Here is a 57,671-nt window from a genome sequence, read left to right as displayed (position 1 = left end):
GGTGTTCCAGCGGCGGATCATCGCCGGGCTCACCGCGGGAGGCGTCAAGTGAAAACCTTGGTGGTAACGGCTCTTGTGGCCGCACTCTTACCGGTCTCGGTCGCCGAGGCGGCGCCTGCGGGTGAGTTGTCGGAGACCGCACGGCTCAGTGATCGACGGGCTTTGGTGTCCGGCGACCGAGCGTTCACCATGGGCGATGAGACCGGGCTGTATCCGGCCACCGGCTGGCACGTCCGCGGCGAGATGGGTGGTTTCTGGGCGCCACCCGTGAAGCTTCTCGACGGTGTGTGGTTCGCCGCTGACGGATCATGGTTCGGCAGGGACATTCCCGCTACCCGTTATGTCAGAGGCCAGGGATATCAACGGTTCGAGTACCGCGGTGGCGGGATTTCGGCGGAACGCGTGGAGTTCGTGCCGTCCGGGAGCCGCGCGACCGTGATCGGGTTGACGTTGCGGGCTGATCGCCACCGTGACGTCCGCCTGGCGATGGATGCTCATTCCGAGCTGATGCCCGCGTATCCGTGGGGCTGGACGACTCCGAACGCGGGTGTCAACGCGCCCGACACCGGGTCGGTCAGTGATGGGGCGTTGGTGTTCCAGGACCCTGTCGGCGCGGCAGCGGTCGGGGCAAGCGCCCGGCCGGTCGAGCAAGCGCTCGGCCCGCATCATCGAGGGCCGCAGGACCCGGCTGTCGTCTGCCCGGCCGACGGTCCGGCGCCCCCGCGCTGCGACGATTCCGCGTTCGGCAAGGGAACCGGCGGCCGGTTGGAGTACTCGGTCCGGCTTGGGGCCGGCCGTCCGACCACGGTCTGGTTCGCTGTCGCGGGCGGTGACACGGGCGCCCAAGCCCGGGGTCTGTTGAACGACGTGCTGCGCGACCCGGCCGATGCTCTGCGCCAGACCGTGTCAGCGCGACGGGCGGCCGCCTCGTCCACTGTGGTCGATCTGCCCGGTGACCGGCTGCTGCAGCAGAGCATCGAGTGGAGCAAGCAGAACCTCCTGGATTCCGTGCAAGAGGCTCGTAACGCGCAGATCCGGGACGTCAACGAGGGCAAGGACTATCCGTCACCGGCCGGGACCGTGCCCAAGATGCGCTGGCTGGCCGCTGGATTCCCGGACTATCCCTGGCTTTTCGCCACGGATGGCGAATACACCGCTTACGGGGCCGTTGCCGCGGGTCAATTCGACATCGTCCGGGACCACCTGCGGGCACTGCGTGATGTCAGTGACATGCTGAACAATCGCAGCGGCAAAGTCGTCCACGAAGTGGTGTCCACCGGGGACGTCTACTTCGGAAGCAACAAGTCGGCCGGCAACACCGACGAGACGGCGAAGTTCCCGAGTACAGTCGCATTGGTCTGGCGATGGACCGGCGACAACAGGTTCCGCGACGAGATGTACGACTTCGCTGTGCGCAACCTGCGCTACATCACCGGAACACTGGACAAGGACGGCGACGGGTGGCCGGAAGGCCTCGGCAACGTCGAACGCCAGGGCATGGGCGAGGAGAAGCTCGACAGCACGGTGTACCTGATTCGTGGGCTGCGAGATCTCGCCGACATGGCTGCCAGCAAGCATGACAGTACTGTCGCCCAGTGGGCCACGGCCAAGGCGGACGACCTGCAGCGGCGGTTCGAAGCACAGTGGTGGGTCGAGCAAGGCGTGGGTTACGCGGAGTCAATCGACGACCCGGCAAATCCGGCCAACGACAACACGCCGGTCTTCCAACGGCACTGGACTGGCATCACGCCGATGGAGGCCGGCCCGCTGGCTTCGGCCGACAAAGGCCGCCGGGCACTCGTGCAACGTGAGCGCGACTGCTACAACGGCGAATTCGGGACCTACCACACGGGCACTGGACCCACCAGCGCTCCGGCAGGCAACCCCGGGCCTTCGTGTGATCCTGTTGTGTCCACTGTGGCGAGTGAACGTGCCACGTACTCGTTGAACACCGCGGTCATGGCGGTGGCCGAAGGGAACTTCGGCCGCCTGGGTGCACAGCGGCGATACACGACCGGGAACGCGCGGATCCAACTCGATCCGAGCGTGTGGGAGACGCCGGGCGCGATGCCGGAGGTCGCGCCGTCACCCGATTTCAAGGCCAACATCGATCGGCCGTTCTACGACCGGTCGATGAACCTGCAGGCGTGGGGCACGTACGGCACGCTGTGGCCGGTCGTGCACCAGCAGCTCGGGATCGCGCCCGATCTCGGCAACGGCCGGCTCACCGTGGTCCCCCAGCTCCCGGACGGCCAGAACTCCATCAGCGGGCGGGAGATCCGCGTTGGACGAGGTTCAGTGGACGTCTCAGTGTCCCGTCATCGGAACGTGTACCGAACCGAGGTGCGGTCGCGTTCAATCGATGCGGCGTTGACTGTCGGGCTCGTCGTTCCTCAGGTTTCGGAGGTGCTGCTCGACGGCAAACCAGTCAGGTACCAACTGGTGACGACACCCCGTGGCACGGAAGTGCATGTGGCAGTGTCTGCCAAGGCGGCCCGGCTGGAGATCCGGACCAAGTAGCAGCGGTGGGGCCACTCCCCTCGGGCGTGGCCCCACCAGGTATCAGGCGGCCTTGAAGCTCTTGCCGTCGAAGTTGAAGTTGCGCAGCTCGGTCGCGGGGAACGTCCACGCGAAGCCCGAGCAGTCCCCGGTCTGGTAGAGCAGGATGTCCGTCGGCGTCTGGTTGGACAACGACCGGGCACCGAACGGGATCTGCGTGCAGCCCGCCGGGACCTCGGCATAGTTCTGGGACAGCCCAGTCAGCACACCGGACCAGAAGTTCAGCCCGGACGGCAGCTGCGAGGCGGCGGCCGGAGCCTGCAGTGCCGCGGTCATCGCCCCAGCGACAGCAAAGGTCGACGCGATCTTGATGGCGGTTCTCCGCAAAGGGATCTCCTCACTAGCAACTGACACGAAACGTCGGCGGCGCAACGACAACCATCTTTGTTGAACGATCAAATGTCAACGATCTTGCCGTTACAGCATCCGTTAGCAGCAACGCAATGGCACGATCTTGCCACGAACCCCGCATCGTTGAACCGTCCGCCGGACCGTCCTTTGTGGAGTATCCAGCGCCCTGAACGCGGTTCGACGAGTTTCGCCAAAGCCAGGCGGACCACGTTCGCACTTCGCACCGCCAGCGTGGCCACGAGCCAGAACGCACGTGCGGTCAGCAGCCGGTCACCAGTTGAACCCAGGCTCACGAGCAAACCTCGAGGCTCGCTCAACACCGGCCGCCTAGAGTCGGTGACCAGCGATCGTCAGGAGGACGCACAGTCATGTGCGCGACATTTCAGCGCGCCCCAAAAACTCCAAAGACCACCGACGGCGTTGCCAGTGACCTGCTGCTGTCGGCCAGCCGGTTTCTCACTCGGGAGGAGGTATCGGACGACCTGCGTGCGACGTTCCGGCAGGGCGGGCGTGACGCCGACGCGTTCTACCGCGACCATTGGAGCCACGACAAGGTCGTGCCGTCGACGCACGGGGTGAACTGCACTGGCTCGTGCCGGTGGAACGTCTACGTCAAGGACGGCATCATCACGTGGGAATCGCAGGACGTCGACTACCCCACCACCGGCCCTGACCGGCCGGAGTACGAGCCACGAGGCTGCCCGCGCGGCGCCTCCTTCTCGTGGTACTCCTACTCTCCCTTGCGAGTGAGATATCCGTACGCGCGGGGCGTCCTGGTCGAGATGTATCGCGAGGCGAAACGCGCACACGAGGACCCCGTGACCGCGTGGGCCTCCATTGTGGACGACCCGCTCAAGCGGCGTGTCTACCACCAGGCCAGAGGCAAGGGCGGGTTGGTCAGGGTGTCGTGGGACGAGGCAGTCGAGATGGTCGCCGCCGCCCATGTGCACACCCTCAAGGTCCATGGACCGGACCGGATCGCTGGGTTCTCACCGATTCCGGCCATGTCGATGGTGTCGCACGCGGTCGGCGCGCGGTTCATGGCGTTGATCGGCGCCCCGATGCTGTCCTTCTACGACTGGTACGCCGACCTGCCGCCCGCCTCCCCGCAGGTTTTCGGCGACCAGACCGACGTGCCGGAGTCCGCGGACTGGTGGGACGCGGCCTATCTGATGCTGTGGGGTTCCAACGTCCCGGTCACCAGGACGCCGGACGCGCACTTCATGACCGAGGCCCGTTACCGCGGCCAGAAGGTCGTCGTGTGTTCGCCGGACTACTCCGACGCCACCAAGTTCGCCGACGAGTGGCTGGCGCCGCATCCCGGAACGGACGGCGCGGTCGCCATGGCCATGGCCCATGTCGTGCTGCGGGAGTGTTTCGTCGACCGGCAGGTGCCGTTCTTCGCCAACTACACCAAGCAGTACACCGACCTGCCGTTCCTGGTCGTACTGGACGAACGCGACGGCAAGTTCGTGCCCGGCAAGTTCCTCACCGAAGCGGATCTGACCGGTACGAAGGACCGTGGCACGGAATGGAAGACCGTGCTGCTCGACGAGCTCAGCGGTGAGCCGGTGGTGCCCAACGGGTCGCTGGGCTTCCGCTGGGCCGACGACCCTGGCCGGTGGAACCTGGACCTCGGTGACGCCGAGCCCGCTCTGTCCGTCTACTCAGGACCTAACGGGACCGCCGCGGAGGTGCTGCTGCCGCGGTTCGACGGGATGGACGGCGCAGCCGAGGCGATGGTCCGTGGCGTGCCGGTTCGCCGAGTAGCCGGTCGAGCGGTCACCACCGTGTACGACCTGTTGCTCGCGCAGTACGGCGTGCACCGCGACGGCCTGCCCGGTGAGTGGCCTGCTGACTTCGGCGATCCGACGAAACCGGCAACGCCCGCGTGGCAGGAGCAGCTCACCGGCGTCCCGGCAGGCACGGTCACCCGGATCGCCCGCGAGTTCGCCGACACGGCCATCCGCTCCCAGGGCCGGTGCATGATCGTGATGGGTGCCGGGACCAACCACTGGTTCCACTCCGACCTGATCTACCGCTCATTCCTGACGTTGCTGCTGCTCACCGGATGTCAAGGCCGCAACGGCGGCGGCTGGGCGCACTACGTCGGCCAGGAGAAAGTCCGGCCGTTGACCGGATGGGCCACGTTGGCCGGAGCGCTCGACTGGGCGCGCCCGCCACGGCACATGATCGGCACTGCCTACTGGTACACGCACACCGGCCAGTGGCGTTACGACCGGCTGACCGCGGACACCCTGACCTGGCCTGGCGCGGCGGGCAAGCTCGCCGGGCGTACGGTCTCCGACTGCCTGACGCAGTCCACTCGACTGGGCTGGATGCCGTCCTATCCGACGTTCGACCGCAACCCGCTGGATCTGACCGACGAAGCCGAAGCCGCGGGCCTGGACCCAGCCGAGCATGTGCTTGCTCAGCTGAAGGCCGGTGAGCTGGGCTTCGCGTGCGAGGACCCGGACGCGCCGGAGAACTGGCCACGCGTACTGACGGTCTGGCGCGCCAACCTGCTTGGTTCGTCCGCCAAGGGCAACGAGTACTTCCTCCGGCACCTGCTGGGCACGGACTCCGCAGTCCGCGCGACCGAGGTCCCTGAGGACGAACGCCCGCTTTCGGTGCGATGGCGGGACGAAGCGCCGAAGGGCAAGCTGGATCTGTTACTGGCGCTGGACTTCCGGATGACGAGCACCACGCTTTTCGCCGACGTCACGCTGCCCGCCGCGACCTGGTACGAGAAGCACGACCTGTCGAGTACGGACATGCACCCGTTCGTGCACTCCTTCAACGCCGCGGTCGATCCGCCGTGGCAGGCACGCACCGACTTCGACGCGTTCCACGCCATCGCCAAGAAAGTAAGCGAGCTGGCGAAAGACCACCTCGGCACTCGCCGCGACCTCGTGGTCACCGCCCTGCAACACGACACGCCCGGCGAGGTCGCACAACCACGCGGTGTGGTCCAGGATTGGCGTGACCAGGACTGCGAACCCGTTCCAGGGCAGACATTCCCCGTCCTCACGGTGGTGGAACGGGACTACACCGCGATCGCCGCGAAGCTCGCCACGCTCGGACCGGTCCTTGACAAGCTCGGCACCACCACGAAGGGATGGACCGTCGAGGTCAGCCCGGAACTGGCCTGGCTTGCCGCGTCCAACGGCATCGCCAAAGGCGGTCCGGCCGCCGGTCGTCCGTTGCTGGACACCGATCGCAAGGCGGCCGACGCCGTGCTCGCGTTGTCCGGCACCACGAACGGACGTATCGCCGATGAGGGGTTCCGCGCATTAGAGGACCGCGTCGGGCGGCCACTGCGGCACCTCGTCAGCCACCGCCAGGCGCACCGGGTGACGTTCAACGACACGCGTTCCCGCCCCGCACCTGTCGTGACCAGCCCTGAGTGGTCGGGCGACGAGTCCGGCGGGCGCCGGTACGCACCGTTCACCATCAACGTCGAGCAACTCAAGCCGTGGCACACCCTGACCGGACGCCAGCACTTCTTCCTCGACCACGACTGGATCGCCGAGATCGGCGAGCAGCTGCCGGTCTACCGGCCGCCCCTGGACATTCACCGCTTGTTCGGCGAGCCCCGGATCGGGCCGAACGGGCCTGAGGTGACCGTCCGGTACATCACGCCGCACTCCAAGTGGTCCATCCACTCGGAGTTCCAGGACAACCTGCTGATGCTGACGTTGTCGCGCGGCGGGCCGACGTTCTGGATCAGCCCGGCCGACGCACAAGCCATTGGCGTGTCGGACAACGACTGGGTGGAAGCGGTCAACCGCAACGGCGTCGTGGTGGCCAGAGCCGTCGTGTCGCACCGGATGCCCACCGGCACAGTCTTCATGTACCACGCCCAGGAGCGGACCGTGAACGTGCCCAAGAGCGAGACCACGGGCAAGCGCGGCGGAATTCACAACTCGCTGACCCGACTGCAGATCAAACCCAGCCACCTGATCGGCGGCTACGGCCAGCTCAGCTTCGCTCTCAACTACTACGGCCCCACCGGCAACCAGCGTGACGAGGTCACAGTGCTGCGCCGCCGCAGCCAGGAGGTGAGCTACTGATGCGCGTCATGGCACAGCTGGCCATGGTGATGAACCTGGACAAGTGCATCGGCTGCCACACCTGCTCGGTCACGTGCAAACAGACGTGGACCAACCGGGGCGGCATGGAGTACGCCTGGTTCAACAACGTCGAAACCAAGCCGGGCCAAGGGTATCCACGCCGTTACGAGGACCAGGAACAGTGGCGCGGCGGCTGGGTCCGTGGCCGCAATGGACGGTTGAGACTGGCCGCGGGCGGCCGGGTGAAGCGGCTGCTGTCGATCTTCTCGAACCCGAACCTGCCGAAGCTCGAGGACTACTACGAGCCCTGGACGTACGACTACCGAACTCTCACCGACGCACCGCTGGGTGACGACACCCCGACTGCCCGGCCGGTGTCAGCGGTGACGGGAGCGCCCACGTCCGTCCAATGGGGACCGAACTGGGAGGACAGTCTCGGTGGCGCGCCGGAGCACGCGACCGCTGACCCGGTCGCGCAGGCGATGGCTGCCCGACTCGGGCAGGAGATCCGGCTCGAGTTCGAGCAGACGTTCATGTTCTACCTTCCCCGGATCTGCGAGCACTGTCTCAACCCGTCATGCGTGGCGTCCTGCCCGTCCGGTGCGATGTACAAACGGGCCGAGGACGGCATCGTGCTGGTCGACCAGGACGGCTGCCGCGGCTGGCGGATGTGCGTCAGCGGCTGCCCGTACAAGAAGGTCTACTTCAACCACAAGACCGGCAAGGCCGAGAAGTGCACGTTCTGCTATCCGAGGCTGGAGATCGGACAGCCGACGATCTGCGCCGAGACGTGCGTCGGACGGCTGCGCTACATCGGCGTCGTCCTCTACGACGCCGACGCCGTCGGTGCGGCCGCGAGCGTCGAGGACGAGACTGAGCTCTATCCGGCACAACTGAAGGTGTTCCTCGACCCGCACGAGCCGAAGGTGGTCGCCGCAGCGGAACAGGCCGGGATCCCGCATGACTGGATCACCGCGGCGCAGCGGTCCCCTGTGTACTCGCTGATCGTGGAACACCGGGTGGCGCTGCCGTTGCATCCGGAATACCGGACGATGCCGGTGGTGTGGTACATCCCGCCGCTGTCACCGGTCGTGGATGCGTTGTCCAGCACCGGGTTCGACGGTGAGGAAGCCGGAAACCTGTTCGGCGCCATCGACGCGTTGCGGATCCCGGTGGACTACCTCGCCGGCCTGTTCACGGCAGGCGACCCGCGACCCGTGCGGCTCGCGTTGCGCAGGCTGGCAGCGATGCGGTCCCACATGCGGTCCATCAACCTGGGCGAGCCGCCGGATCGCCAGGGGCCGGAGGGTGTCGGGATGACCGCGGATCAGATCGAGTCGATGTACCGGTTGCTGGCCGTGGCCAAGTACGAGGACCGGTACGTGATCCCGACCGCGGGTATCGGCCGGGCGCACGAGCTTGAGTCGATCGGGGCCACGTGCAGCCTGGACACCGACGGCGGGCCAGGAATGACCGGCAACACCGATTTGGTCACATGGCGGGCCGGTGAACGTCCACGAGGCCTGTTCCCCACCTTGACGCGGAAGGCAAAGAAGTGACGAACGCGACCAAGGTGCTGCACCAAGTCGCCGCACACTGCTTGCACTACCCGGACGTCGAGCTGTACCGGCGCATCACGTTGCTGCGCGATTGCCTGGCCGAGATCCCGCCGAAACTGGCCGACGGGATCACTCCCCTGCTGGATCACCTCTCAGCGACGTCCGAGGTGGACGCGGCACGGCACTATGTGGACGTCTTCGACACCAAACCGGGCCGCTGCCTGTACATGACCTGGTACACCGACGGCGACACCCGGCGCCGGGGCAGCTCGCTCGCCAGCCTGAAGGGCATTTACCGACAGCACGGCTTCCGACCGGCGGCGGGTGAACTCCCGGACTATCTGCCGATCCTGTTGGAGTTCGCCGCGCAGACCGGGCAGCCGGGGCAACACCTGCTCGCTCGCTTCCGCCGAGGCCTGGAGCTGTTGCACACCAATCTGTCCACGATGGACACATCGTACACTGCTGTGGTTGGCGCGGTGATCGCCACGGTGCCACAGGTCCCCGACGCGCTGGCGGCCGAGTCCCAGCGCACGGTTGAACAAGTCGGCCTCGAACCGGTGCTGCTTGGCTATCCGACCATCCTGGAACCGACCCGATGACAGACGTCCTGCTCTGGGCTGTGTTGCCCTACATCACCGTCGTCGTCCTGGTCGGCGGCACGATCTGGCGGTTCAAGTACGACAAGTTCGGCTGGACGACGCGCAGTTCCCAGTTGCACGAGGCCAAGTTGCTCAGTGTCGCCGGGCCGCTGTTCCACTTCGGACTGCTCTTCGTGATCGCCGGGCACGTCGTCGGCTTGCTCGTGCCGAAGTCCTTGACTCAGTGGCTTGGCGTGGACGACGAGATGTACCACGTGGCTTCGCTCGTGGCCGGAACTGCCTCGGGCCTCGCCACCGTGGTCGGCCTGGGCATCCTGATCTATCGGCGGGTCAAAGTCCCTGCCGTCCGCCGTGCGACGACGCGCAATGACAAGCTGACCTACACCGTGTTGGCCGCGACCATCCTTTTCGGAATGACCGCGACCGTGGTGATCAACGGAATGCAGGGCGGATATGACTACCGTGTCAGTATCGCGCCCTGGTTCCGCAGCGTGCTGACCCTGCAACCGGATCCGTCGCTGATCGCGGACACTCCGATGGTGTACCGGCTACACGCCTTGTTCGGCATGCTGTTGTTCGTGCTGTGGCCGTTCAGCAGGCTGGTACACGCGTTCAGCGCACCGGTGCGGTATCTCGTACGGCCATACATCGTCTACCGCAGCCGCAGCGGGGCGCGTCTGACCAGCCGCACCGCGCGTCGCGGGTGGGACCAGCCTTGACGGCCGGTCATCGCAACGCGGCGACCACGTGGTTCGCGGTGTCCGCGCTCGACTGCGGGTTCTGTCCCGTGATCAGGGTGCCGTCGACGACCACAGTGTCCGACCACGGCGCGCCGGTCTCCACGATCGCACCGAGCTCACGCAACCTGGTCTCGACGAAGTACGGCGTGTTCTCCCCCGTGCCACCGTTGAGCTCCTCGGCGTTGCTGAACACGGTGAGGCGCTTGCCGACGAACGCGAACTCGCCGTCGACCGCCGTGCTCAACAGTGCCGCCTGGCCGTGGCAGAGCGATCCGACGATCTTGCCCTGGTCGACTGCGGCGCGCAGCAGCCGGGCGACGTCCTTGTCCTTGGCGAGATCGGTCATCGGCCCGTGTCCGCCCGGGAAGTAGATGGCGTCGTAGTCGTCGATCGACACGTCACCGAGCACCAACGGCTTGGCGAGGACGTCGGCGATGCCGTCGAGGTACTCCACGAACGGCGCGACCATGCTGCCCTGGTCAGGGGTGGGTTGCACACCGCCTGGCGTGGCGATGTCGACGTCGACGCCTGCCTCGGTGAACACCTTGTGCGACGCGGCGACCTCCTCGGCCCAGAACCCGGTGGGGTGCACCGAGCCGTCCGCCATCACGAGCGAGTCCGCACCGGTCACGACCATCAGGACCCTTGCCATGTTTCTCTTCCTTTCCTCGGCTGGTGATCACGACAACGGCCATTCCATCAGAATTCATCCAGTACGCTGACCACAGCCATAAATATTCTTATAGGTGGAGCGTGCCGTGGCGAACCTCGACCTGCTGGTCACCTTTCTGGAGATCCACCGGAGCGGTTCGCTGACCGCGGCGGCGGCCAGGCGCGGGCTGACCCAGCCGGCGGTCAGCGGCCAGCTGGCCAAACTGGAGCAGGATCTCGGCACGCCGTTGTTCGTCCGTTCCGGCCGTGGCGTCGTCCCCACTGCCTACGCCGATGATCTCGCCGCTCGGGTCGGTCCGCATCTTGATCAGCTCGCCGTCGAGCTCAGCCCCGGCCCCGGGTACTCGGGAACGGTCCGGCTCGCCGGGCCAGCCGAGCTGATGGCGGCGCGGATCATGCCGACCGTCGCGCCATTGACCGCGCGTGGCCTGCGGCTTCAGGTCACCCTCGGCTTGGCCGAGGACCTGCTGGCGGCGCTGCACGACGACCAGCTGGACATCGTGGTGTCCGCGGTCCGCCCGAAACGCAAGGGACTGGTCACGACCACGTTCGTGGACGAGGAGTTCATCCTGGTCGGACCGCCGCCGCTGGCCCGCACGATCAATGTGGACAGACTCGCCGACGATCCGGTGAAGGCGCTGGCGCATCTGCCTTTGGTCGCGTACGACGAGAACCTGCCGATCATCCGGCGCTACTGGAGATCGGAGTTCGGCCGCAGACCGCCCAACGCCACGTCGATCACGGTCCCGGACCTGCGTGCGGTGCTGGCGGCCGTGATCGCGGGCGCTGGGGTGTCGGTCTTGCCGCGTTACATCGCCGAACCGGCGCTCACCGCGGGCTCGGTCGAGATCCTGCACCAGGCCCAGGTCCAGCCCCTGAACACGGCCTTCCTGGTCACACGGCCGGGCGGCTTGGCCAATCGGTCAATCGCGGTGGTGCACGACCAGCTCAAGACGCGGGCGGGGACGTGGGGCACGCTGTGAGCCCCAGCTGATCCATCAGGAACGTCAGGATCTCCGCACGCATCTCGGCACCGATCGCCGGGTCGAGGCTGCCGTGACCGACGTCCTGCCAGATCCGCAGGAGTACCGGGTTGTCACTGGCCGTGGCGTGTCGCAGTGCGGCGGTGAACTTCCGGCCTTGGAACGGCGGACAGCCGATGTCGTGCTCGCCGATCACCTGCAACACAGCCGGATACGACACTCCCGGTTGGACATTGTGGTATGGCGAGTAACTGGCGAGGACTTTGGCGTCCTCGTTGGGGTCACCGTAGTCCTTGGCGTACACGGCAAGAATCGCGTCAGCGCCCTCCACACCGGATAGTGGTTCCAGCACATCGAGTACGGGCACCTGCGCGACGATCGCGCGCCACAGTTCAGGTTGTTGTACGGCTGCGACGCCCGCCAGGAGGCCACCGTTGGACGCTCCATGGAAGGCGAGCGAGCTCGCGATGCCTCGCTTCGTCAGGTCTTCGGCCACTGCGCGCAGGTCGTCGAAGACGTTCTGTTTGTGCTGCCGCCGGCCGGATTCGTACCAGTCGCGGCCGTATTCGCTGCCACCCCGCAGGTTCGCCCGTACGTAGATCCCGCCGGCCTCGATGAACGGCAGCGTGTCACCCAGGAAAACCGGCAGCCAGGGGATGTTGAACCCGCCGTACGCGTTCACCAAGGTCGGCCGCGGAGTCTCGACATCGGACTTGGCCATGACGAAGTACGGGACCTGTGTTCCGTCGGCCGAGGTAGCGAAGTACTGGGTGACCTCGATGTCCTCCAGTTGCCGGCCGTCTTCGAGGACAGTCAGGCCGACCTTGCCGACGTCCAGCCTGTATCGGGTGTCGGCCGACGTGAAAGTGTTGGCGGCGAAGATGAACTCGTCCGACCGTGGCCGCACCCGGTCCAGGACGAGTCCGAACGAGGCACTTGCCCTCGGCAGTGGAGCCGTACCGACGAACGTGCCGTCGAGTTCGTGCACGCTGACGTCCAACGAGACGTCCTTCAGGGCGGACAGGACGATTCGGCCGTCCACAATGTCCAGCGAACGCAACACCCGCTCGCCAGCGGGAATGATCTCGCGCCACGTCTCGCGATCCACTGATGTCGCCGCGGGGATGGCAACAACGCGGCCGCGCGGCGTGTCGGTCACGATCGCAAGGTACGTGTCGTCGTCCAGCCAAGCACCGTGGAGTTCCTCCGTGAAGTCGGCCGGTGTGAACCGTCGCCATTGGCCGGTCGTGAGATCGCCGATCACTGAAGCCACATACTCATGCGGCACGGTCACCCCAAGCACGTACCGACCCTCCGGCGACACCTGCGGCGTCAACCCGAGCGCGGTCGGCGACACGTCGCTGAACTCGAACACAGCCTCCGGCCGATCCACCGCATCCGGTGTCACCGGGACAAAGCGGAGCGCATGCTTACCCTCCTGCGTGCGGCCGTGCACAAAGAAGCCTGTGCTGTCCGGCAGCCAGTCGACGCGGAGCATATTGCCCTGCATGGTCGGAACGGCCACATCAAGCAAGCGCCCAGTGTCCACATCCACCACGCCGTACTGCCCAAACGGTTCACCACCCGCCGCGTGACTGAACGCCACGAGCTTGCCGTCAGGCGAAGGAATCACGTAGATGAACGTGGTAGGCCGGTCATCACCGCGCCGCGCAGTCATCTCGGCGGCGTTGAGGAGCACGCGCCCGGCACCATCCCGCTCCTCGGCGACCATGAGCGCCTGTGCCGAGCCGTTGCGCCCTAACCAGAACCAGCGGCCCGCGACAGCGATCCGCACACTGAGGACACCTTCGACACTGGAGGGCGTGGCACGCAACGACTCCAGCACGGCGTCGAAGTTCGGCGATTCCCGGATCGCCTGGACAGCAGCGGCCACTTGGCGCTCTTGCCACTGCCTGACCTCGTCGGTCTCGGCCCGCAGCCAGTCGTACGGGTCCTCGAAGGTCACGCCGCCAATCGTCTTGCTGACCGGTCGCCTCGGAGCCACGTCACTCCCTATTTGAGATGTTAGCATCATTTACATGATGACATCATCTCAAATATGGATGCAAGCACTCTTCACCCCGGCGCGATGGGCGTCAGTGTTGGGCGACCAACGTCTTCCGGTGCTCCTGCGGGCTGACGCCACGGACCCGTTTGAACGCGGCACTGAGCGCGAAACTGCTGCCGTAGCCGACTTTCCTGGCGACCGACCCCACAGTGGCGTCGGGTTCCTGCAGCAGGTCAGCAGCCAGGGCGAGGCGCCAGTCGGTCAGGAACGCCATCGGTGACTCGCCGACGAGATCGGTGAACCGGCGGGCGAGCGTGGCACGGGAAACGCCGGTCGCGTCCGCGAGACTGGCCACGGTCCATTGGTGCGCAGGGTCGTTGTAGATCATCCGCAGTGCCGCGCCCACCACAGGATCGCCGTGCGCCCGGTACCAGGAAGGCGTTTCGGCGTCCGCACGCGCGAACCAGGCTCGCAGAACGGTGATGAGCAACAAGTCCAGCAAGCGGTCAAGGACAACCGACTGCCCCGGCTCGTCCTTGACGATCTCGTCGGCCAGCACCGGGACGATCGGTGAATCCCATGTGCCCGCGGGCACGATCACCATGGGCGGCAAGGCATCCAGCAGACGGCGGCTGACTTCGCCGGACATGTGATACGTCCCGATCAGCATCATCGTGCTGCCGTCCAGGCTGTCGCCCCAGGTCCGTACGCCCAGCCCCAGTTTTTCCGCGAGCGGTTCGCCCCACAGCGTCGTGCAGTGATCTCCCGGCTGGATCACGACTTTCGGCGGCGTGGCCGGATCATCGGCGAGGATGTACGGCGCCGGACCTCGCGCGATCACGACGTCACCCACGTTCACGCGCATCGGCTCGGCGTCCTCCGGCATCAGCCATCCACCGCCGCGCGTCATGGTGACCAGCGCGAGCGTCGCCTCGTCCTTGACGTGGATGCTCCACGGCGGATCGAGCACGACCTTCAACAGGAACGCGCCACGGGCGCGCGGACCGTCCAGAAGATTGGCGAGAGCGTCCACACCCCCACCTTAGACGCATGCTTATGGAAACGAGCTTCTCAACCATGGTTCGTCTCACGACGATCCCGTGTACTGGAGTCATGACACCGAAACCAATCCTGATCCTCGGCGGCACCGGCAAGACCGGTGGCCGCGTCGCCAGCCGTCTGACCGCCAAGTCCGTGCCGGTCCGGATCGGCTCCCGGTCGGCCGAAGTGCCGTTCACCTGGGAGGACGAGACCACCTGGGCACCGGTCCTGCGCGGCGTCAAGGCCGCCTACATCGCCTACTACCCGGACATCGGCGCGCCAGGCGCCTCGACCACGATCGCCTCGTTCGCGCAGCTCGCCGTGTCGATGGGGGTCAGCAGGCTCGTGCTGCTGTCCGGCCGTGGTGAGGAGGAAGCCGAACGCAGTGAACTGGAGCTGCGCAAGTCCGGTGCGGAGTGGACCATTCTGCGGTGCAGCTGGTTCAACCAGAACTTCAGCGAGAGCTTCATGCTGGGCCCGGTGCTCGGCGGCGAGGTCATGCTGCCGGCGAGTGACATCCCCGAGCCGTTCGTGGATGTCGAGGACGTCGCCGATGTCGCGGTTGCCGCGCTGACCGAGCCGGGTCACGTGGGCAAACTCTACGAACTGACCGGGCCGACCGCGTTGACCTTCGCCGAGGCCATCGGAGAGATCGCCGCCGCGTCCGGCCGCGACATCCGCTACCAGCAGATCTCGGTGCAGGACTTCGCGGCCGGCCTCGCCACCGAGATCGACGAGCAGGACTACGTCGAGTTCCTGACCTACTTGTTCGCCGAAGTCCTGGACGGGCGCAACGCGAATCCGGCCGACGGCGTGTTCCAAGCCCTCGGCCGGCAACCGCGTTCCTTCCGTGACTACGCCAAAACCGCGGCGGCCACTGGGGTGTGGACGGTTAACGCGTGAAGTCCGCGATCGCCTCGGCGAACGCGTCCGGCTGCTCGATGTGTCCGAAGTGGCCACTGTCGGCCAAAGCCACCAATGTGGACTGCGGGATGCGGTCGTGCAGCTCGCGTGCCCATCGCGGACCGCAGATGAAGTCGTACAGTCCGACGATCACCAAGGCGGGGACCGAAAGCAGGCCGAGCGCGGCCCGGTCGTCGATCACCTCAGGTTCGAGGTTGGCGTCCGAACCGGAAATGTAGTTGCCGCGAACGCCCGCGCGCATCTTGGAAAACTCGGCCTCGCTGGCCCAGTAATCCTTGAAATACGCCGGAAGCAGCGTACGGATGACCTGCGTCGTCGTCTCGTCGTTGTCGATCGTCGGCACCGTCTGCCACGCTTTCACGATCTCCGGCAGCTCCGGGTTGTCCTTGTGCCTGGCCATGAACTCGTCGAACTTGCGCTGGGCCTCGGCGAAAAGCTCCTGTCCGGTGACCGGCGAGCTGTCGTAGAGGATCACGCCGTTCAGCCGAGAGGGGCGGGTCAGCGCATAGTGCTGGGCCACGAAGCCACCATGCGAGTGGCCCAGCAAGTACGCCTTGGCCTCACCGAGGTCATCGAGCACGGCATCGATCGACCTTGCATACCGTTCCCGCGTGTAGCCGTGCGGGTGCTTCGGCAACTGGTCGGCGCCCGGCGTGCCGACCGGTTCGATGTACACGGCGGTCACGTGCTGCTCGACTTCCGGCATCCGCATGTAGTCCCACGCGATGCCAGGGCCGCCCGAGTGCATCAAGCACACCGGGCCCTGGCCGTGAACGTGGTAGCGCTGGCTGACGCCGTCGATCTGAATGGTGTGGGTAGTCATGCCCACAAGATGCGGAGTTCGCCGCCGAGTTCGATTTCTACGATGTGACCGTCGTCACGGCGGGGTGGATCAGCCGGATCGTGCGTGGCCTGCCGTCTTGCAAGCTCATCAGCCAGACGACGCCCGGCGGGCAGTGGAAGGGATCGTCCGGCGGGTTGATCATGTCCATTTCCCAGATGGTGACGTCCTTGCTGGCCACCGTGTGCCGCATGCGCTGGCGGACGCCGTCCGCGAGATCACCGTCCATACCGCGGAGGACGAGGTCCACGCCACCGCGCAGCGATCCGGAGATCAGCTCGATGTGCGGCGACCACCCGGCGACGACCTCCGGGAACCTGCCTTGTTCGGCCGCTTCGAGGGTTTCGATGCCTTCCCTGCGCCGCTTGGCGGTCAGTTTCGCCGCGTCGTCGTGTGCCTTCTCAGCCGTCCCGCGCAGGGCGTCGGCCAGTTTCGACCTAGCCTGGTTGAGCCGGCTGCGCACGGTCCCAACCGGCACCTCACAGGCGGCGGCGATCTGGTCGTAGGACGTGACTTCGGTGAAATGCCTGAGCATCAAGGGAAGCCGGAGTTTCGGGGACAACTCCCCCATTGCGTGCCAGATCCAGTCCCGCAACGCGTGCTGTTCGATCGCCCTGTCTGGTTCGGCCTCACCGGCGAGCAGCTCCGCGCCGTCGAACGGCACTTCCGGGACGCGCCTCAGGCGCATCCGGCATTCGTTCCGCACAATCATCTTCAGCCATGGACCGACGGCCGCCGGATCCCTCAGATCACCGATGCGGCCCAATGCGATCAAAGCCGCGTCCTGGACGACATCGTCCACGTCCGGGCCGTAGCCGAGAATGCTCAACGCGACCGCTCGCATACCCGCCTCATGCCTGGCAAGCAGGAGCCCTAGAGCTTCGACGGTGCCGTGTTTCGCACTCAGCACAAGCTCCACATCGGACGGTGTCACCACTACACGATAACGCCACATCAGGCATAGCTGATGGCCAGAACTAGCCGGGTCCGGACGCGTACCACCCGGGTACGCGTCCGGATTTCCGTCACCACCAACCGCTGCAGCGGTTGGCGAGCCGGTCGCAGAGCCGGAAAGCGATCTTCTTCACGTCCTGGTAGCTGCCGGAGAACGACGAGTTCTTCACAACCCCGTCCTCGGACCGCTGCAGGTACGTCTGCGACGGGAGCGTCGACGGACCATCGGTCCACCACTTGCCGTCGTAGTCATTGCCGTCCCAGTTCCATGACTTGCACAACGGCAGCGTTCCGCCTGCGGGCCCACTCAGGCTGCCGCACTGCTGCGCGGCCGCAGCCGGCGTCGCGGCCAGGATCCCCGCACTGGCAACAGCCGCGACAACAACGCCGATCTTCGTCCCAAACGACACAATTCCCCCAACGGGATCTCGGTGACCTGCCAGCGCGGGACGCTATCCACAAAGGATCAAGAGACCGTACAAATATGACCGTGACCGGCGAAAGCCCGCAAATGCCCCACCACTGGCGTTCATCTTGTGTTCATGTTCGCGTCATCTAATAAGTCCAGGCGCGACACAACGAGAGGACCTGGGCAGCATGGACACCACCACGCACTCCGTCGAAGCGATCGCAGGCCAGACCGGCACGCACCTTGACCAAGTGGAAGACCGCCTGATCACCCACTATCAGAACACGCTCCCGCCGGACGACGTACGCCAGGCCATGCGCGACGAGGCACACCGTTTCGACGACGCCTCGGTCAGATCGTTCGTACCGATCCTCGTCGAACGCGCGGTCCGCGCCCGACTCGATCGTCCCGCTTAGCACCTGTTTGTGGCGGTTCGGGGCTCGTCCTCGAACCGCCATTGATGGGGGCGTTGGCGAAATCAGACCATCACGCCCGAGCCGCTACCCGTTCAAGCTCCAGCGCTGGTTCGGCCCGCCGTGACACGAAAACTGCTGCGCCACGCCGTGATCGCCCATCGCACCGGCTCGGATGTCCAAGCACTTGCCGCTATTTCTTGCCACGATGCCACTGGGCCAGATGCTCCACTGCTGGTTCGGTCCCTCATGGCACGCGAACTGCTGCACGACCACACCGTCGGCCTTGCTCCCCGACGGGATGTCCAGGCACTTGCCGGTGGACACCGACTTGATCCGGTAGTAGCCGTCACTCGTCTGCTGCAACAGCCATCGCTGGTTGGGCGCCCCATGACAGGTGTATTGCTGGAGTTTCACCTGATCGGCGGGATCCGCGAAGGGGATGTCGAGGCACTTCCCGCTGTGCTGCACTTTCAGCACGTACTCCGCCGGACTCGACGAACACCGCGTACCCAGGTCCACGACAGTGATCCGGGTCGCCGGATCGATCGCGCTCACCACCACGGCGTGATCCTGCAAGTTGGGTGAGACTTCCGCTTGCCCCGATATGCACACCTTGAGCACTTCGCTCTCGACATCCAGCGAATACCTGCTCTGCACGAGTTCATTGCCCACGTAATGGTTGATCGCCAGCATGGTCATCGACGACGACCCCACGAGTGACTTCTTGGCCGCCACCTCGAACGTGAAAGTGCCCAGCGGAGTCACGATCTGCCTGGACTGCGAAACCGCGATCTCCCCGTTGCTGTTGATCGAGAACTCCACGGGCAGCCCGACAGGCTGAACCCCGACCGTGCCCTCCGTACAACCAGCAAGGACGGACACGGCAACCACACCCCGAACCACCCACAACCGACTCATGCAATGCCTGTCGCACAGCTGTCCGTCGGCGTTGCCCGCATACCGCACTCGCTGCCAGCATTCATTCGAACGGCTGAAGATCCCCATTCCGGGAGACAGGGAGCGGCTTTCGGGAGACCTCCCCGCGGCCATGGCGTCAAATCGGGGTCGCGGACGTCACTGTGCGATCGGAGGTCCCCGAGTGAACATCGGCACGCTGCTTGCCGCGGCCACTACCGAGGTCGTCGTGATGAGCAGCTTCTCGCAAGGCAGATCCGACCCGATCAGTACCGCCCGGCTGGCGAACCACGTCCGGCCTGGCGTGCGATATCGGGTCCTCGTGCCCGACACGGCCAGAGTCACCCCTGTTTTGGGCGCGCTGTCACTTTCCGCTGCTGTGGTGCGGACCGTGCCGCACGTGCCGTCCGACGCGTTGGTGGTCGACGGTCGAACCGCGATGGTTCCCGCCGAGCACGAGAGGCTGGCGGTGTTCCGTCTGCCCGCGGTCGTCACTACGACGCTTGAGTTGTTCGAGCAGATCTGGCCGCGTGCGGTCCCGTTGTTCGATTCAGACCTGCCGGAGTCTTCCGAACTGACCACGCGGCAGCGTGAAGTCCTGGCTCTGCTGTGGGAAGGCCACACCGACGAGTCGGCCGCCACACGGCTTCAGGTCTCGGTCCGCACGGTCCGCCGGACCGTCGCCGAGATCATGGCGCGGCTCGGCGCGCGCAGCCGGTTCCAGGCTGGCGCCAAGGCCGCCGACCGCGGCTGGTTCAACTATCCACAGTGGAGCATGTCGGAGTTTTCACCTGCTGTTGGTTGATGTTGGCCGTCCGATCCACTTAGGTGTCACCTACGCGGCGCATGCTTGTGGTGGCTTCGAGAGGTGAGCGCCGTGGATCTCACCAGACGTGTCAGCTTGTACCGCTTGCGCCCGGGCGAAGACCTGTACGCGATGCGCTCGGACCGCGCGATCCATGACGACCACGAGTTCATCACCCTTCGAGTCGTTGTCGGCGGTCTGCCCGCGCTGTTGGTCGCGGGCCTGCCCGAGGACGATCCGGCCGAGTGGGGCGGCATGGTCCGCAGCCTCACCAGTGTGGACATCGACTTCCGCACCAGAACCGCATCCGCCGCGCTGTTCATCCGCTGCGGTACCGAGGTGTACGCCGTGACGTTCGGCCAAGGATGGCGGCTGATCCGGGAAAGCCGGATCGACCGTGACTTCGGGCTGCAGTTCGCGGTCCGTGTCCTGGACCCCGACGAGATCCGGCAGATCACCCGGTGGGCGTTGAGCGCGAAGTCCCGTGTGGACCGCAGTTCGGTTCCCGGCGGCCAAGGACTGTGGGCGTTCGGCCTGCGCGAGCACGCCGAACTCGTCCGGCAACTGACCGGGTACGTCCGTGCCGAAGTGCCAGTTGAGCTGTCACACGTGCGCAAGATGCGTAACCGCAACAACTTCCGGCTACGCCTGGAGTTCGGCGACGGTGTCCGGATGCCGTTGAGCAGTGACGGCGAGGGAATGGCCGCCGATCTGGCCGAGATCACCCGAGTCCTGCGTGACAACACCGTCGATCCGCGTCTGCAACCGCTGACGTGGGTCCGGCGCATCTCCTCGCGCGACGACCGCCGCGCGGCCCTCGAGCGAGCCGTTCTCGACCTGCTGTCCGGCGTCGGCGACGGCGAAGTGGGCATCGCGTATCCGGCGCGGTATCACGAAGGACCTCCTGTCGATCATTTCCGCGGACGGATCAACGGAACCGAGATCGACACTCCCGATCTGACGCTGGCCGACCTCACCCGGCCGTTGCTGGACCCGTTGTCCACCGGACGGTTGGACGCATTGCGGACCGGGCGGATCGCCGGTTACGACGAGCAAGGACAGACCGTCGGCGGTGACCTCCCAGCGCTGCATTGGATCGCCGCCGAGGTCGAACACGAGGAAACACGCTGCGTGTTGCTCGACGGCGACTGGTACGAATTGGGCGACGAATATATCCGGCATGTCCAAGCCGTGACCAAACGGGCATTCGCGCACACCCCGAATTGGGAGCTGCCCGCGTGGGACGACACCCGTATGCCGAATGAGGACACCTACAACCGGCATGTCGCTCGCACGGACCCAAGATTTCTTTTGCTGGACAAGAACCTGGTGTTCACCAGAGCTCATCGGCGTGGTTTCGAGGCATGCGATCTGCTGGGCCCCGGCAACGAGTTGGTGCATGTCAAACGCACCAGCTCGCGGACGGGCTCGTCCCCGCTGAGCCATTTGTTCGCCCAGGGAGTCGTCGCCGCCGAAACACTGACCGACCCGCGAGCCTGGCAGGACTTCACGACGCTTGTCGCCAACCGGTCGCCGGAAAGAGCGGCCCGGCTCGGGCATCGGCCGTCGGCAATCGTGTACGCGATTCACCGGTCGGATCGGCTGCTGACTCCGGATACTTTGTTCACGTTCGCACGGTCGGCCCTGGTGTCCGCGTGGGTGACGCTGACAACATATGGAATCCCCGTGTACGTCTACGTTATCCCCTGATGGCGACGAGAATAAATCTGCCAATTCCCCCGTATGGCGTAGCACCGTGGCAAGATTACGCCACCAGTGTCACGGGGACGCCCGGCGATTTCATGGGGTGAAGGCGGCACAGTCTGAAGACCCGGGGAAATCGGCCGCCCGGGTCGAATCGGTGAACGGGCACCATTCGCGATACACCGGGTGAATGTCTAGGCTGGCCACGACCGCTCCCGTTTCCCGACACCGTGAGGGCAGCATGGAGGCACTACCGGCGTTCTCCCACGATGACCCCCTCACCCGCCGGGATCTGGAGTCGATCACCGATGAACGTCATCGTTACGAACTAGTCGACGGAACTCTGATCATGAGCCCGTCACCGCGTCCGTTGCACCAGCGAGCGGTCGCTCGCGTGTTGGCGGCGTTGGCGAAAGTGTGCCCAGCGGGCTGCGAGGCGCTGCCCGCACCCGTGGACGTGTGGATCACCGACGACACCGTGCTGATCCCGGACGTCGTGGTCGGCCGACGAGAGGCGTTCACCGAACGTGCCCTGATCGGCGCCCCGGAACTGGTGGTCGAGGTGATGTCGCCGTCGAGCGAGCACATCGACCGTTTCCTCAAACCGGCCCGGCTGGCCACAGCGGGCTGCCCGTACTACTGGCTGATCGACCCCCGCGAGCCCAGCATCTCCTGCTATGCCTTGCGCAACGGCGGTTACACGCTCGCCGCCGAGGCGCGCGGCACGGATCCGATCCACCTCACCGAGCCGTACACGGTGACGTTGGTACCCGAAGACCTGGTGACGCCCTACTGAAATCATGGCTGGATCTGTTCGCCCCGGCACGAGGAGAAGGTTCAACCAATACACTTCTGTGAATGCCTGATCGGGTGATCGCCGGGCGGTATCGGCTCGTGCACCGTCTCGGCGCCGGTGGAATGGGTGAGGTCTGGCTCGCCAACGACGACGAGTTAGGTCGCCAGGTGGCCGTGAAGCGGTCGCACAACGGCGACAACGGGCAGATCCGCCGCGAAGCCCGCATTGGCGCGGGATTGCAGCACCCGAACGTGATCGCCGTGTTCGACGTGGTCATGGACGGTGACGACCGCTGGCTGGTGATGGAGCACATGCCGTCCCGCAGTCTTGCCGAGATCCTTGCCACGCAGGGAGTTCTGCCGCCCGCCCGGGTGGCCAGGATCGGCGCTCAACTCGCCGACGCGCTGGCTGCCATGCACGCCCGCGACATGATCTCAAGCCAGGCAACGTCTTGGTCGCCGAGGACGATACGGCGAAGCTGACCGATCTGGGCATCGCGCGATGGTCCGAAGTGACCTTGACCGGCGACAGCTTCGCCGCGGGCACGCCGGGTTACCTGGCGCCGGAAGTCGCCGACGGCCACGAGGCCGGCGCCGCGTCGGACGTGTTCTCCTTGGGCGCCACGCTTTTCGCTGCGATCGAGGGCGTGTCGCCGTGGAGTGGTGACGCCGGGCCGTACGTCCAATTGCGACGCGCCGCGAAGTTCGAGCTCAGACCCGCGCGCAAAGCCGGAAGGCTGGCGCCGGTGCTCGCTCATGCGCCGCAACCCGGAGGACCGGCCGACGGCGGCCGAGACCAAGCAACTCCTGGCCGGTGACCCAGTAAAACCGAAGCGGCCGAAGCGCATGAGCCGCCGCGCACGCGCGATCACAGCGGCTGGTACCGCCCTCGTGCTCGTCGGCGGGGTGATCTTCGCGATGTGACAAGGAGATCGCCCTGCTGTACGACCGGGAGCAGGTACCGTTCGACCACCGTGACGGTTCCCCGCCCCTGCACTTCGACTCGCGCGAGTTCGTCGTCCAGATCGGCCAAGGTGGCTGGAAGGACGCGTGTCAGGGCAAGGTCAAGTATCGGCAGTACCCAGGGCCGCACTCGGACTGGGTCGAGGTCGTGGAGATCTTCTACACGCTGAAAGGCACCCAGACGCCGCAGGATCTCTGCGCGGACGTCACCAAGCTCGCCCGCGCCGCCGCCACACGACTACCTGGACCGTGACGTCTGCCCGGCAGCTGTCAGCAGGAACGCCGGTGACCACCAGTAGCCCGACAAGGGTTCGGCGCGTACGTCCTCATACCCGCAGGCAGTGAATTGGTCCACCCATGCCTTCGCCGGCTGCTCCCACGTGCTGCGGACCGCGCCGGGCACGAGCTGCCCGACGAGGACCGGCATCAGGAAGCCCTGGGAGACGAGGTCACTGTCGAATTGGGACACTCCGCGTTCGTAGGTGTCGGCGAGGAACCTCAGCCAGTCGGTTCCTTCATGCTCGGGCACGTCGAACTCGACGATCGCGATCCGGCCGACGTGTGGCCGAAGCGCGGCGAGAACCGTCGAGCGTTCCTGGTGCGGCATGGTGTGCATCGCGAAGGTCGATTCGGCGAGATCGAAGTGCGCGTCGAGGCCGTCGACGAATTCGCCGAGCGTGGCCGGCACCTGGGTGACGGGCCGGTTGAGCTTGGCGACCGCGGCCTGCAGCAATGCCTGCGACGGCTCCACCAGAGTGACCTGGCCGACCGAGGTCTCGGCCAGCGCGGGGACCAGAGCCATCCCGTCGCCGCAGCCGATGTCGAGCAGGCTGGTGACCTCGTGCTCGCGGTACAGCGCGGCCAAAGCGGCACTGGTCGCCTTGTACAGCGGAACGTTGTCGCCGAGGTTGATGAACGCCTCGAAGGCGGCTGGCTGGTCGTAGACCGAGCGCGACGCCTCGCCGTCCAGGTACTTGGCGAGGGCGTCCTGCAACTTCGGATGCTCAGGCGACGGCCGCGTGAGCACATCTCTGGCCAGGTCGGGGCTTCCGTCGGCAAGGGCCGTCAAGGCGTCGACAACGATCACGCCTCTCAACCTAGACCGATTACGCCTGCTCCTGCTGGTCGATCGAGGCCCGGACCTCGGCCATGTCGAGTTCCTGGACCTTGCTGATCAGCTCTTCCAAGGCGGGCGCGGGCAGAGCACCCGGCTGCGCGTAGACGACAACGCCGTCGCGCACTGCCATCAAGGTCGGGATCGACGAGATCCCGAACGCCTGGGCCAGCGCGACCTGCGCCTCCGTGTCGACCGTGCCGAACGTGATGTCGTCGTGTTCCTCAGACGCCCGCTCGTACACCGGGGCGAACATGCGGCACGGGCCACACCACGACGCCCAGAAGTCGACGAGCACCGTTCCCGGCGCGCTCACGACCTCGTTGAAGTTCTCCTCGGTCAGTTCCACGGTCGCCACCGCGATCTCCTTCTGCTCGGATCTCACCTACTCAACACAGCCGTGGCCTGCGTTGTTCCTCAGGCATCGGCGCCTGGTCGAAAAGCTGCCCTCACCGCCGAAGGTCCCTACAAGAATTCCGCAAGTCCGCGCTGACATCGTGCGCCGGGGACTGGGACACGCAGAGGTGCGGATGCACATGATCGTTTCACGCTCGGCCCGCGACTACGGCGGATGGGATCGGCTGGCACGGTCACATCCGGTGTACCTCTCGGCCGGGTGGCTTGATTTCGTCGACAACGACGGCGTGGCCGACGGGTTGTACCTGATCGGAGCAGTGGACGGCAGTCCGCGCGTCGCGCTGTCGGCGCATCGGACGAACGCCCGCTGCCATCCCCGGTACCTTCCGGCGCGCGTGTTCCACGGTGCCCCCTCCGCGATGCTGACGTTCGGCGGTCGTAGCGGCTATCTGTCCGGAGTGCTCGCCGAGCCCGGTTTGTCCGGTATCGATGTGACGGCCGAGCTCGCTGCGTTGATGCAGGCTGCAACGGACCGGCTGCGAGCCGAAAGTTGGTGGTGGCCTTACCTTCCGGTCGACTCCGCGGTACAAGTCGCCAAGACCGCACGGCACACGGGTGCGAGCGGGCAGGCTCACCTTGTCGCCGCGGACTACGTGATCGACGTATGCGGATCCACAATGGACGACCATATCGCCGCACTCGCCACGCGAGGCAGGCGGCAGAACTTCCGTTACGAGGCACGTGCCTTCGACGCGAGCTCATTGGTCATCCGACAGGTCGACATCGAGGAAAGCGCCACGGAACTGGCCGCATTGATCGTCAACGTGGCCACCAAGTACGGCAACAACCGAACCGTCCCGGGCATGACGCAGTACCTGCGCAGCCACGCCCAATACCTCGGTCAACATGCGGTCTGCTTCGCGTGTTTCGACAACGACACTGTTATCGCGTGCGCGATCGCATTGCGTTGGGGCGACACGTTGTACTCCCGTGCAGTCGGTTTCGACTACCCGCGTCTGCACGGTGTCGGCGAGTACGCACAACTGTCCGTGCATCAGAATCTCCGGCACTGCTACGAGCACGGCATCCGGACACTCCACCTTGGACTGACCGCAGGCCAGGCGAAGTGTTCCCGCGGTGCCTATGCCCGTCCGTTGTGGGCGATCACTTCCCGATCGGTCCCCGCGCGGAGTCTGATTGACAGCATCGCGGCCATCACCGCGGACATGTCCACGAGCGAAGCCACCACTTTCACCGAACGTGTCCGCCGCGACCACGAGCGGATCACTGCGGAGCTGAGGCCATGAACGTCCTGTTGTTGCACGCGATCCCGCACCGGTTACCCGACCGGATCCGCAAAGCGCCGGAAATCGAACACTTGTCGGTTCTCGTGGAGCCCGAACACGCCCATCGGTACGACGCGAGCGTCGACGTGGAGCTGGTGTCCAACACACGCGATCCTGTGCGAGCGCGCGATGGAGCACTGGCGGTGTTGGGTCGCCGGCGGATCGACCACGTGATCACGCCGTTCGAGTACACGTTGCCCGCAGCGGGTTATCTCCGCGATGTGCTCGGCCTGCCAGGTATCGACTTCTCCACAACCACCCGCTTCACGCACAAGAACGTCATGAAATCCGTGCTCGCCGCCGCCGGTCTGCCTGTCGCGCCGTTCCACATCGGATACACACGCGACGACATCGCCACCGCGGCAGCCGAATTCGGCTGGCCGTTGGTGGTCAAACCCGCGGTCGGTGCCGGGTGCATCGACGTCTTTCCGGTACACGGTCCCGACGATCTGACCACCGTGCCGCCCGGTCCGCTGGTGATCGAAAAGCTCCTGGATGTGACCGCCGAGTACCACTGCGAAGGCGTTGTGCACAGCGGAAAGGTCCGGTTCACGGCGGTAAGCCGTTATCTCCAGCCGATTCTGCGCCGCCGGGAGCAGCCCGGGCTCAGCGGTTCGTACTGTCTGCCGCCCGAGCATCCGGCCCGCGCGCAGGTCGCGAGGCTGCATGACGAGGCGGTGCAGGCACTGGGCCTGGACTCGGGCGTGACCCACATCGAGGTGCTCGACACGCCCCAAGGCATGGTCATTGGTGAGATCACCTGCCGGATGGGCGGCGGTGGCATCACGCAGAACGTCTACCACCAGTACGGCATTGACTTGTGGCGAGAGTGGCTGCTGCTGTCGCTGGGGATGGATCCCGAACTGCCTGTCGGACCTCGCCCCGGGATATGCGCGTACTACCAACTGCCGGTGCGGACAGGCCCCTACATCGACGCGGTCGACACGGCCATGCTCGAGGCGATGGAATCAGTCCTGACGGTCGAAACTCACCTGCGCCCAGGTGACATCGTGCCTGCCCGGCGCAGCCTCAGCTTCACTCCGGCCACTGTGTACCTGCGCGTCGCCGACGAGGAGGAACTCGCCGACCAGGTCCGCCGCCTCGACGAGTTGTCATGATCGCCGATCTGATCCCTGATCGCGGCCCCGGCCGGATCGTCGTGGGCACCCTGCTGGTCAACTCGATCGGGACCGGCGCTTACCTGGCCGCAGGCGTGCTGTTCTTCACCCGAGCCGTCGGCTTCGACGCCACCACAGTCGGTGCGATGCTGGGCGTCGGTGGCGTCGCCGCGCTAGCCGCCAGCAGTCCGTTGGGCTACTTGTCCGACCGATGTGGACCCCGCAGGTTGGCGATCATCCTGTGCGTGGTGGAATCGATCGCGATGGCTGGGCTGATCTTCGTACGCTCGCCGTGGCAACTGGCCGTGGTCTCGGCCATCGTGTTGACGGGCGAACAGTCCAGCCGCACGGTCCGCAACGTCATCGTCGGCCGTATAGGTGGAGCACGTCAGACCCGTCTGCGAGCGCAAGCACGAGCGGTCGCCAACCTTGGGATGGCCGTTGGTGGCGGGCTGGCGGCATTGGCACTCCTTGCCGACTCGTCCCCTGCCTACCTTGCGGTCCTGGTCGCGAACAGCGTGACTTTCCTTGTCGCGGCAGCGATGCTCACCCGGTTGCCGCACTACCCTCCGGTCACGTTGCCACGCGGCGGTCGGCGGCTGCCTGTGCTGCGGGACTGGCGGTTCGGGGTGGTCGTCGGGTTGTACGCGGTTATGAGCTTGCAGGTGGCCGTGTTGTCTGTCGTGGTGCCGTTGTGGATCACGACAGCAACGAACGCACCGCCTTGGCTGGCCGCGGCATCCGTCGTGATCAACACCGTCGTCGTGGTCCGGTTTCAGGTCAGGGCGAGCGCGCCCGTGGTCGATCCGGTGTCCGCAGGGCGGTCCATGCGCCGTGCCGGTGTGGCGTTTCTGGCTTCCGCCTTGCTGTTCGCTGTCTCGGCACAGGATACCGCGTGGGCCGCGGCAGCACTGATCATCGTCGCCATAGTGATCTACACAGTCGGTGAGCTCTGGCAGGCGGCAGCGGGCTTCGAACTCGCACACAGCCTCGCGCCCGCACATGCGGCTGGCCAGTACCAAGGCCTGTTCGACTTGGGCGCCGCCGCGTCGCGTGCAGTGGCGCCGGCTGTGCTCATCGCCTTATGTATCGACGGTGGGTGGGGCGGTTGGTTGGCGTACGGTGCCTTGCTGCTGGTCGCTGGGTTGCTCACGCCCCACGCGATCCGGCTGACCTCACGCGCGGACGGCGATGGGCCGAGCCTCCCACGCAGCCCAGTCCGCGCTGATAGCACCAGCAGTGCGTAGCAACGGCGGCAGATGATGCTCGACGAGGTGCTCGATCGACGTCTCGGCGGCGTGCGCGTTGACGTTCACGGCCGCGATCGTGCGGCCTTCGCCGTTGCGGATCGGTGCGGCGACCGAACGGATGCCCAGGGCCAGCTCCTGGTCCGTCGCCGCCCAGCCCTTGGCTCGCACGTCCCGTAGCACCTCGTCGAGTTCGTCCCGCTCCGGTATCCAACGTGGAACGATGCCCGACCGGCTGGGCGTTGCGAGCACCTCGGAGAGCTCGTCGGCGTTCAGCGCGGCGAGCAGGACCTTGCCCAGCGAGGTCTGAACCGCGGGGAAGCGCGTGCCGATGGTCACCGACAACGTCACCAGCTTCGGGACCGCGACGCGGGCGACGTAGACAATGTCCGAGCCGTCGAGCTGCGCGATCGAGCACGACTCATTGGTCCGCGCGACGAGGTCACGCAGATGCGGCTCGGCCAGCTCCCACAGCGTGCGCGAGCCGATGTACGCCATACCCAGTTCGAGCACGCGCGGGGTCAGTGAGAAGCCAGTCTCGTCGCTGCGGACGTACCCCAAGGCCTCGAGAGTGATCAGGATGCGCCGGGCGGTCGGCCTGGCCAGGTCGGCTTTGGCCGCGACCTCGCTGAGCGTCATGGTCGGCTTGCCCGGTTCGAACCCGCGGACCACATCGAGGCCCCGCGCGAGGGCCTCGATGAAGTCAGGGCTCGTGTCCCGTCGCATCCGCTCTCCTCACGCCGCTGCCTTACGGATGGTCAGGGTACCCATCAGGAGTCGCTGCGCACGGCAACGCCCTGTCCCTTGTAGTCGGTGTAGGTGTACGGGTTGGCGATCACGTCCGTCGCCGGGATCTCCGGGTTCATGCACGCGTTCCACTCCTGCCCGCCCATCTCGCGCCGGGCGAACTCGACGGTGGCCGTGACCGCACTGCGTGCCTTGGCCAGGTCGATCCCGACCAGTTCGTGCTGGTGCTTCACGACTTTCCCGTTCACCAGCACCGTGTGCACGTCACCACGGCCAGCCTGGAACACGACGTGACCGTACGGGTGCAGGATCGGGAACATCACCGGCGAACGGTCGTTCTTGATCAGCACGACGTCGGCCTTCTTGCCGGGCGTGAGCGAGCCGATGACGTCCTCGAGGCCGAGCGTGCGCGCGCCGCCCATGGTGGCCCACTCCACGACCTGTTCGGCTCGAAGGCTGTTGTGCACCACGGTTTCACCCGCGTTCTGTGCTTCGAGGTGTTCACGGGACCGGTCCGCCGACAGCGTCGCACGCATCGCCGAGAACAGGTCACCGCTCCACCACACGCTCGTGTCCATCGACAGCGACGCCGGGATGCCGTACTTCCGCAGCTGCCAACTGGTCGGATAGCCCTGGCCCGCACTCTGTTCGCTTTCCGTCGCGATGGACACCGAGCCGCCGGACGCGGCGATCCGGTGGTACGAGTCCGGGCTGAGCGTGCTGGCGTGCACGTAGGTGACCTTCGGGGTCATGAAGCCGTTGTCCCACATCAACGCGATGCTGTCGTCAGTGGTCGCGCCCCAGACCCCGGCGTGCGTGGTGACTCGAAGGTCAAGCTCACGCGCGGCCTCGAAGGCGCCCTTCTCCGGGAACGCCGCGTCGCCCGTGACGTCGAAGGCCATCTGCAGGCCGAGCATGTCGTCCCAGGAGTTGCGGTCCACAAAGGAGCGGAACTCCGGCGAGTTCGACCACTCCCATGGCGCACCGAGCAGATTGCCGTACGCGAGCACGAACCTCCCGGGGACCGTGCGGAGGGCTTCGACCGCGGCGTCGCCGTGTTCCGGCGTGCGCAGGCCGTGTGACCAGTCCACGGTCGTGGTGACGCCCGCGTCCAGCGATTCGATCGCCGACAGGAGGTTGCCCGCGTAGATGTCCTCCGGCCGGAAGATCTTGCCCCAGTTGAGGTAGTAGAACACGAAGTACTGCGTCAGGGTCCAGTCCGCGCCGAAGCCCCGCATGGCCGTCTGCCACATGTGCCGGTGTGTGTCGATCATGCCGGGCATCAGGATCCCGCCGGTCGCGTCGATGACCTCGGCGTCGTCCGGGGCGGGCAGGTCGCGGCCGACCTGTTCGATCTGCTGTCCCCTGACCAGCACGTCACCGCCTTCGATGACGCCGATCGCGGAATCCATGGACAGGACTGTGCCGTTGCGGAACAGGATCGGTCGGCCAGGTTGCATCTCAGTCACCTCGATGTGAGTACTCGCAAGCGCAAGACGATCGGGGGCACCGCGGCGACGAGTCCGGCCAGGAGCGCCGCCACACCCCACCAGAAGTTCCACGACAGACCCAGAACCTGGTCCAGTGACCACTCCCCCGGCCCGCTGAACCCGATCACGGCGGCCAACGCGCCGTAGACGAACGGCACCTCGCAGCCGCCCTTGTTCGCCCAGAATCCGTTGTGGACAGTGGCAGCCGCGGCGACCGCCATCGTGCCGATCACGACCGCGCAGCCTCCGGGCGTGAGGAAACCTGCCGCGATCGACGCCGCACCAAGCAGTTCCAGCGACCCGGCGAGCACGGCCATGCGCACACCCGGCACGAACCCCCACTCCTCGAAGATCTGCCCGTGCCCCCTCGGGCCGAGGCCGCCGAACCAGCCCCGCAGTTTCTGCAGGCTGTGCCCGACCAGCAGACCGGCGAGCAACAGGCGCAGCAGCAACAGTGCGAGGCTCATGGTGTCGGCTCGAGCACGAAGTCGAAAGTCGCATGCAGGTAGGGCCGGTCCAGGTGGCCGCCGTCGGGTGTCGGCCCGGCCGGTTTCTCGGCGAACGGGATCACCAGCGCGTCCTTGGTGCCGAAGACGACGTCGGTGTCCAGGTAGTCGGAGCCTTCCTGGAACAGGTGCGTGATCAGCTTGCGGTGCCCGGGTTCGTCGATCAGGAAGTGGATGTGCGCCGGCCGGAAGTAGCTGATGTCGGTCTGGTTGATCAACGCGCCGACCGGGCCGTCCATCGGGATCGCGTAGCCGCGCGGCGCGATCGTGCGCACGCAGTAGCTGCCGTCCTGCCTGGTGCGGTATTTCGCGCGCAGCCGGGCTTCGTCGATGTCGGGCAGCTGGGCTTCGTACGCGCCGTCCGCGTCTGCCTGCCAGACGTCCAACACAGCTCCTGGCAGCGGGTTTCCGCCGGTGTCGGTCACTGTGCCGGTGACGAACAAGGGGGTTCCGGCGATTCCGTCGGACATGTCATGGCCGAACTGCGCAGGCGGGGACCCGTCGATGTGGAACGGCCCGAGCACGGTGGCAGGCGTCGCCTTCTCGCCGAAGCGGTTGTTCAGCTGGACCACCAACGTGCTCAGCCCCAGCACATCGGACGCCAGGATGAACTCCTGCCGCTTGTCGTCGGTGATCCGGCCGGTCGCGGCCAGCCAGCTCATCGCCGCCGCCCATTCCTGCTCGGTCAGCCGGACCTCGCGGGCGAAGTCGTGCAGGTGCCGCACGAGGGCCGTGATCAGCTCGGCCGTGCGTGGCTCATGTGCCGTGGCCCAACGCTGGACCGCGAGATCAGTGATGTTGTCCTCGTTGACGAAAGCCATCGATCTCCTCGTTTCGGACAGTGGTCCGGCACGCGAACATTGTGGTCCTCAGGCGCACCGTGAGGCAAGAGCGAGTTACGCTGTACCGGTCGTACGATAGACGGACACTCGTCCGAGGAGGAAGCGATGCACCATGGCCCGCTCGACGGACTGCTGATCGCGGATTTCTCCCGGATCCTGGCAGGCCCGTACGCCACGATGCTGCTGGCCGACCTCGGTGCCGAGGTCATCAAGGTGGAGTCGCCCAGCGGGGACGACACCCGGACCTGGGTACCGCCCGCACGCGACGGCGTGTCCACGTACTACCTGGGGATCAACCGGAACAAGCGCTCGATCGCCCTGGACTTCGGCGCCGAGGAGGACCTCCGCCTGGCGAAGGAGCTCGCCGCCCGCGCGGACATCATGATCGAGAACTTCAAGCCCGGCGGGCTGCGGCGATTCGGCCTGGACTACCAGACCGTCAGCAAGCGCAACCCGGCCCTGATCTACGCGTCGATCAGCGGGTTCGGCAGCGGCGCGGGAGCGTCCTTACCCGGCTATGACCTGCTTGTTCAGGCAGCCTCGGGTCTGATGAGCCTGACCGGGGACGCGGACGGGCCGCCGTATCGGGCGGGCATATCCGTGTTCGACGTGATGACAGGGATGCACGCGGCCATCGGCATCTTGGCGGCCCTCAACCACCGCAACGCCACGGGCGCGGGACAGCACGTCGAGGTCAACCTCTTGTCGTCGGCGCTGTCAGCTCTCGTGAACCACACGTCGGCCTACGTGTCCGGCGGCGTCGTGCCGCATCGCATGGGAAACGCCCATCCCAGCCTGTTTCCCTACGAGCCGTTGCCGACCGCGGACAAGGACCTGATCGTGATCGCCGGGAACGACGGCCAGTTCCGGAAACTGTGCCACGAGCTGGATTTGCCGGAGCTGCTTGACGATCCACGGTTCGCCACGAACGAAGCGCGGACACACAACCGGGCCGCGTTGCGGCCGTTGCTGGTCTCGAAACTCCGTGAGCGCCCGGCGGACGAGTGGTTCAAGCGCCTGACCGCCGCGGGTGTCCCCTGTGGCCCGATCAACCACGTCGACGGTGGCGTGGCACTGGCCGAGGAACTCGGGCTCGATCCGGTGATCACGGTCGACGAGCTGCCGATGATCCGCAATCCGATTACGTTCAGTGCCACCAGGACTCGCCATGACCTGCCACCACCCGGTCTGGACGAACACGGTTCACAGATCCGCGCATGGCTCAAGGAGACGACCAGATGACCTACCCGACCTCGATCGGCACGTCGGACGCGACCACGATCAGCCTTCTCGGCCAGAACCTGACCGAGGACCTGATGGGCAAGGTGGGTTTCGGCGAGCTGGCGTTCTGGCTGGTGACCCAGCGCAGGCCCAGCGCAGGCGAGGCCAAGCTGTTCGAGGCGGTGTTGGTGGCGCTGGCTGACCACGGCTTCACGCCGACCGCGATCGCGGCCCGGATGACCCTGCTGTCGGCGCCGGAGTCGATCCAGGGCGCGCTTGCCGCGGGCCTGCTCGGCGGCGGATCACGGTTTCTCGGCGTCACCGAGGACACCGGCCGGTTCCTGGCGGACGTTCTCAAGGCGAACCCCACGCCTGCCACGGATGACGACTGGGACGCTTTGGCTCGAGTGGCTATCGCCTCGCGTACTGGGAAGTTCGTGCCCGGGCTTGGACATCCGGTGCACAAGCAGCAGGACCCGAGAACGCCGGTGATCATCCGGATCGCCCAGGAGGAGGCTGTTTACGGGCCGCATCTGGCGTTGTTCGAGGCCATCGGGCGGGTCGCACCGGAGGTTCTGGGCCGGGCTCTGCCCTTGAACGGCGCCGGGGTGTGCGGTGCCGCGCTTGCCGATCTCGGCTTGCCGGTGGAGCTGCTCCGGGGCTTCGCGTTGCTTGCCCGTACTGCCGGGCTTCTCGGGCACCTTGCTGAGGAGCTGCGCCAGCCCATCGCCGGGGACATCTACCAGAGCGTCGACCGCAACGCCCGTTACGTCGCGCCGCAGTAGGGCTTGGCGGAATTCCGTTGGCATCTGGCGAGAAACGCCATGTCGGGTCCTGAGTGGCCTTTCTAGGGTTACCGGCATGACTGTCGTCGCCCCTATCCTCATCGGTCTCGCCTACGTCGCGTTGAGTTCGCTGATCCCGGACGCACACCGGCGCCGGTTCAACGCCATCTTCGTTGCCGGGGCAGGCGCGGCGTACCTCAGCGCAGGCGCCATGGGGCCGTGGGAGTTCGCCTTCGCGGCCGTCGCCACGTACTGCGCCTTCCGTGGCCTCGAATCCTGGACCTGGATCGGCATCGCATGGCTGCTGCACACCGGATGGGACATCGTGCACCACATCAAAGGCGCGCCGATCATCCCCTTCGCACACGACTCCAGCCTGGGTTGTGCCATTTGCGACCCGGTCATCGCCATCTGGTGCTTCGCGGGCGGCCCGTCGGTGTTCGCGCTCGCGAAAGGCCGACAGCAACAGCTCAGCTGAGTTGGGCGCGTACCTGCTCGGCGTCCGGGTGGCCTAGGTCCTCCAGGATCTCCAACGCTTGACGCAGCACGGAGTTGGCCTCGTGCTCGTTGCCAAGTGCTTGGTACGCCTGGCCGATGTGGCGAAGTGTGTCGGCTTCCAGGGAGACGTCCTTGATCCGGCGGTAGATCCGCAACGCCCGTTCGTACCACCGGATCGCTTCAAGATCCTGACCGAGGTGGTGGTACGCGTATCCCACACTGTCCGCAGCGGACGCTTCACCGTTGGCGTTGCCGAGCTCTTCCTGCATCGACACCGCGAGTTCACATTCGCTGAGGGCTTTGGTGTAGTCGCCCGCCAGGATGTGGGTCCATCCGACTTCGTTGTGGACAGTCGCCTGGCCCCGCCCGTCACTGGTGGTCTCGTAGCATTCCAGTGCGTGTTCGTAGAACTCCAACGCCTGGTCGTACCTCGATCGCCGGTTGGCGAGGAACGCCTGGTAGCGGTTGGTGATCGCGACGCCGTCCAGGTCCTTGAGCGAGTCGAACTGGACGAACGCCTCGGCCAGGTGGACGTCGGCGGCGCCGAAGTCGTCCAAGCGCCCCAAGGCGAAGCCGAGCGCACGGTGGGCGCCCGCACGTACCCGGGCATCGTCCGCGGTGGCCAACGCGTCACGTTGCAGAGTGACTTGGTCCTGCCAGCGTCCTTGCCGGTCCAGGAAGATCTCGATCGCCGCAGCCAAGCGGCCACGCGTTTGTCCGGCGACGGCCAGCAGTACAGCCAACTCTGAGCGCAGCCACGCCTCGGCTTGCTGATTGTCGGCAAATCCCATGACCGTCACGCCTTCGCCGGGTGATTGCGGGCCTGGGTGGCTCCGGTACCAATACGCATACAGAAGCGTGGACGCGGCGCGAGCGGAATACAGGTAGTGGCCGACCAAACGGTCCTGTGCCTCCCCTGTTTCCTCCTCGGAGACCAATTCGGCTGCGTGCGCGCGGACGAGTTCGTGGAAGACGTACCGGCCCGGGAGTCGCTCGTTGATCAAGTTCGCCCGTGACAGTTCCGCGAGCACGGAGTGGGCGCGGCTCAACGGAAGACCCGCGAGGCTGGCCGCGGCCGCGCCGGTGATGTATCCACCGGGATGCACCGAAAGCAGCCGGTACATCCGGGCAGCGTCTGGGCTGACCGCGTGATACGACCATGAGAAGACCGTACGCACATCGGCTTCGTCGCTGTCGAGCGCTGTCAAGCGGTCGGCGCGTAGTTGCGCTGCGATGTCAGCGAGCCGCAGATTGGGCCAAGCCGTCACACGCGCCGCAACGACACCGAGCGCAAGCGGAAGACGTCCACAGTGGAGGACGATCTCCGTCGCGGCATCGGGTTCCTCGGCGACACGCGAGGCGCCGATCAGGCGTGCCAACAGATCCAGGGCTTCCTGCGAGGTGGGCAGCCCGAGGACGACCGGGTGCGCACCGTTTCTGGCGACCAGGCCGACCAGCCGGTCGCGGCTCGTCACGATCACCATCGCGTCCGCGGTTCCGGGCAGCAACGGTCGCGCGTGTTCAGAGTCGCGGGCGTCGTCAACGACAACAAGAACCCGTTTACCGGCGAGCATGCTTCGATACAACGCCGTCCTGGCGTCAAGGCCATCCGGCACGCGCTGCGACGGGACGCCTATTGCCTCCAGCAAGATCCCGATAGCCTCATCACTGCTGAGTACATCTCCGGTTCCGTACCCCCGCATATGTATGTACAGCAGCCCGTCTGGAAAGCGTCCGGCTATCCTGTGCGCGAAATGGACGGCCAAAGTGGTCTTGCCGACGCCTGCCATTCCCGAAATCGCCACGCATGTCGTGCCGGGCGTACGCGCGTTGAGCAGAGCCATCACATTGGCGATTTCTCCTTCGCGCCCGCTGAACTCAGGCAGATCGGCAGGCAACTGCGACGGGACGATACGAGGTTGCCCGAGCGCGCGACGCAGTTCCGGGCCCGGATCCACCCCCAGCGAATCAGCCAGGCCGTCGCGCACGGTCTCGTAGACGCTGCGGGCTTCCCGGTGCTTCCCGGTCGCGACCAACGCTTCGATCAGCTTGGCCTGCACCGATTCGTTCAGCGGATGTTCTTGTGCCGCTTGCCGCAGCAGCGGCAGAACCTCAGTCGCCGAACCGGCGTCAACCGCTTCGCCAAGCACAGCAAGGTATTCGTGCGTCACCGCCTCGAACTCCGGGCGCCCGCGCACATTCGCAGCGACGCGCTCGGCGACTGGCCCGCGCCACAACGCGAGCGCCTGCGTGAACGCCCCTGCCGCCCGCAACTGGCGAAAGCGCACCAGATCAAGCGTGTCAGCGGTGACGACCAGCCGATATCCACTGGAACTCGGCAACAGCAACCGTCCCGCCGCCCTGGCAGGCAGACTCGGATCGGTCAACCGCCGCAACGCACCTACCGAACGATGCACGATGTTGACCGCCGTCCGAGGCGGATCGTCACCCCACAGCGCGTCCACGATCTCGGCCATCGTCACCGGCTGCCCGGCCCTGACCAGCAACAGGCTCAACAATGACACTCGCGTCGGCGGGCCGATGTCCACCTCGGCGCCGTCCACCCAGATCCTGACCGGACCGAGGATCCCGAACCGTACGCCCACGGCGGTCAGGGTCCCATGATCGCCGCCGCCACGCGGCACAAGGTCGCCGCGGCAAATCGGGAATAGTCGTTCAGCTGCGGATAACACAGTTGAACGACAAAGCCCGAAAATGCACGGAATCAGGACTTCGTGTATAGACGGAATATGTCGATGTATAACTGCGGAACTTTGGCGGTTGTACGACTACACACGGTTGATCTTGACGCGGCCAGCGCCATAAGTACGATGGTCGGCATCGCCACTCGTTGGCGAAATACCGAAAGCAGAAGCCTCGCAATGAGGTCCGACGCTGTCCGCCGCCAGCCGCCGATCTGTCTGACGTGCCGGCGATCCACCATGCTTGGAAACGATGACATGTCACAACCTGACAGCTTTCTTTACCGCGCCGCCTCGGATATTCCGTATTTCAGTTCGGATGCCGACACATATCTCGCCAGAACGCCGTTGCGTGATCTGCAAAAGACCAGGCCGTTGCGTGTGCTGTCCGAAGAGGACTTCGCGCAGTGGCAGACGTACGGCTATGTCGTTGTCGAACAGGCCATCCCGCACGCCGCGCAGCTGCTGGACTTCGCGTGGGAGTTCCAGGGCCTCGACCGCGACCGGCCGGAAACCTGGTACCCGGAGCGCGAGTTCCGCGATGACCTGGAGCGGGACCTCTACGTCTACGGGTTCGTCGAGGCGTACCAGCACCAGCTGATCTGGGACAGCCGCCAGGCGCAACGGGTGTACGACGCGTTCGTCGACGTCTGGGACTGCGAGGAGCTGTGGGTCACTCTCGACCGGCTCAACCTCAACCCGCCGAACGTCAAGAACCGTGACCGGGCGCTCATCCCGGCAACGGACAAAGGCTTCGACATCGATCTGCACTGGGACGTCGACAGCACGCTCAGCGTTCTGCCGCAACGGGTCCAGGGCATCATCGCGCTCACCGACACGACACCGGACGAGGGCGGCTTCCAGTGCTGCCCCGAGCTGTTCCGCCAGTTCGACAGCTGGAAGGTCACGCAGCCCGCGGACCGCGACCCGATCCGGCCAGCCATCGACCGCACCGAGTTCCCGGTCATCCGGCCGCAGCTGAAAGCCGGCGACCTGCTGATCTGGAACGGCATGGTCGCGCACGGGGTAGCGCCGAACAAGTCACGGAACGGCGTGCGCTCGGTGCAGTACCTGTCGATGATGCCCGCTCTGGAGTCCCATGAACAGCTCGTGCGGTCCCGGGTCAACTCGTGGCGCACGCTCAGCACGCCGGAGTGGAACAAGACCTTGGTCGGCGACCCGATCAGGCACGAGTCACTGCGCTATCCGGCGGCCGAGCTGACCGGTCTTGGCCGCAGGCTGCTGGGCCTCGACTCGTGGAAAGACAAGGCCGGCGCGGGAATCGGAGACGCGGCATGCGCCGGATCTGCCTGACGCTGCCGACGAACCGGGCGTGCTCGGCCACGCTGGCACAGGTGGCCGAGGAGGCCGCGTACGCTGCGAAGCACTTCGAAGTCGAGGTGTTCCTGCTGGTCCTGGATTCCTCCAGCGAGCAGCACTTCGCCGAGCACGCCCAGGTTCTCGCCGCACTCCCCCAGACGTCGCGTGTCGTGCCGCTGCACCTGGATGAGGCTCAGCAGCGGGTCTTCCTGCAGCAGGCCATCGAGCTGGCCGATCTGACCAAGCCTGACCTGGTACTCGATCTGATGCTCCCGGCAGCTCTTTCGTATGGCGCCTGCACCAACCGCGCGTTCCTGATCGCCAGTGCGCTCGGCTGCGATTCCGTGCACCGCAGGGACTCGGACTTGGATTACCAGGTCGTCGACGGCGAGAAGGTCTTCCCGATCCACCACGAACTCGCCTCGATCGGCAAGCGCGCGGCGGATGCCAAGGCTGGGGTATCCGCGGTGGCCCTTGACCCGGAGCACGAAGACAAGCCGGTCGTCCTGGTCGGTGCCTCGTTCATCGGCGACATGTCGGTCGACATCGCCGAGGTCCGCGACGGGCACCCGGACGTGTACCACGACATCGTCAGCCTGTGGGCGCACGGCGACGCGACGGAAGCCGAGAAGCGCGAGCTGGTCGAGGAGTCCTTCACCGGCGCGGGCACGGCCCCGTTCACCGGAGACCACTCCGTGCTGACGATCGTCGATCCGATGCGCATCGACATGAGCAACATCGGCTTCCACCGGGTGCACGAGCAGGTTCCGTTGCCACCGGCCACCGAAACCATTGGCAGCGACTACTTCCACTTCCACCTGATCCACGACTCGCGGCTGCCGGGCGTGCTGCACAACCGGCACATCGTGAACTTCCACACCGGCGAACGCAAAACCGACGCCGGGTTCGCGGCCTACCAGCTGCGGCTGACGAAGTTCTTCCTCTCGATGCTGTACTTCCACTTCATCTACCAGCGGATGGCCGAGGCAGGCCAGTCGCTGCTCGACGAGCGGCACGACGTCAACGCGTCGATGGTCGCCGAGCTGGCCAGGGACAGCACATCACTGGCCAAGGACGAGAACATCGCACGGCTCGACAACCTCGAGCGTGCCTACCGCAAGCTCGGCGGGCGTTACGCCGCCTTCGCCGACACCCTTGTACCCCAGCGGGACCGGCTGCTCGCCGACGCGCAGCAGGACATCGAGGACTTCGCTCTGCTCACCGACGTGTGGCAGTCGTTGGTGCGGGCGGGCAAGTCCACCGACCTTGCCCAGGCGTGGCGATAGCAGAACCGGACTGATGAATTCGCTTGTCAACACCAGGATGCGGACCGCACTGGCGGCCGCGTCGGACGACCAGATCATTTTCGACCTCGCCGGAATCGAACGCGCCTACGACTCGCTGGTCAGCGAGTTGCCCGGGAGCGCCATCCGGTTCGCGATGAAAGCCTGCCCGGTGGACGAGGTGCTGGCGAGCCTGGCCCGCCGGGGCGCCGGGTTCGACGCGGCGAGTCCCAACGAGATCATCCAGGCGCTGGGCACCGGTGTGCCGACCGAACTGGTGCACTACGGCAACACCGTCAAGTCCGACCAGAACATCATCGACGCGTACCAGTTGGGCATCCGCGACTTCGCCACCGACAGCATCGCTGACGTCACGGCGATCGCGGCGTACGCGCCGGGCTCCCGGGTGTTCTGCCGGCTGGCGACCACGGGCGCGGGAGCTGTGTGGGGCCTGAGCCGCAAGGCAGGCTGCTCGGGTACGGACGCGGTCCGCGTGCTGGCGACGGCCAAGGTGAAAGGCCTGACGCCATCGGGTCTTTCGGTGCACGTCGGCTCGCAGCAGATGACGGCCGCGGCGTGGCAGGACGCCTTCAACCGGCTGGCCGGGGTGCTGATCGCGTTGTCCCGGCTGAACATTCGGATCGACCACGTCAATCTGGGCGGCGGTCTGCCCGCACTGGGCTACCGCAACCGGGCGGGCCACGCGCTCAACCCGCCGATGGACGAGATCCTCGCGACCATCCGCACCGGGATGTGCAGGCTGCGCGAGGTGGCGGGCACTCCGTTGGATTTCGTCATGGAGCCGGGACGTCACCTCGTCGCCGACCATGGCGCGATCCGGGCGCACGTGTCCCGGCTGTCGTCACGGCGGCAGCTGACCGGTGACCGTGAACACTGGTTGTACCTCAGCTGCGGCAAGTTCAACGGGCTGTACGAGATCGACCAGCTGCAGTACCGCTTGGTGTTCCCGACGCACGTGGACGGCGAGTACGTGCCAGCCGTCGTGGCGGGCCCAACGTGCGACAGTGACGACACCTTCGGGCATGAGCACAACCTCGTGCAGGTGCCGGTCGAAGTCGCATCGGGCGATCCAGTGTGGATCCTGTCGTGTGGCGCGTACTCGACGAGTTACACGACGCAAGGGTTCAACGGGTTCGCCCCGCTGCCGGTCACGTTGTTGCCCAGTGAGCAAATGGCACACCTCGATGCTTGCTGAAACGGTGTGCGTCCGGCCCGTAGTGGCGGCCGATTGGACCGCTATCGCTGAGCTGGAACACAGTGTGTACGGGCCCAAAGGTCTGTCCGAAGGCCGGGAAGTACTGGAATCACGGGCGAGCGCGTCACCGGAGACGTGCTTCGTTCTCACGGCGGGTCACCGGATCGCGGGCTATGTCCTGGCAATGCCTTATCCGGAGGGACAGTTCCCGGATCTGACCGAGCCGGAAGCCGCCGGTCGCACTTCCCGCAACCTGCATCTGCACGACCTCGCCATCGCCGCTGCCTTCCGGGGCAGCGGCCTGGCGAGGCGCCTGCTGCGCCACCTCACCGCGACGGCACTGTCCCGGGAACACGACCGGATCTCGTTGATCGCCGTTGCGGGCAGTGCAACGTTCTGGTCCGCCAACGGTTTCCAGCCTGCCCCCGGAATCGCGGTACCCACAGGCTACGGCGACAACGCCGTGTACATGTCCAAGGCCATCTAGGAAGGCATTTATGCGCAACGAGTTCCGCCGTGCCCAGTTGGCCATCGCGGCATTGTTCTGTTCCCTCGGCTTTCAGTACGCGAGCTGGGCGGCGCGGATCCCGGTGATCAAGACGTCGCTCGAGCTGTCCCCGGCGGAGGTCGGGGTGCTGTTGCTGGCGACGGGCGTGGGCGCGGCGGCGGCGTTCCCGCTCGTGTCGCTGCTGATGAAGCGACTGGGATCACGACGGCTGGCGAGTATTTCCTGTCTTGGGCTCATTGTGGTGCTGGCGGGAATCGCCGCGGCGCCGAACTATCCAGTCGCCCTGGTGGTCATGCTCGCCGACGGTGTGCTTGTGGCGTGCCTCAACGTCGCGATGAACGCGCAAGGCGCTGCGCTCGAAGTGAAGTTCGAGCGCAATACGATGGCGAAGCTGCACGCCGTGTTCAGTGGTGGCACCTTCGTCGCCGCACTGCTGGCTTCGGGGATCACCACCGCGACCGAGTCGCTTTCCGCGCATTTCGGTGTCGCCGCCGTGATTCTGCTGGCGTTGACGGTGTTCGCGTGGCCAAGGTTGCTGCTCGAAGACCTGCCCGCGGAGGAGAAGAAGCGCGGCCGGCTGACGTTGCCGTCGCGGGTGACCGCGTGGCTGGGGCTGGCCATGGTGTTCGGCACGATCACCGAGGGCGCCATGAACGACTGGTCGGCGTTGTACCTCAAGGAGGTCGCGGCGGCCCCAGCGGAACTGGCACCGATGGGTATCGCCGTGGTGTCCGCCATGATGGTGCTCGCCCGGCTGTTCGCCGACGGTTGGCGTGCACGGTGGGGCGACCGGCGCATCGTGATCACGGGAGCCACGCTGGCAGCGGCCGGTTTGGCCGTCGCGTTGCTGCTCGGCGGTCTGGTGCCTGCGTTAATCGGGTTTGCGTGCGTCGGCTTGGGTATGGCGGCGGTGACACCGTGCCTTTACGTCGCCGCAGCCAAGGAAGGTCCGAACGCACTCACTCTCGTGGCGACTATGGGAACGACGGGTTTGCTTGCTGGGCCTCCTGTGATCGGCTTCATCACCGACGCCACCACTTTGGTGTGGGGCATGGCAGCCGTGGCGTTGTCCGCGTTGCTCGTCACCGCGTGCGTGGCGCAGATCCGTTGGCACGCACGCAGTGAGGAGAAGGTCCTGGCCTGAGTGAGGGCGGCGGGTTGTCCCCGCCGCCACCTCATCAAGCGGGAGCGCGATGTTGCCCTTCCACCCGCTCGGCGAATTCTCGCCACGAGTCGCTGCACTGGCGCGCGATGTCCGCCACCGAGTTCGCACCATGCCCTTGCGTCTCGGCCACCAAGGCAAGCCACTCCTCCCCGCCGATCACGTGGCTGCCCAACCATCGCAGCAACGCCCGGCCGGAGTCGGTGTAGCGCAGTGACGGATCGACCAGCAGGACCTCCATCACCATCGTGATCACCCGCTGCGGGATCAGCTCGGCCGGTTCGCCGCCGCGGACCTTCGCCGACTGCGGCACGGGATCCTCGCCACGCAACACCCGCTCACGGACGTCGGCCGCGGTTCCCAGCGAAATGCCTGCCTGTTTGGCGATCTGCCGCAACGGTGTCCGCGGATTGGCTTTGACCAGTTCACCCGCGGCCCTGCGGCCTTCCGCACTGCTGAGCGGGCGGCGTTTGCCGTCCCGGCCGATCCGGACACGCAACGACGTGACGTCCACAGCGGAGTCCCGGCGGATCCCGGAAACTGTCTTGGCAGCTAGCCCGGTCGCCGCCGCGATCGCCCGGTCCGACCACTGCGGATGGGAGATCAGGATCCGTGTCGCCGCGGCACGCCTGTCGTACAGCGAAAGCGGCAGTCCGTGCGCCACGTTGAGCCGCACGGCGAGCAGAAACACATCCTCGTCGGTTCCCTCGACAAACCGCGCTTCGATCGTTTCCCTGCCCAGCAGCCGTGCGGCCTTGACGCGGTGCATGCCGTCGACGATCCGCATGCTCGGCCGGTGCACCACGATCGGCGGCCAGGGTGTTTCGGACTCGGCCAGCGCCTGGACGTGCCCGGGGTCCTCGGCCTGCAGCCGCGGCGAGTCCGCCGGGCGTAAGGACGCGATGGCGACCGGCTCGGTCGGCCCGTCCGGACCCATTTCGAACAGGGTGCGTTTCCCCCTGGTCATCGTCAATCAGCTCTCCCCTCGGCGGATGGACTTCCCCCGGCTACGACGTCCTCTCGACCTGGCCCGGCCCGATTCATTCGGGTCGTGAAAAAAGCCGGCCCGTCTCTCCCCTTGTTCTTCCCAGGCATGATCTCCACTGGTTTAGACCAATACCACCGTCCCAGCAGCCGCGCCGCCCTGTCAAGGGTGACACGGAAGGCGTCCGGTTTCAGACAACATCCAATTGGCATGGACCACACGGAGTTCGTTAATCGGCAACATGAGCAGCTCGGCCGTCCATAAAGGACCGAGCACAAGGGAGCCCAGCTGTTTCGGGCGGCCTTCCGGGCAAAGGGCACGCACCCGTCCGGGCGGCGTTCACCGGCAGGGCGGCTGGTAGTCCAATCCTGGGAAATACGTCTGCCATTCGCCCTGACCGACAGCCGGATGGGCAAGCGCGCAGACCCGTTGAGCGGCCCGGTCCACATCGATCTGCCACAGCCGGGCCGTCCGGTCATGGCTGCCTGTGGCCACGGTACGGCCATCGGGGCTGAACACGACGGAGATCACCACTCCGGCGTGGCCGGCCAACGTCGCCGCTTCCCGTGGACTGCCGGGGTCGCGGACATCCCAAAGCCGGGCGGTTCGATCGTGGCTGCCCGATACCAGGGTGGTGCCGTCGGGGTTGAAGGCAACCGAGGTGACCGTCTCCGTGTGACCCTTGAGTACACCGAGTTCCTTGGGGTGGGCCACGTCGGAAATGTCCCACAGCCGCACGTCGTGGTCCCAACTGGCGGTGGCAAGAACGCGACCGTCCGGCCGGAACGCGACCTGGGTGACGCGGGAGGTGTGCCCACGCAAGGCGTTGACCTCGCGCGGCCGGGCTGGATCGCTGACGTCCCACAGCCCGGTCGTGTTGTCCGCGCTCGCGGTGGCCAGGATCCGACCGTCCGGACTGAACCGGACCGAGGTGATCGGCTTGCCCTCGATGGCACCCAGCGGACGCGGGCTGTCCGGGTTGCTGATGTCCCACAGCCGGACCGCGTCCCCGCCGACCGAGGCCAGGATCCGGCCGTCCGGACTGAACCTGGTCGACCACACCGCCTCGGTATGCCGGATCTGGCCCAACGGCCTTGGGTGCGCCATGTCCCGGACGTCCCAGAGACGAGCGGTCTGGTCGTCATGGCTGGTGGCCAGCAGTTGCCCGTCGGGACTGAAGAGCCCCGACCACACAGTGGTCTGCTGCTTGATCACCGCGAGTTCGCGAGGCCTGCCGGAATCGCTGATGTCCCACAGTCGCACGGTCTGGTCGTTGGCCGCGGTCGCCAACGTGCGCCCGTCGGGACTGAACACCGCTGAGCGCAACGAGTCGGCATGCTTGCCGAATACGACCTGGGCAAGGTTCTCGACGCGCGTTGTCTTGTCCGCGCTGCTCGTGACCAGGCTGCGGCCGTCACGCGTGAACGACACCGACCTCACCAGGTTCGTATGTCCATTGAGGATCGTCACTTCTCGACGGTCGGGGACGTCCCACAGCCGCACGGTGTAGTCGTTGCCACCGCTGGCGAGGTAGCGGCCATCGGTACTGAACGCCACTGTGTTGACGATATCGGTGTGCCCGTTCAGGACCGCGACTTCACGGCGTTCACCGACACCCCACAGCCGCGCGGACTTGTCGCTACTGGCCGAGGCCACTGTGGAACCGTCCGGACTGATGGCGACACCGTTGATCGCCCCTGGAGCCGAGAACGTGGCAGTCTCACGGCGTTCCCGCGCATCCCACAGCCGAACGGTCTTGTCGTTGCCGCCACTGACTATTGTTGCCCCATCGGGACTGACCGCCAGCGCTCGCACGCCGCCCGTATGTCCGGCCAAGGAGGCGATTTGGCGGTGTTCCCGGACGTCCCAGAGTCGTATCGTCCTGTCGTTGCTGGCGGTGGCAAGCGTGCCGTCCGGGCCGAAGGCCACAGCGTTGATCGTGCCCGTATGTCCATTCAGGACACCGAGTTCGCGTCGCTCGCGGACGTCCCACAGCCGCACCGACTTGTCGTTGCCTGCTGTGGCAAGCGTGCCGTCCGGTCCAAAGGCCACAGCGTTGACCACATCGGTGTGCCCGGTCAGCGTGCCGAGTTCGGTCACGTTCTGCGGGTTGCTGATGTCCCACAAACGCACGGTTTTGTCCGAACTCGCTGTGGCCAGCACGCGACTGTTGGCATCCGCTGCCGACGCGAGCACCTCGGCGGTGTGCCCGGCGAGCCTGCTGGCGATCGGAGTCGACGTCGTCGCGAGCAACCTGTCACGGGTCTCGGGGATCGCACTGAGCTGGTACGCGGCCAGGCTGAGCTGGCTGGCCAGCGCGGGATTGGTCGCCTCCAGCGCCATCGCGTCATTGACTACCTTGCGCGCGAGTGCGATGTCGCGTTGTGCTGTGGCGTCGCGCTGGGATTGGATCGCGTAGACCGTCGCCGCGGACGCCAGCATGAGCAGGACCGCCAGCAACGCCACGAGCTGACGGAGCCGACGAGTACGCCGCCGGGCCGTGGCTTGCTCCACGGCCAGCGCCTGCTGGCTGGCCTGGAGAAAGTCGCGTTCCCGCTTCGTCAGCATCTCGCCGTGCGCCGCGGCCCAGTCGCTCGCGCTGGCCAACCGCGTGCCGCGAAGGAGTGCGCCCGGGTCGTGCTCGGCCGACTCCCACGCGTCGGTCGCCTCGGTGAGCTGCCGGTGGATGCGCAGCCCTTCACGGTCGTCGGACAGCCAATCCCGGAGCCGCGGCCAGAAACGGATCAACGCCTCATGGGCGATATCGACCGACTCGCTGTGCAGCGTCAGCAACCGGGCATCGGCCAGCCTGTCCAGCACGGCCCGCGTGTCCGGGTTGTCGGCGTCCAACTCACGCTGGCGCACACGGCGCTTGGTGTCCTCGGTGCCTTCGCCCAGCGCGACGAGTCGTAGGAAGATCCGACGAGCTGTGTCCCGCTGGTCCTCGTCCAAGCCGTTGTAGACGTCCTCCGCGGTACGCGCGATGGCGTGGTGAATTCCGCCCGCCGCCTCGTAACCGCCGAGGGTGAGCCGGGCTCCGCTGCGCCTGCGCCATGTCTCCAGCAACGCGTGCGACACCAACGGCAGGACCGCGCCCTCACCGGCGGTGTCGGCGATCAACTTGGACACCAACGCCGTTTCCACCATGCAGCCCGCGCGGGCAGCGGGTGCGGTGATGGCCTCCCGCAGCTCGTCGGCGGACATCGGGCCGACCAGGACCTGGGCGTCGTCCAGGGCTTCCACGAGTTGCGGGTACTGCGCGCAGTGCCCGTAGAAGTCTGCCCGGACTCCGATCACCACGCGGGTACGGCTGGTGTCCGCGTTCGCCGCGTGGACCAGGGCCGCGATGAACCGGGATCGTTGTTCGCGGTCCGTGCAGAGCGTGAAGGTCTCCTCGAACTGGTCGATGACCAGGAGCAGGTCTGTGCCGTCCGGCTCGCTGGCGACGGCCTGCCGGACGAGCAGATGCAGGTTGTGCGGATCCGCGTCCAGTTCGGCACGCACCGAACCCGCCGTGCCACCGGTCAGCGCGGCAAGGCGGACCGCGCACTCCTCCATCGGGTTCGGCCCCGGCGTGAACAGCACGCTCGGCGTGGTCGTGCCGGCGACCAGGCCCGCTCTCAGCAGGGACGACTTGCCCGAGCCGGACGCACCGAAAACCCCGGCGAACCGCCGCTGGCGCACCCGCGCCCGCAGCGCGTTGACCAGCTTCTCCCGCCCGAAGAACCGGTCGGCGTCAGCGGGCTGGAACGCGGCGAGCCCGACGTACGGCGGGACCTCGTCGTCCACCCTCGCCGTCGTGGCCTGCCGGTCTGCGAGGGCGTGCCACCGCTGCTCCCACTCGTCGCGGTCGCCCCCGCACGCGTCCACGTAGGCCAGCGTGACCGCGAGGCTGGGCCGGGTCCGGCCGTTCGCTGCCTCGGACAGGACACTCGGCGAGTAGTGCGCGACCTTGCTCAGCTCACGGTAGGTGGGGCTGCCCGCCTTGTCCCGCAGGTTGCGCAGGTCGGCGGCGAACCGGAGCAGAACCTCGTCCGCGGACTCGAGCGGACGTTCTGGTCGTGGCACAGCGCGTCCTGATCCTTTCGTTTTCCCGTCACACGCAGTATCGCATTGGTTGATTTTGATTGATCGGCGGTTACGCTCCGGCGCCGAACAACCGATCTGCCGTAGACACGCTGTTATGGGCGAGCTGGGGACGCCGGTGATCATCGGCCGGGAGACGGAGCTGGCACGCGTCACGTCATTGCTTGACCGTGGCGTGGCCGGTCTCTTGCTGGAAGGGACAGTCGGGATCGGCAAGTCGACGGTCGTGGCGGCGGCCGTCGCGCAGGCGAAGGCCCGTGACTGGACGGTGCTCCAGTGCAGCCCTGCCTCCACCGAGACTGGCTATGCCTACGCCGGGCTGGCCGACCTGATCACCGAACTGCCGGACATCCCGGCGGTGCAGCGCCGGGCCTTGGAAGTCGCCATCCACCGCGTGGACGCCGATCAACCGGCCGATCCGCACGTGGTCGCGGCCGCCACGGTCAGTGTGCTGCGTGCACTCGCCGCCGAAAAGCCGGTTCTGCTGGTCGTTGACGACATTCAGTGGCTGGACGCGGAGACGGCCGCCGTCCTGGATTTCGCAAGCCGCAGGTTGGGCGGTGCGCCCGTTGCTCTGCTGGTCGCTCGGCGCGCCGAGCATCCGGGCGCACCGCCATGGGGTCTTGACGAGCAGCTGTGGTTGTCCGGCATGACCGAGGCCCAGCTGCACGGCGTAGTGCATCACCAGCTTGGCCGGAGCCTGCCGCGACCGGTGTTGACGCGGCTGAACGCGGTTTGTCAGGGCAACCCGATGATGGCTGTGGAGATGGCCAAGACTCCGGACGGTCCCTTGCCCGACTCGTTGGTGCGGTTGGTGCCGTCTCGTCCCCAGTCGGGAGACGTGCTGCTCGCCGCGTCCGCGATGACGTCTCCCACGGTGGAAGGTCTGCGTGCGGCACTCGACGACGACGTGACCGCTGGTCTTGAGGCTGGTGAGCTCGCCGGACTGATCGAGGTGCACGGCAACACGGTGACGTTCGCCCATCCGCTGTTCGCTGCCGTGATCTACGGCGAAGCACCCGCGCCACGGCGACGCGCCGTTCATCGCCGTCTCGCCAAGGTCGAGTCAGATCCCCGGCACCTCGCGTTGGGCATCATCGGCCCGGACGAGCCTGTCGCCCAGAAGCTGGAGTACGCAGCCCTGGCCGCCGAGCCCATGGTCGCAGCGGAGTTGTTGACGCTGTCGAGGTCGCGGACACCGAGTCACGCGACTGCCGCGAACGGCAGGCGCGTCGTGATGCTCGCTGACGCGTTGTTCTCGTCGGGCGATCTCAACGCCGCCCGTGAGCTGCTGGACGAGGAGATCCCTGGCCTTGCCGCCGGGCCGTTGCGGGCACGTGCGCTGATGGTTCGCGGCACGATCGCCTGGCACCAGGAAAACGGTGTTGTGGCCGCGAAGCTGCTCGAGTCCGCACTGGATGACGCCAAGGCCGACCAGGAACTGACCGGTCAGCTGCACGCCCGGCTGTCGGTGTTCTACGAGACCGACCGCGCCGAGGCGCACATGCACGCTGAAGAAGCCGTGTCAGCCTTGGCCGAGTCGGACTTGCTGCCTGGTGCGTTGATGAACCTCTGCCACACCTCGGCCCAGCTCGGCCTGCCGCCGCGGACGGACTTGCTTGACTGCGGCCTCGACGACCCGGCCAGCCCAGTGCCCGGCATGTGGTACCTGGCCGTCGACTCCACTGTGGACCGTGCCAGGGACAGGTTCACCACGATGCTGGCGCGTGCCGACGTGTCCAGCGAGGCCGATCTGCTCACTCGGCTCGGCGAGGTGGAACTCGTCGCCGGCAACCTTTCCGCGGCAAAGGAATACGCGGATTCCGCGACGACGGCCGCGATGCAACTCGGCCAGCCGTTCGCCGACCGTCCACGCCGATTGCGCGCGTTCGTCGACGCGCACGCCGGAGAGCTCAACGAAGCTAGACAGATCGCGGAAGACGGCGCCGACCGTGCCGAAGCCAACGGTGACCTCGCGATAGCTGTCGGCTACCTGAGTGTGCTCGCGTTCATCGCCGCCTCCGAAGCCGACCCGGCGGCGGTCGTCGGCTACACCGGACGCAGCCGCCGGCACCTGGCCACCATGGGGATCAAGGACCCTCTCGGCCGGGATGATCCAGCGATCGAGCGAATCTGCGCGCTGGCCGAGCTTGACCGGCTGGCGGAAGCCTCGGCGGAGCTGGCCGAATTCGAACAGCGCCACGCCCGGTTGCCCAGGCCGTGGATGGAACCAGTGCTGGCACGTGCCCGCGCCACCATCGCAGCCGCCCACGGCGACTTCTCTTCGAGCATCGACGTGAACCCGCAGTGGAGCCGATTCGATCAGGCCCGGGTGCTGTTGCTGCGCGGGCGCCTCCTGCGCCGGGCACGCCGCCCAGGCGCGGCCGCGACGACGCTGACCTCAGCGGAGGCGATCTTCTCGGAGCTGAAGTACCCGCTGTGGGCGGCGATGGCCCGCGCCGAGCTGGCCAGGGTCAGCCGCCGCCGAAGCGCCGCCGCCCAGCTGAGCGAGACCGAGCAACGCGTCGCCGAACTGGTCGTCAGCGGCATGACCACAAAACAAGTGGCAGCAACACTGTTCATGAGCCCACGGACAGTCGAGTCACACGTCGCGCGGGCGTACCGGAAGCTCGGCATCCATTCGCGTGCCGAACTCGGCCGTGCGATGGCCGGGTGACGCTGTCGTCAGACGAGCTTCATCCGGAAGACAGTGATGCACAGCGCGAACCCGGCGAGCTGGAGGACAGCGATCACGATCATCGCTTTTCGCATCCCGGCGTTCCAGAACCCACGCCGGATGGTCCTGGCGAAGTCACTGTCCATGGGTTCGTGCAGATGAGGCTCCATCTGGCTGAACACCCTGGGCATCTGGGTTCTGACATAGGTGGTGATCAAGGCGGTTTTCCCGCCTTGCAACGCCGACTCCAGCTGCAGTGCGACGAACGCGAACGGAATGACGTGGCGGACTATGTCCCGTTGGGCGAAGGCAAGGATCAACGGAACAACCGCGGCCATCAGGACCAAGATGGCCTTACCTTGCACGATGCCATAGGCGAGCAACGCTGAGTCCAGTGCCGTGCAGAAGCCGGTGAGCTGGACCATCAGGCTCGTCTGGTGCCGGACCGTCTCAATCGCCTGCTGGAGTTGAAAACGCTGGAATTCCTCGGTCGGCTCGGGCGAAGCGGCTTGGGTCATGGGGCACGGTACCGGCACGGCATCGCCCGGCCGGGTGATCACCAACCGCGGCTGGCCGTAACCTATTGCCATGACTGCAGAAGAGCGCTCGGCTCAGATAGCCGACGTCCTGTCGACTGAGTTCGCTGCGCTGATCGCTTTGGACCGTGCCGCGTTCCGCCGCAAGTTCCGCAAGATGGCGGCCTCACCGTTCGCGTTCTACCGTGGCAGCGCCTGCTTGTTCTACGCGGACATGACCGGTGAGTTCGCTGCCAACGATTTTCTCGACGAGCGCACTAGCCGGGTGTGGATCCACGGCGACTTGCATGCCGAGAACTTCGGCACCTACATGAACGGGTCCGGGCGGCTCGTGTTCAACGTCAACGATTTCGACGAGGCCTACGTCGGACCGTTCTCGTGGGACCTCAAGCGGCTCGCGGCCAGCGTTGCCTTGGTCGGGTACGCGAAGGCGTTGTCGGACAAGGTGATCACCGAGCTGGTCACTCGCTTCGCCTCGGCTTACCTGACCGAGTTGCGGGCCATTGTCGCAGGTGGCGAAGAGGCGATCGGCTCGATCACGCTGGACAACGCCAACGGCGTTCTGCTCAGGGTGCTGCAGCGAGCCCGGCTCAACACCCGGGTCGAACTGCTCGCGCAGCAGACCACACTCGACAATTACGAACGCCGTTTCGCTGACGGTGACGGCGTTTTCCGGATCGACGAGGCGACCAAGCAGGCCGTCCTCGGCGCGTTCGAGCAGTACCTGGACACCCTCCCCCATCCGGCATCCACCCTGCAGTCTGTGGCCACACAGGTCAAGGACGTGGTGCTGCGCAAGGGAGTCGGCATCGGGTCCGCCGGGCTGCCTTCGTACAACCTCCTGCTGGAGGGGCACACGGAAGCGCTGGAGAACGACGTTGTGATCTACATGAAGCAAGCCCAGGTGCCCGCGGTCGCCCGGCACATCGACGATGCGAACGTGCAGGGGTACTTCAAGCACCAGGGGCACCGGACCGTGGAGTCGCAGCGGGCCCTGCAGGCATACGCCGACCACTGGCTCGGTTACACCGAACTGAACGGGATCGGTCAGGTGGTCGCCGAGGTGTCGCCGTATGCGGCCGACTTGGACTGGTCCGATGTGAACGAACCGGACGAACTAGCCGGTGTGATCGGTGATCTCGGCCGCGCGGTCGCCCGGATGCACTCGGTCGCCGACGACGAATCGGACCACGACCTGGTCGACTTCGCCACCGAAGAGGCCATCGTGGCCGCAGTGGACAAGGACGAGAACGGGTTCGTCGCGCACCTGGTCGACTTCGCACACGCTTACGGCGCGCGGACCAGGCAGGACCATCAGATCTTCGTCGACCTGTTCCGCAACGACAAGATGCCCGGTCTGTAGTCAGGTTCTCCCCCGGATGGCCCATGCCCTGGCAGTCAAGGGAATGGTGCCGTCCGGGTTGGACGGCAGGCTCGCGCGAACACGGTCTCGCAGGGCCTGTCGTCGGTCTTCAGTAAGAGACATGACGTAGGCGGGCGCCGGGCCTTGGCCGCCGAGGAAGGGCGTCCAGTAGTCGTCGAAATCGACGAAAACCGTTGGCACGTCGACTGCTTGGACCGTGACGTCGCGCAGTCCGGCGCCGGTCCACAATCGACGGAGCGGCTCAGGTCTGCACATCGGAAAACGACGTCCCTCGTCTGGGGCCGCCGCGTCGAGTGCGGTGGCGGCGTCCCAGAAGTGGCGCATCATTTCCATGCCTTCGGCGTAGTCCCAGACATAGGCGGCGACGATGTCGCCGGCTCTGGCGAACTGGGCCACGGCAAGCTGCGCGTCCGGCACGAAGTTGAGCGCCAACCCGCTGACCACGACATCGAACCTGCCGTCGGGCAGGGTTAGCGCGTCGCCTACTTCGAAGCTGGCGCGTGAGTCGTTGACGCGTGCACGCGCAGTGGCCAGAAACCCTTCGGACGGATCGACGCCGACGACCTCGGCCGGGTCCGCCGCAGCCAGCACGGCTGTCGTCAGCGCACCCGTGCCGCAACCCACGTCCAGCCAGCGCAGCCCAGTTGGCAGGCCTAGCCGACGCACGAACACCTCCGCCACCTGACGGCTCCACCGTCCGACGTAAGCCTCGTACGCGTCGCCAACAGCCCACGTGTCCTGCATTCTTCCCAGCCTACTTGGCTTAGATCCGGCGAGCGGTCCGGAAGCCTCGGGAGTACATGCCGCCATCGTCCAATAGGGACGTTCCACCGACATCGCCGAGGGTCGGGCCGTTGATGCGCTCGCGGCTGGACATGAAGCGGTGCCGGCCGTCCGAGTCGACGCCGAGGTAGATGCCCGCGTGGTCGAGTTCGTCCGCGCCGCCCTCGACTTCGAAGAAGACCAAGTCACCTGCCTGCAGGGAGTCGTACGCGGTGACGCGCCGTCCGGTGTTCGGTATCGGTGTGATCCCGGGGCCGAACTCGGCCATCGCGTACGCCCGCCGCGGCAGGCCAGGCCCGGCGGTGTTCGTGCCAAGCAGCGGGTAGTCCATCCGGTAGCCGTACACCAGTCGCACGAACCCTGAGCAATCGACGGCACCGTAGTGGTCGCTGTCCGGCTTGGTTCGCGTGCCGTCCTCGAAGGACCACGGCACGCCGAGGTAGTCGTAGAAGTCCGAGCGTTCCAACCGGCCCGCGCCCGTCGCCGCCACCGGCCCGAACGCGGCGTCACCACGGAACCGTACGCCCTCGGCATTCTTCTGCGCGGCGGCACCATCGATGTACTCCATCGCCACGGCGAGCACGTCCGGTGTGTTGTCGCTCAACGCTTTGGTCAACCATGGCCGGAACCAGTCGGCTTGCTCTTCGCCTTGCTTCCACGCTTGCGGCGCCAGCCGAACCCAGGCGTTGGTCGTGACTTCGGCCTTGGTTGCCTTGGGTTCACTGAATGTCCGGCTCGGGCCGTTGAGAACGACGGTCCTCGCGCCGTCGGTCATCGTTGCGGTTATCGCTTGCCCCTCACGCACGACCGTGCGTGGCGGGTTGTCCAGTCGCTCGAACGTGTAGCCCTCGCTCACGGCCTGCGGACGGGCCTGCGGCTGTTCGGTGCTGGGCGTGGATGGTTCCTGGTCGAAGTAGATGAACGCGGCGGCGGCCACACCGATCACCCCGAGCAAGGCACCTGCCCGTAACGCGGTAGACATGTCACTTCCTGCCTTTCCTCAGGTGGTCGGCACCAGGCCGACCAGCACGCCGCTGATCAACACCCCGTAGCTGGCCAAGCTGACCGCCGTGGTGCTCAGCACGGTGGCAACCGGCGGCTGCCGCACAAGCTGGTACGCGATCAGCCCTGGCACAACGAAACCGAGCGTCTGATGGGCGAACAACAACGGGAAATCGCTCTGGATCAACACGAACAGCGACGTCTGCAACAACACCCCGGTCAGCACGACGGCGGCGAACAGCCGTTTGCCGTAGAGGATGACAACCCGCTGCAGGATCTTCGTGAGGATGAAGGTCGCGGCCGTGGTGGCCACGATGATCCCGGCACGCCGGTAGTCCTCGACCATCGTGAGAGCCAGCCAGCCCGGCGTGATCATCCCGCCCGGGGACAGATTGGTGGCCAGGTAGCACACCAACGAGAACACCAGGCCGATCGCGAGTCCAAGGGTGGCGACCTCGCTCAGCAGATTGCCCGCGATCATGACCCGCTCCCCGGTGGTATGCGGGGTAATGGCGTCGTCTCATGTATTGATGACGGCCGCCGCGGCACAGGGCTAGGCCGGAAACCAGTTCGAGGGTCCGTGGTAGTCCGGGACCCACTGACAGGAACAGGCTGGGATCCAGGTCTTGCCTCCACAGGCGGTTGAGATCCGACCGACGGCCGCTCAGCGGCAGGCCACGATTCGGTCGGCGCCTGTTTCAGTGTGGCCAATTGCTCGAGCAGCACTTCCCCCTGACCATGAATGTTGCCGATGCTCACCAGCGAGACCTCACCGGCCATCCCTTCAAGCACGCCTGCCAGCAGCTTCTCCGGGTCCTGCCGTCCCCCGAGGTCAACGACCTTCCCCGGCCAATCCGCCGGGATCGTGGCACGCGCACTGCGGGTCGACTCGCCGATCAGGACCACCCGCTCCGGTGCGATCTTCGGGATCAGCGCACCCATCTGCCCGTTGCGTTCCATCCGGTCGGCCCGGCAGTTGATCACCACGTGCACCGGGCGTCCGATCGCGCCGCTGTTGAGCAGCTGCTCGATGTTCATCAGCGTTGATTCCGGGTCGTTGGCCGCGAAGATGTTCGCGAACCTCAGCCGCAGGCTGCCCACCTGATACCGCTGCACGGACAGAACCCCGGGATCGGGCGCCGCCGCCCACATGCCCGCGAGCGCGGACTGCCGGTTCACCCCCAGCAAATCGGCGACCGCCAGGGCGATCGCGACGTTCTCCTTGAAGGTGATCCAGCTGAAGCCGGCCATCTGGTCGTCGGTCACCGACGACGCGTCCACGGCGACCAGCTTGCAGTCCCGTCGGGCGGCCTCTTCCTGCAGGATGTGCAGGCGTTCCTGCTCCGCTGTCACGCACACGCCGCCGACCGGCATCGAGCGGCTCAACGACCGCGCGACGTCGTCCAGCGTCGGCCCCATCTCGGCCAGGTGGTCCTCGCGGACGTTGCACAGCACACCGATGGTCGACTGGATCAGCTTGCTCTGGTTGATCTCCTGCAGGTCCGGTTGCACCGCCATGCATTCGATCGCCAGCACGTCCGGTTCGTAGGCCGCGGCTCGCCGCACGATGCCGATCTGCTCGACCACGTTGGCGATGCCGAACTTCCGGTACACCGGTTCCTCGCTGCCGTCGGGATGGATGAACCGCGCCGCCGTGCCGGTCGTCTTGGCCACGGTCACCAGCCCGCCGCCGCGCAACGCGCCCGCGCACAGCCTGGTGATCGAGCTTTTGCCGCGAATTCCGTTGATCAGCACGCGGGTGGGGATCCGGCGCAGGTTGGCGTAGTGCCGTCGTTGCTCGACCACGCCGAGGACGAGCAGCGCCAGGCAACTGGTCGCGAAGACCACGAACAGGAACAACACCGGTCAGACCTCGGCTCGGGATCGACGCGGCGACGGTTCGGCGAGCGGGTCGTCGACGATGATTCGCGGCAGTTGCGTGGTTTCCTCGGTGGCGGTGCCCTGTGGACGCCGCGCCGAGCCGAGTCTGCTCACGCCGTCGGACAATGCCTGCCGGCAGATCTCCAGGCAGCACGCGATGGTGCCGATTTCGTCCTGCCGCTGCGGATAGATCACGTCGGTGAACTTCCCGGCCGCCGCGACCGCGCGCAGCGGCCGGATCAGCACCAGGTAGTGCCAGCCGAACAGCAACACCGCGAGCAACCCGCCGATCAGAGCGACGAGCATCGCTCCGTTCCGCACCTCGTTGCCGGGCAGGCTCAACTCCCGCACTGGCTTTTCCGACAACACGGCCCACGGCAGGTCGTCCACTGATCGCGCGGTGATCACCGCGCGGTCCCGGCCTTCGCCTTCAACGCGGCCGATCGTCCGCCCCGACAGTGCGTCGGTGACGCCGCGACGCACACTGTCGCCCCTTATCTGTTCGAACGCGACGAAGCCGTCCGTCGCGGCCAGGGTGCGGAGCTCCGAGTTGACCAGTCGCACCCGGCCAGGGGCCCGCCGCAGCAGATCCGAGAGGTGGTCCACGTCGAATTCCGCGACCAGCGTGTAGTTCCCGTCGGCCAGCAACGCGTGCGCGAACAACACCGGCACCCGGCCGGCGGTGTCCTGCAGCCGGACGCCCGGGTCGGCAGGCAGCACGTTGATCCCACGCAGCGGCGGCCTTCCCGCCGACGTCGCCGTCACGACCCCGGACTGGTCGATCACGTACACACTGCGAAACCGGTCCTGCCCGGCGAGCTCACGCACGACAGGCAGCAACGCGGACGGGTCCTTCGTACCGTTGAGGCCCGCGACTGATCGCAGGTCGGTCAGGCCGTCGTTGACGGTCCGGCTGATCGTCTCGGCCGCGTTGCCGACTTGGCTGCGATGTCCGCTGACCACCGAGTCCGGTACCCGGGCGACGCCGCCTCCGACTGTCACCATGACCCACCCTGACCAGGCCAGGACACCAAGCGCGGCAATGAAGACCGCGACGCGGGCGGACAACCTCGGGCGGCGCCGCACGACAGGTTTCGGCTCGTCACGTAGTTTCGTGCGGCAGTACTCGATGGCCGCGGCGATCCGGCGAGTCTCCGACGAGTGCGGCAGCCGGACGCGATCCGCCAAGTTCCCGCTCGCGACCTGCAACGCGTCCGCTCGCAACCGGCGGACCGGGCCGACCAGGGTCGCCCGGATCAGTCCGAACCCGACCAGCGCGACGATGACCAGCGCGAGTGCCGGTCGCAGTCCTTGCCTGGCAGGCCCGGCCTCGGTAACGGGCGCACGGACAACCGAGAGCAACGCGAGTCCAAGATCCGTGCCCACCGGCGCATAGGCAACGACCAACGCCCGGTTGTCGCCAGGTTCACCGACGTAGCTGCCGGTCTGCCCGGCGCTGGCCGCCGCGGCGGCGCTGGCGAGCAGCGACTGCGCGGCCGCGTCATCGGTTTTCGGCAACGTGCCCCGGGAATCGACTATCTGGCTTTCCTTGTTGGCCAGC

Annotated in this window: 48 protein-coding genes and 1 pseudogene (2 of these 49 only partly in view); 26 read left to right on the top strand and 23 right to left on the bottom strand. The window is 66.4% G+C overall.

Annotation, left to right across the window (positions count from 1 at the left end):
• Both B9C43_RS06975 and B9C43_RS06970 read left to right on the top strand, forming a co-directional pair.
• Positions 1 to 52: the final stretch of a carbohydrate ABC transporter permease gene (locus B9C43_RS06975; RefSeq protein ID WP_033392126.1), read on the top strand. It extends 770 nt beyond the left edge of the window; 52 of the gene's 822 nt are visible here — the last part of the coding sequence; its start codon lies off the left edge, out of view; it ends in the stop codon at positions 50 to 52.
• Positions 49 to 2,520, top strand: coding sequence for a glucosidase family protein (locus tag B9C43_RS06970; protein WP_200825441.1), 2,472 nt, complete (start codon positions 49 to 51; stop codon positions 2,518 to 2,520). Before B9C43_RS06975 ends, B9C43_RS06970 begins: the two co-directional genes overlap by 4 nt.
• A gap of 42 nt (positions 2,521 to 2,562) precedes the next feature.
• On the opposite strand, the gene B9C43_RS06965 is transcribed toward B9C43_RS06970, so the two are convergent.
• The gene (locus tag B9C43_RS06965; protein ID WP_084425149.1) at positions 2,563 to 2,886 is read right to left on the bottom strand and encodes a hypothetical protein; all 324 of its coding nucleotides are present in this window, start codon (positions 2,884 to 2,886) and stop codon (positions 2,563 to 2,565) included.
• 392 nt (positions 2,887 to 3,278) lie between these two features.
• Between B9C43_RS06965 and B9C43_RS06960 the strand changes: the two genes are divergently transcribed.
• The 4 genes from B9C43_RS06960 to narI are packed head-to-tail and all read left to right on the top strand — an operon-like array spanning position 3,279 to position 9,863.
• Positions 3,279 to 6,983, top strand: a complete 3,705-nt coding sequence (locus B9C43_RS06960) for a nitrate reductase subunit alpha (RefSeq protein ID WP_084425148.1) — start codon at positions 3,279 to 3,281, stop codon at positions 6,981 to 6,983.
• Positions 6,983 to 8,542 carry a nitrate reductase subunit beta gene (narH, locus tag B9C43_RS06955; RefSeq protein WP_084425147.1) on the top strand — a complete coding sequence of 520 codons (1,560 nt, stop codon included), beginning with the start codon at positions 6,983 to 6,985 and terminating at the stop codon, positions 8,540 to 8,542. Before B9C43_RS06960 ends, narH begins: the two co-directional genes overlap by 1 nt.
• Positions 8,539 to 9,144, top strand: coding sequence for a nitrate reductase molybdenum cofactor assembly chaperone (narJ, locus tag B9C43_RS06950; protein ID WP_084425146.1), 606 nt, complete (start codon positions 8,539 to 8,541; stop codon positions 9,142 to 9,144). Before narH ends, narJ begins: the two co-directional genes overlap by 4 nt.
• Positions 9,141 to 9,863 (top strand): respiratory nitrate reductase subunit gamma, encoded by a 723-nt coding sequence (gene narI, locus B9C43_RS06945; protein WP_084425145.1) that lies wholly within the window; start codon positions 9,141 to 9,143, stop codon positions 9,861 to 9,863. The genes narJ and narI overlap by 4 nt, the downstream gene beginning before the upstream one ends.
• Positions 9,864 to 9,870: 7 nt before the next feature.
• Here the strand turns inward: narI and B9C43_RS06940 are convergent, their stop codons facing one another.
• Positions 9,871 to 10,536 (bottom strand): type 1 glutamine amidotransferase domain-containing protein, encoded by a 666-nt coding sequence (locus B9C43_RS06940; protein ID WP_084425144.1) that lies wholly within the window; start codon positions 10,534 to 10,536, stop codon positions 9,871 to 9,873.
• A gap of 94 nt (positions 10,537 to 10,630) precedes the next feature.
• Here B9C43_RS06940 and B9C43_RS06935 point away from each other — a divergent pair, with 94 nt between their 5' ends.
• Complete coding sequence (locus tag B9C43_RS06935; protein WP_235038465.1) at positions 10,631 to 11,539, top strand: LysR family transcriptional regulator; 909 nt, start codon at positions 10,631 to 10,633, stop codon at positions 11,537 to 11,539.
• Here B9C43_RS06935 and B9C43_RS06930 read toward each other — a convergent pair.
• On the bottom strand, positions 11,505 to 13,544 hold the full coding sequence (locus B9C43_RS06930; RefSeq protein ID WP_160096383.1) for a prolyl oligopeptidase family serine peptidase: 2,040 nt from the start codon (positions 13,542 to 13,544) through the stop codon (positions 11,505 to 11,507). The two genes, B9C43_RS06935 and B9C43_RS06930, sit on opposite strands and share 35 nt — an antisense overlap.
• A gap of 91 nt (positions 13,545 to 13,635) precedes the next feature.
• On the bottom strand, positions 13,636 to 14,580 hold the full coding sequence (locus B9C43_RS06925; RefSeq protein WP_084425141.1) for an AraC family transcriptional regulator: 945 nt from the start codon (positions 14,578 to 14,580) through the stop codon (positions 13,636 to 13,638).
• A gap of 80 nt (positions 14,581 to 14,660) precedes the next feature.
• Between B9C43_RS06925 and B9C43_RS06920 the strand changes: the two genes are divergently transcribed.
• Complete coding sequence (locus B9C43_RS06920) at positions 14,661 to 15,491, top strand: NAD(P)H-binding protein (RefSeq protein ID WP_200825440.1); 831 nt, start codon at positions 14,661 to 14,663, stop codon at positions 15,489 to 15,491.
• Here the strand turns inward: B9C43_RS06920 and B9C43_RS06915 are convergent.
• The 3 genes from B9C43_RS06915 to B9C43_RS06905 form a co-directional block, all read right to left on the bottom strand.
• Entirely contained in the window at positions 15,481 to 16,335 is an 855-nt protein-coding gene (locus B9C43_RS06915; RefSeq protein ID WP_143446162.1) for an alpha/beta fold hydrolase, read from the bottom strand. The two genes, B9C43_RS06920 and B9C43_RS06915, sit on opposite strands and share 11 nt — an antisense overlap.
• Before the next feature lie 37 nt (positions 16,336 to 16,372).
• On the bottom strand, positions 16,373 to 17,287 hold the full coding sequence (locus B9C43_RS06910; RefSeq protein ID WP_235038464.1) for an RNA polymerase sigma factor: 915 nt from the start codon (positions 17,285 to 17,287) through the stop codon (positions 16,373 to 16,375).
• 91 nt (positions 17,288 to 17,378) lie between these two features.
• Positions 17,379 to 17,717, bottom strand: coding sequence for a hypothetical protein (locus B9C43_RS06905; protein ID WP_051894787.1), 339 nt, complete (start codon positions 17,715 to 17,717; stop codon positions 17,379 to 17,381).
• A gap of 187 nt (positions 17,718 to 17,904) precedes the next feature.
• On the opposite strand from B9C43_RS06905, the gene B9C43_RS06900 reads away from it, so the two are divergent.
• Complete coding sequence (locus tag B9C43_RS06900) at positions 17,905 to 18,132, top strand: three-helix bundle dimerization domain-containing protein (protein ID WP_084425138.1); 228 nt, start codon at positions 17,905 to 17,907, stop codon at positions 18,130 to 18,132.
• An 84-nt stretch (positions 18,133 to 18,216) separates the two neighbouring features.
• Here B9C43_RS06900 and B9C43_RS06895 read toward each other — a convergent pair whose 3' ends face one another.
• Positions 18,217 to 19,014, bottom strand: coding sequence for an RICIN domain-containing protein (locus B9C43_RS06895; protein ID WP_160096381.1), 798 nt, complete (start codon positions 19,012 to 19,014; stop codon positions 18,217 to 18,219).
• Between the two features lie 217 nt (positions 19,015 to 19,231).
• Here B9C43_RS06895 and B9C43_RS06890 point away from each other — a divergent pair, with 217 nt between their 5' ends.
• From B9C43_RS06890 to B9C43_RS06875, 4 genes and pseudogenes are all read left to right on the top strand, one after another.
• Positions 19,232 to 19,852 (top strand): helix-turn-helix transcriptional regulator, encoded by a 621-nt coding sequence (locus B9C43_RS06890; RefSeq protein ID WP_235038463.1) that lies wholly within the window; start codon positions 19,232 to 19,234, stop codon positions 19,850 to 19,852.
• Between the two features lie 72 nt (positions 19,853 to 19,924).
• Positions 19,925 to 21,562, top strand: coding sequence for a DUF6119 family protein (locus B9C43_RS06885; RefSeq protein ID WP_084425135.1), 1,638 nt, complete (start codon positions 19,925 to 19,927; stop codon positions 21,560 to 21,562).
• A gap of 235 nt (positions 21,563 to 21,797) precedes the next feature.
• Positions 21,798 to 22,352 carry a Uma2 family endonuclease gene (locus B9C43_RS06880; RefSeq protein ID WP_037260922.1) on the top strand — a complete coding sequence of 185 codons (555 nt, stop codon included), beginning with the start codon at positions 21,798 to 21,800 and terminating at the stop codon, positions 22,350 to 22,352.
• A gap of 62 nt (positions 22,353 to 22,414) precedes the next feature.
• Positions 22,415 to 23,169: pseudogene (locus tag B9C43_RS06875) on the top strand (serine/threonine-protein kinase).
• 383 nt (positions 23,170 to 23,552) lie between these two features.
• On the opposite strand, the gene B9C43_RS06870 reads toward B9C43_RS06875, so the two are convergent.
• Both B9C43_RS06870 and trxA read right to left on the bottom strand, forming a co-directional pair.
• Positions 23,553 to 24,401 (bottom strand): class I SAM-dependent methyltransferase, encoded by an 849-nt coding sequence (locus B9C43_RS06870; RefSeq protein WP_084425134.1) that lies wholly within the window; start codon positions 24,399 to 24,401, stop codon positions 23,553 to 23,555.
• A 19-nt stretch (positions 24,402 to 24,420) separates the two neighbouring features.
• Positions 24,421 to 24,786 carry a thioredoxin gene (trxA, locus tag B9C43_RS06865; RefSeq protein WP_033380263.1) on the bottom strand — a complete coding sequence of 122 codons (366 nt, stop codon included), beginning with the start codon at positions 24,784 to 24,786 and terminating at the stop codon, positions 24,421 to 24,423.
• Between the two features lie 178 nt (positions 24,787 to 24,964).
• On the opposite strand from trxA, the gene B9C43_RS06860 reads away from it, so the two are divergent.
• The 3 genes from B9C43_RS06860 to B9C43_RS06850 are packed head-to-tail and all read left to right on the top strand — an operon-like array spanning position 24,965 to position 28,496.
• Positions 24,965 to 26,092: a GNAT family N-acetyltransferase gene (locus B9C43_RS06860; protein WP_160096379.1), complete on the top strand. Its 1,128-nt coding sequence runs from the start codon at positions 24,965 to 24,967 to the stop codon at positions 26,090 to 26,092.
• Positions 26,089 to 27,249: an ATP-grasp domain-containing protein gene (locus B9C43_RS06855; RefSeq protein ID WP_084425132.1), complete on the top strand. Its 1,161-nt coding sequence runs from the start codon at positions 26,089 to 26,091 to the stop codon at positions 27,247 to 27,249. The genes B9C43_RS06860 and B9C43_RS06855 overlap by 4 nt, the downstream gene beginning before the upstream one ends.
• The gene (locus B9C43_RS06850; protein WP_084425131.1) at positions 27,246 to 28,496 is read left to right on the top strand and encodes an MFS transporter; all 1,251 of its coding nucleotides are present in this window, start codon (positions 27,246 to 27,248) and stop codon (positions 28,494 to 28,496) included. The genes B9C43_RS06855 and B9C43_RS06850 overlap by 4 nt, the downstream gene beginning before the upstream one ends.
• Here the strand turns inward: B9C43_RS06850 and B9C43_RS06845 are convergent.
• The 4 genes from B9C43_RS06845 to B9C43_RS06830 are packed head-to-tail and all read right to left on the bottom strand — an operon-like array spanning position 28,425 to position 32,060.
• Complete coding sequence (locus B9C43_RS06845; protein WP_084425130.1) at positions 28,425 to 29,222, bottom strand: IclR family transcriptional regulator domain-containing protein; 798 nt, start codon at positions 29,220 to 29,222, stop codon at positions 28,425 to 28,427. The genes B9C43_RS06850 and B9C43_RS06845 overlap by 72 nt on opposite strands.
• Positions 29,223 to 29,266: 44 nt before the next feature.
• Positions 29,267 to 30,703 carry an amidohydrolase family protein gene (locus B9C43_RS06840; RefSeq protein WP_084425629.1) on the bottom strand — a complete coding sequence of 479 codons (1,437 nt, stop codon included), beginning with the start codon at positions 30,701 to 30,703 and terminating at the stop codon, positions 29,267 to 29,269.
• Between the two features lie 5 nt (positions 30,704 to 30,708).
• The gene (locus tag B9C43_RS06835) at positions 30,709 to 31,200 is read right to left on the bottom strand and encodes a DoxX family protein (RefSeq protein ID WP_084425129.1); all 492 of its coding nucleotides are present in this window, start codon (positions 31,198 to 31,200) and stop codon (positions 30,709 to 30,711) included.
• The gene (locus tag B9C43_RS06830) at positions 31,197 to 32,060 is read right to left on the bottom strand and encodes a dioxygenase family protein (RefSeq protein ID WP_033380250.1); all 864 of its coding nucleotides are present in this window, start codon (positions 32,058 to 32,060) and stop codon (positions 31,197 to 31,199) included. The genes B9C43_RS06835 and B9C43_RS06830 overlap by 4 nt, the downstream gene beginning before the upstream one ends.
• 126 nt (positions 32,061 to 32,186) lie before the next feature.
• On the opposite strand from B9C43_RS06830, the gene B9C43_RS06825 reads away from it, so the two are divergent.
• The 3 genes from B9C43_RS06825 to B9C43_RS06815 all read left to right on the top strand — a co-directional run bounded on the left by B9C43_RS06825 (position 32,187) and on the right by B9C43_RS06815 (position 34,565).
• On the top strand, positions 32,187 to 33,323 hold the full coding sequence (locus tag B9C43_RS06825) for a CaiB/BaiF CoA transferase family protein (RefSeq protein ID WP_084425128.1): 1,137 nt from the start codon (positions 32,187 to 32,189) through the stop codon (positions 33,321 to 33,323).
• Positions 33,320 to 34,087, top strand: a complete 768-nt coding sequence (locus tag B9C43_RS06820) for a citryl-CoA lyase (RefSeq protein ID WP_235038462.1) — start codon at positions 33,320 to 33,322, stop codon at positions 34,085 to 34,087. The genes B9C43_RS06825 and B9C43_RS06820 overlap by 4 nt, the downstream gene beginning before the upstream one ends.
• Positions 34,088 to 34,163: 76 nt before the next feature.
• Entirely contained in the window at positions 34,164 to 34,565 is a 402-nt protein-coding gene (locus B9C43_RS06815) for a DUF6010 family protein (protein WP_084425126.1), read from the top strand.
• Here the strand turns inward: B9C43_RS06815 and B9C43_RS06810 are convergent.
• Positions 34,558 to 37,191 carry an AfsR/SARP family transcriptional regulator gene (locus tag B9C43_RS06810; RefSeq protein ID WP_200825439.1) on the bottom strand — a complete coding sequence of 878 codons (2,634 nt, stop codon included), beginning with the start codon at positions 37,189 to 37,191 and terminating at the stop codon, positions 34,558 to 34,560. The two genes, B9C43_RS06815 and B9C43_RS06810, sit on opposite strands and share 8 nt — an antisense overlap.
• 354 nt (positions 37,192 to 37,545) lie before the next feature.
• On the opposite strand from B9C43_RS06810, the gene B9C43_RS06805 reads away from it, so the two are divergent.
• From B9C43_RS06805 to B9C43_RS06785, 5 genes are read left to right on the top strand one after another with little or no spacing between them, the layout of a single operon-like run.
• Complete coding sequence (locus B9C43_RS06805; protein WP_084425125.1) at positions 37,546 to 38,601, top strand: phytanoyl-CoA dioxygenase family protein; 1,056 nt, start codon at positions 37,546 to 37,548, stop codon at positions 38,599 to 38,601.
• A complete protein-coding gene (locus B9C43_RS06800) occupies positions 38,583 to 39,893 on the top strand; it encodes a DUF6271 family protein (protein WP_084425124.1) in 1,311 nt (436 codons plus the stop codon). Before B9C43_RS06805 ends, B9C43_RS06800 begins: the two co-directional genes overlap by 19 nt.
• Positions 39,894 to 39,906: 13 nt before the next feature.
• On the top strand, positions 39,907 to 41,106 hold the full coding sequence (locus B9C43_RS06795) for a type III PLP-dependent enzyme domain-containing protein (protein ID WP_084425123.1): 1,200 nt from the start codon (positions 39,907 to 39,909) through the stop codon (positions 41,104 to 41,106).
• The gene (locus B9C43_RS06790) at positions 41,075 to 41,593 is read left to right on the top strand and encodes a GNAT family N-acetyltransferase (RefSeq protein WP_084425122.1); all 519 of its coding nucleotides are present in this window, start codon (positions 41,075 to 41,077) and stop codon (positions 41,591 to 41,593) included. The genes B9C43_RS06795 and B9C43_RS06790 overlap by 32 nt, the downstream gene beginning before the upstream one ends.
• A gap of 10 nt (positions 41,594 to 41,603) precedes the next feature.
• On the top strand, positions 41,604 to 42,758 hold the full coding sequence (locus B9C43_RS06785) for an MFS transporter (protein WP_084425121.1): 1,155 nt from the start codon (positions 41,604 to 41,606) through the stop codon (positions 42,756 to 42,758).
• A 34-nt stretch (positions 42,759 to 42,792) separates the two neighbouring features.
• Here B9C43_RS06785 and B9C43_RS06780 read toward each other — a convergent pair whose 3' ends face one another.
• Together B9C43_RS06780 and B9C43_RS06775 are read right to left on the bottom strand one after the other, a co-directional pair.
• Positions 42,793 to 43,743: a ParB/RepB/Spo0J family partition protein gene (locus tag B9C43_RS06780; RefSeq protein ID WP_084425120.1), complete on the bottom strand. Its 951-nt coding sequence runs from the start codon at positions 43,741 to 43,743 to the stop codon at positions 42,793 to 42,795.
• 357 nt (positions 43,744 to 44,100) lie between these two features.
• Positions 44,101 to 47,829 (bottom strand): nSTAND1 domain-containing NTPase, encoded by a 3,729-nt coding sequence (locus B9C43_RS06775; RefSeq protein WP_235038461.1) that lies wholly within the window; start codon positions 47,827 to 47,829, stop codon positions 44,101 to 44,103.
• Positions 47,830 to 47,944: 115 nt separating this feature from the next.
• Here B9C43_RS06775 and B9C43_RS06770 point away from each other — a divergent pair, with 115 nt between their 5' ends.
• Positions 47,945 to 50,524: an AAA family ATPase gene (locus tag B9C43_RS06770; protein ID WP_084425119.1), complete on the top strand. Its 2,580-nt coding sequence runs from the start codon at positions 47,945 to 47,947 to the stop codon at positions 50,522 to 50,524.
• Positions 50,525 to 50,532: 8 nt separating this feature from the next.
• On the opposite strand, the gene B9C43_RS06765 is transcribed toward B9C43_RS06770, so the two are convergent.
• Positions 50,533 to 51,114 (bottom strand): hypothetical protein, encoded by a 582-nt coding sequence (locus tag B9C43_RS06765; protein ID WP_084425118.1) that lies wholly within the window; start codon positions 51,112 to 51,114, stop codon positions 50,533 to 50,535.
• On the opposite strand from B9C43_RS06765, the gene B9C43_RS06760 reads away from it, so the two are divergent.
• On the top strand, positions 51,113 to 52,423 hold the full coding sequence (locus B9C43_RS06760) for a DUF2252 domain-containing protein (RefSeq protein ID WP_084425117.1): 1,311 nt from the start codon (positions 51,113 to 51,115) through the stop codon (positions 52,421 to 52,423). The genes B9C43_RS06765 and B9C43_RS06760 overlap by 2 nt on opposite strands.
• Here B9C43_RS06760 and B9C43_RS06755 read toward each other — a convergent pair whose 3' ends face one another.
• The 5 genes in view from B9C43_RS06755 to B9C43_RS06735 are tightly spaced (at most 19 nt apart) and all read right to left on the bottom strand, a layout consistent with a single transcriptional unit that may run on beyond the window.
• The gene (locus B9C43_RS06755; protein WP_084425116.1) at positions 52,424 to 53,188 is read right to left on the bottom strand and encodes a class I SAM-dependent methyltransferase; all 765 of its coding nucleotides are present in this window, start codon (positions 53,186 to 53,188) and stop codon (positions 52,424 to 52,426) included. It lies immediately after the preceding gene.
• Positions 53,189 to 53,207: 19 nt separating this feature from the next.
• On the bottom strand, positions 53,208 to 54,209 hold the full coding sequence (locus tag B9C43_RS06750; protein ID WP_084425115.1) for a C40 family peptidase: 1,002 nt from the start codon (positions 54,207 to 54,209) through the stop codon (positions 53,208 to 53,210).
• Between the two features lie 18 nt (positions 54,210 to 54,227).
• The gene (locus B9C43_RS06745; RefSeq protein WP_084425114.1) at positions 54,228 to 54,710 is read right to left on the bottom strand and encodes a poly-gamma-glutamate biosynthesis protein PgsC/CapC; all 483 of its coding nucleotides are present in this window, start codon (positions 54,708 to 54,710) and stop codon (positions 54,228 to 54,230) included.
• Positions 54,707 to 56,092 carry a poly-gamma-glutamate synthase PgsB gene (pgsB, locus tag B9C43_RS06740; protein ID WP_084425113.1) on the bottom strand — a complete coding sequence of 462 codons (1,386 nt, stop codon included), beginning with the start codon at positions 56,090 to 56,092 and terminating at the stop codon, positions 54,707 to 54,709. Before pgsB ends, B9C43_RS06745 begins: the two co-directional genes overlap by 4 nt.
• A 3-nt stretch (positions 56,093 to 56,095) precedes the next feature.
• Positions 56,096 to 57,671: the 3' portion of a HAMP domain-containing protein gene (locus B9C43_RS06735; protein WP_160096377.1), read on the bottom strand. It continues 566 nt past the right edge of the window; 1,576 of the gene's 2,142 nt are visible here — the last part of the coding sequence; its start codon lies beyond the right edge, outside the window; its stop codon occupies positions 56,096 to 56,098.

The sequence above is a fragment of the Kibdelosporangium aridum genome (assembly GCF_900176515.1).
GTDB lineage: Bacteria > Actinomycetota > Actinomycetes > Mycobacteriales > Pseudonocardiaceae > Kibdelosporangium > Kibdelosporangium aridum.
The sequence above is the reverse complement of the archived record's forward strand: the minus strand, read 5'-3'. Positions and strand labels throughout refer to the sequence as shown.

Excerpts from the sequence above, each read along its gene's own strand:
- B9C43_RS06960 (WP_084425148.1), top strand. The coding sequence starts at position 3,279 with ATGTGCGCGACATTTCAGCGCGCCCCAAAAACTCCAAAGACCACCGAC.
- narH (WP_084425147.1), top strand. The coding sequence starts at position 6,983 with ATGCGCGTCATGGCACAGCTGGCCATGGTGATGAACCTGGACAAGTGC.
- narI (WP_084425145.1), top strand. The coding sequence starts at position 9,141 with ATGACAGACGTCCTGCTCTGGGCTGTGTTGCCCTACATCACCGTCGTC.
- B9C43_RS06940 (WP_084425144.1), bottom strand. The coding sequence starts at position 10,536 with ATGGCAAGGGTCCTGATGGTCGTGACCGGTGCGGACTCGCTCGTGATG.
- B9C43_RS06920 (WP_200825440.1), top strand. The coding sequence starts at position 14,661 with ATGACACCGAAACCAATCCTGATCCTCGGCGGCACCGGCAAGACCGGT.
- B9C43_RS06915 (WP_143446162.1), bottom strand. The coding sequence starts at position 16,335 with ATGACTACCCACACCATTCAGATCGACGGCGTCAGCCAGCGCTACCAC.
- B9C43_RS06900 (WP_084425138.1), top strand. The coding sequence starts at position 17,905 with ATGGACACCACCACGCACTCCGTCGAAGCGATCGCAGGCCAGACCGGC.
- B9C43_RS06880 (WP_037260922.1), top strand. The coding sequence starts at position 21,798 with ATGGAGGCACTACCGGCGTTCTCCCACGATGACCCCCTCACCCGCCGG.
- B9C43_RS06860 (WP_160096379.1), top strand. The coding sequence starts at position 24,965 with ATGATCGTTTCACGCTCGGCCCGCGACTACGGCGGATGGGATCGGCTG.
- B9C43_RS06855 (WP_084425132.1), top strand. The coding sequence starts at position 26,089 with ATGAACGTCCTGTTGTTGCACGCGATCCCGCACCGGTTACCCGACCGG.
- B9C43_RS06850 (WP_084425131.1), top strand. The coding sequence starts at position 27,246 with ATGATCGCCGATCTGATCCCTGATCGCGGCCCCGGCCGGATCGTCGTG.
- B9C43_RS06845 (WP_084425130.1), bottom strand. The coding sequence starts at position 29,222 with ATGCGACGGGACACGAGCCCTGACTTCATCGAGGCCCTCGCGCGGGGC.
- B9C43_RS06840 (WP_084425629.1), bottom strand. The coding sequence starts at position 30,703 with ATGCAACCTGGCCGACCGATCCTGTTCCGCAACGGCACAGTCCTGTCC.
- B9C43_RS06835 (WP_084425129.1), bottom strand. The coding sequence starts at position 31,200 with ATGAGCCTCGCACTGTTGCTGCTGCGCCTGTTGCTCGCCGGTCTGCTG.
- B9C43_RS06830 (WP_033380250.1), bottom strand. The coding sequence starts at position 32,060 with ATGGCTTTCGTCAACGAGGACAACATCACTGATCTCGCGGTCCAGCGT.
- B9C43_RS06825 (WP_084425128.1), top strand. The coding sequence starts at position 32,187 with ATGCACCATGGCCCGCTCGACGGACTGCTGATCGCGGATTTCTCCCGG.
- B9C43_RS06820 (WP_235038462.1), top strand. The coding sequence starts at position 33,320 with ATGACCTACCCGACCTCGATCGGCACGTCGGACGCGACCACGATCAGC.
- B9C43_RS06815 (WP_084425126.1), top strand. The coding sequence starts at position 34,164 with ATGACTGTCGTCGCCCCTATCCTCATCGGTCTCGCCTACGTCGCGTTG.
- B9C43_RS06805 (WP_084425125.1), top strand. The coding sequence starts at position 37,546 with ATGTCACAACCTGACAGCTTTCTTTACCGCGCCGCCTCGGATATTCCG.
- B9C43_RS06800 (WP_084425124.1), top strand. The coding sequence starts at position 38,583 with ATGCGCCGGATCTGCCTGACGCTGCCGACGAACCGGGCGTGCTCGGCC.
- B9C43_RS06795 (WP_084425123.1), top strand. The coding sequence starts at position 39,907 with ATGAATTCGCTTGTCAACACCAGGATGCGGACCGCACTGGCGGCCGCG.
- B9C43_RS06785 (WP_084425121.1), top strand. The coding sequence starts at position 41,604 with ATGCGCAACGAGTTCCGCCGTGCCCAGTTGGCCATCGCGGCATTGTTC.
- B9C43_RS06780 (WP_084425120.1), bottom strand. The coding sequence starts at position 43,743 with ATGACCAGGGGGAAACGCACCCTGTTCGAAATGGGTCCGGACGGGCCG.
- B9C43_RS06770 (WP_084425119.1), top strand. The coding sequence starts at position 47,945 with ATGGGCGAGCTGGGGACGCCGGTGATCATCGGCCGGGAGACGGAGCTG.
- B9C43_RS06760 (WP_084425117.1), top strand. The coding sequence starts at position 51,113 with ATGACTGCAGAAGAGCGCTCGGCTCAGATAGCCGACGTCCTGTCGACT.
- B9C43_RS06765 (WP_084425118.1), bottom strand. The coding sequence starts at position 51,114 with ATGGCAATAGGTTACGGCCAGCCGCGGTTGGTGATCACCCGGCCGGGC.
- B9C43_RS06755 (WP_084425116.1), bottom strand. The coding sequence starts at position 53,188 with ATGCAGGACACGTGGGCTGTTGGCGACGCGTACGAGGCTTACGTCGGA.
- B9C43_RS06750 (WP_084425115.1), bottom strand. The coding sequence starts at position 54,209 with ATGTCTACCGCGTTACGGGCAGGTGCCTTGCTCGGGGTGATCGGTGTG.
- B9C43_RS06745 (WP_084425114.1), bottom strand. The coding sequence starts at position 54,710 with ATGATCGCGGGCAATCTGCTGAGCGAGGTCGCCACCCTTGGACTCGCG.